This is a genomic window from Dyella sp. AD56 (assembly GCF_002878475.1).
GTDB lineage: Bacteria > Pseudomonadota > Gammaproteobacteria > Xanthomonadales > Rhodanobacteraceae > Dyella.
The window spans coordinates 57672-114571 of sequence record NZ_NRDP01000022.1 but is presented as its reverse complement, the minus strand read 5'-3'; the positions used below and the strand labels follow the sequence as shown (position 1 = coordinate 114571).

The 56900-nt window shown below is 61.5% G+C and carries 54 protein-coding genes (2 of these 54 cut by a window edge); 23 read left to right on the top strand and 31 right to left on the bottom strand.

The genetic code is table 11. From position 1 onward, the window contains the following. The 9 genes from DyAD56_RS14395 to DyAD56_RS14350 form a co-directional block, all read right to left on the bottom strand. Positions 1–295, bottom strand: the 5' portion of a protein-coding gene (locus DyAD56_RS14395; protein WP_146010519.1) for a hypothetical protein. Its footprint begins 89 nt before the window's first position; 295 of the gene's 384 nt are visible here — the first part of the coding sequence; it begins with the start codon at positions 293–295; the stop codon falls past the left edge of the window. Between the two features lie 40 nt (positions 296–335). Next, a complete protein-coding gene (locus tag DyAD56_RS14390) occupies positions 336–551 on the bottom strand; it encodes a DUF4926 domain-containing protein (protein WP_102303456.1) in 216 nt (71 codons plus the stop codon). 62 nt (positions 552–613) lie between these two features. Next, positions 614–892: a hypothetical protein gene (locus DyAD56_RS14385; protein ID WP_102303455.1), complete on the bottom strand. Its 279-nt coding sequence runs from the start codon at positions 890–892 to the stop codon at positions 614–616. Positions 893–952: 60 nt separating this feature from the next. Then, positions 953–1327, bottom strand: a complete 375-nt coding sequence (locus DyAD56_RS14380) for a hypothetical protein (protein ID WP_102303454.1) — start codon at positions 1325–1327, stop codon at positions 953–955. Positions 1328–1421: 94 nt separating this feature from the next. Beyond that, positions 1422–1721 carry a hypothetical protein gene (locus DyAD56_RS14375; RefSeq protein WP_102303453.1) on the bottom strand — a complete coding sequence of 100 codons (300 nt, stop codon included), beginning with the start codon at positions 1719–1721 and terminating at the stop codon, positions 1422–1424. Between the two features lie 592 nt (positions 1722–2313). Next, positions 2314–2619, bottom strand: a complete 306-nt coding sequence (locus DyAD56_RS14365) for a hypothetical protein (RefSeq protein ID WP_146010518.1) — start codon at positions 2617–2619, stop codon at positions 2314–2316. Positions 2620–2950: 331 nt separating this feature from the next. Continuing rightward, entirely contained in the window at positions 2951–3367 is a 417-nt protein-coding gene (locus tag DyAD56_RS14360; RefSeq protein ID WP_102303450.1) for a DUF4260 domain-containing protein, read from the bottom strand. 132 nt (positions 3368–3499) lie between these two features. After that, complete coding sequence (locus tag DyAD56_RS14355; protein ID WP_102303449.1) at positions 3500–3814, bottom strand: DUF3011 domain-containing protein; 315 nt, start codon at positions 3812–3814, stop codon at positions 3500–3502. 17 nt (positions 3815–3831) lie between these two features. Further along, on the bottom strand, positions 3832–4614 hold the full coding sequence (locus DyAD56_RS14350; protein WP_158241354.1) for a MipA/OmpV family protein: 783 nt from the start codon (positions 4612–4614) through the stop codon (positions 3832–3834). Between the two features lie 144 nt (positions 4615–4758). On the opposite strand from DyAD56_RS14350, the gene DyAD56_RS14345 reads away from it, so the two are divergent. From DyAD56_RS14345 to DyAD56_RS14320, 6 genes are all read left to right on the top strand, one after another. After that, entirely contained in the window at positions 4759–5514 is a 756-nt protein-coding gene (locus DyAD56_RS14345; RefSeq protein ID WP_304529234.1) for a response regulator, read from the top strand. A gap of 6 nt (positions 5515–5520) precedes the next feature. Beyond that, positions 5521–6846: an ATP-binding protein gene (locus DyAD56_RS14340; RefSeq protein WP_102303446.1), complete on the top strand. Its 1326-nt coding sequence runs from the start codon at positions 5521–5523 to the stop codon at positions 6844–6846. Positions 6847–7270: 424 nt separating this feature from the next. After that, a complete protein-coding gene (locus DyAD56_RS14335; protein ID WP_146010517.1) occupies positions 7271–8842 on the top strand; it encodes a hypothetical protein in 1572 nt (523 codons plus the stop codon). Positions 8843–8949: 107 nt separating this feature from the next. Further along, the gene (locus DyAD56_RS14330; protein ID WP_102303444.1) at positions 8950–9855 is read left to right on the top strand and encodes a LysR substrate-binding domain-containing protein; all 906 of its coding nucleotides are present in this window, start codon (positions 8950–8952) and stop codon (positions 9853–9855) included. A 122-nt stretch (positions 9856–9977) separates the two neighbouring features. Next, positions 9978–10877, top strand: coding sequence for a CmcJ/NvfI family oxidoreductase (locus DyAD56_RS14325; protein WP_199178980.1), 900 nt, complete (start codon positions 9978–9980; stop codon positions 10875–10877). Positions 10878–10897: 20 nt separating this feature from the next. Beyond that, positions 10898–11497, top strand: a complete 600-nt coding sequence (locus DyAD56_RS14320) for a 2-hydroxychromene-2-carboxylate isomerase (protein WP_102303443.1) — start codon at positions 10898–10900, stop codon at positions 11495–11497. A 195-nt stretch (positions 11498–11692) separates the two neighbouring features. Here the strand turns inward: DyAD56_RS14320 and DyAD56_RS14315 are convergent, their stop codons facing one another. Together DyAD56_RS14315 and DyAD56_RS14310 are read right to left on the bottom strand one after the other, a co-directional pair. Beyond that, positions 11693–12349, bottom strand: coding sequence for a hypothetical protein (locus DyAD56_RS14315; protein ID WP_102303442.1), 657 nt, complete (start codon positions 12347–12349; stop codon positions 11693–11695). A 192-nt stretch (positions 12350–12541) separates the two neighbouring features. Then, complete coding sequence (locus DyAD56_RS14310; protein ID WP_102303441.1) at positions 12542–13243, bottom strand: CerR family C-terminal domain-containing protein; 702 nt, start codon at positions 13241–13243, stop codon at positions 12542–12544. A 98-nt stretch (positions 13244–13341) separates the two neighbouring features. Here DyAD56_RS14310 and DyAD56_RS14305 point away from each other — a divergent pair, with 98 nt between their 5' ends. Genes DyAD56_RS14305 through DyAD56_RS14295 form a run of 3 tightly spaced genes read left to right on the top strand, consistent with a single transcriptional unit; the run spans position 13342 to position 17556 of the window. Beyond that, the gene (locus DyAD56_RS14305; RefSeq protein WP_102303440.1) at positions 13342–14481 is read left to right on the top strand and encodes an HlyD family secretion protein; all 1140 of its coding nucleotides are present in this window, start codon (positions 13342–13344) and stop codon (positions 14479–14481) included. Further along, positions 14474–16054: an MDR family MFS transporter gene (locus tag DyAD56_RS14300; protein WP_102303439.1), complete on the top strand. Its 1581-nt coding sequence runs from the start codon at positions 14474–14476 to the stop codon at positions 16052–16054. The genes DyAD56_RS14305 and DyAD56_RS14300 overlap by 8 nt, the downstream gene beginning before the upstream one ends. Before the next feature lie 11 nt (positions 16055–16065). Beyond that, complete coding sequence (locus tag DyAD56_RS14295) at positions 16066–17556, top strand: efflux transporter outer membrane subunit (RefSeq protein WP_102303491.1); 1491 nt, start codon at positions 16066–16068, stop codon at positions 17554–17556. Between the two features lie 64 nt (positions 17557–17620). Here the strand turns inward: DyAD56_RS14295 and DyAD56_RS14290 are convergent, their stop codons facing one another. The 3 genes from DyAD56_RS14290 to DyAD56_RS14280 all read right to left on the bottom strand — a co-directional run bounded on the left by DyAD56_RS14290 (position 17621) and on the right by DyAD56_RS14280 (position 21475). Continuing rightward, complete coding sequence (locus tag DyAD56_RS14290; RefSeq protein WP_233202455.1) at positions 17621–20080, bottom strand: TonB-dependent receptor; 2460 nt, start codon at positions 20078–20080, stop codon at positions 17621–17623. A 228-nt stretch (positions 20081–20308) separates the two neighbouring features. Continuing rightward, positions 20309–20743 carry a hypothetical protein gene (locus tag DyAD56_RS14285; protein WP_102303438.1) on the bottom strand — a complete coding sequence of 145 codons (435 nt, stop codon included), beginning with the start codon at positions 20741–20743 and terminating at the stop codon, positions 20309–20311. A gap of 414 nt (positions 20744–21157) precedes the next feature. Beyond that, on the bottom strand, positions 21158–21475 hold the full coding sequence (locus DyAD56_RS14280; protein WP_102303437.1) for a hypothetical protein: 318 nt from the start codon (positions 21473–21475) through the stop codon (positions 21158–21160). Positions 21476–22112: 637 nt separating this feature from the next. On the opposite strand from DyAD56_RS14280, the gene DyAD56_RS14270 reads away from it, so the two are divergent. After that, positions 22113–23672: a DHA2 family efflux MFS transporter permease subunit gene (locus DyAD56_RS14270; RefSeq protein ID WP_102303435.1), complete on the top strand. Its 1560-nt coding sequence runs from the start codon at positions 22113–22115 to the stop codon at positions 23670–23672. Positions 23673–23704: 32 nt separating this feature from the next. Continuing rightward, positions 23705–24163 (top strand): MarR family transcriptional regulator, encoded by a 459-nt coding sequence (locus DyAD56_RS14265; RefSeq protein WP_102303434.1) that lies wholly within the window; start codon positions 23705–23707, stop codon positions 24161–24163. Between the two features lie 84 nt (positions 24164–24247). Here DyAD56_RS14265 and DyAD56_RS14260 read toward each other — a convergent pair whose 3' ends face one another. Next, positions 24248–25801: a dienelactone hydrolase family protein gene (locus DyAD56_RS14260; RefSeq protein WP_158241353.1), complete on the bottom strand. Its 1554-nt coding sequence runs from the start codon at positions 25799–25801 to the stop codon at positions 24248–24250. A 154-nt stretch (positions 25802–25955) separates the two neighbouring features. After that, positions 25956–26888, bottom strand: coding sequence for a LysR family transcriptional regulator (locus DyAD56_RS14255; protein ID WP_102303432.1), 933 nt, complete (start codon positions 26886–26888; stop codon positions 25956–25958). A gap of 141 nt (positions 26889–27029) precedes the next feature. Between DyAD56_RS14255 and DyAD56_RS14250 the strand changes: the two genes are divergently transcribed. Further along, a complete protein-coding gene (locus tag DyAD56_RS14250; RefSeq protein WP_102303431.1) occupies positions 27030–27578 on the top strand; it encodes a lipocalin-like domain-containing protein in 549 nt (182 codons plus the stop codon). A 112-nt stretch (positions 27579–27690) separates the two neighbouring features. Here the strand turns inward: DyAD56_RS14250 and DyAD56_RS14245 are convergent, their stop codons facing one another. The 4 genes from DyAD56_RS14245 to DyAD56_RS14230 form a co-directional block, all read right to left on the bottom strand. Continuing rightward, on the bottom strand, positions 27691–28614 hold the full coding sequence (locus tag DyAD56_RS14245) for a glutaminase (RefSeq protein WP_102303430.1): 924 nt from the start codon (positions 28612–28614) through the stop codon (positions 27691–27693). 132 nt (positions 28615–28746) lie between these two features. Continuing rightward, a complete protein-coding gene (locus DyAD56_RS14240; RefSeq protein ID WP_102303429.1) occupies positions 28747–29121 on the bottom strand; it encodes a nuclear transport factor 2 family protein in 375 nt (124 codons plus the stop codon). Positions 29122–29266: 145 nt separating this feature from the next. Continuing rightward, positions 29267–29704 (bottom strand): DoxX family protein, encoded by a 438-nt coding sequence (locus DyAD56_RS14235; RefSeq protein WP_102303428.1) that lies wholly within the window; start codon positions 29702–29704, stop codon positions 29267–29269. Positions 29705–29799: 95 nt separating this feature from the next. Next, positions 29800–30555, bottom strand: a complete 756-nt coding sequence (locus DyAD56_RS14230) for an SDR family oxidoreductase (RefSeq protein WP_102303427.1) — start codon at positions 30553–30555, stop codon at positions 29800–29802. Between the two features lie 105 nt (positions 30556–30660). Between DyAD56_RS14230 and DyAD56_RS14225 the strand changes: the two genes are divergently transcribed. The 4 genes from DyAD56_RS14225 (at position 30661) to DyAD56_RS14210 (ending at position 34329) form a co-directional block, all read left to right on the top strand. Beyond that, positions 30661–31620 carry a LysR family transcriptional regulator gene (locus DyAD56_RS14225; protein ID WP_102303426.1) on the top strand — a complete coding sequence of 320 codons (960 nt, stop codon included), beginning with the start codon at positions 30661–30663 and terminating at the stop codon, positions 31618–31620. Positions 31621–31627: 7 nt separating this feature from the next. Then, a complete protein-coding gene (locus DyAD56_RS14220) occupies positions 31628–32755 on the top strand; it encodes an FUSC family protein (protein ID WP_102303425.1) in 1128 nt (375 codons plus the stop codon). Positions 32756–32883: 128 nt separating this feature from the next. Further along, the gene (frmR, locus tag DyAD56_RS14215; RefSeq protein WP_102303424.1) at positions 32884–33159 is read left to right on the top strand and encodes a formaldehyde-responsive transcriptional repressor FrmR; all 276 of its coding nucleotides are present in this window, start codon (positions 32884–32886) and stop codon (positions 33157–33159) included. A 60-nt stretch (positions 33160–33219) separates the two neighbouring features. Then, on the top strand, positions 33220–34329 hold the full coding sequence (locus DyAD56_RS14210; RefSeq protein ID WP_102303423.1) for an S-(hydroxymethyl)glutathione dehydrogenase/class III alcohol dehydrogenase: 1110 nt from the start codon (positions 33220–33222) through the stop codon (positions 34327–34329). A gap of 100 nt (positions 34330–34429) precedes the next feature. On the opposite strand, the gene DyAD56_RS14205 is transcribed toward DyAD56_RS14210, so the two are convergent. Further along, positions 34430–35368, bottom strand: a complete 939-nt coding sequence (locus DyAD56_RS14205) for a hypothetical protein (protein WP_158241352.1) — start codon at positions 35366–35368, stop codon at positions 34430–34432. 132 nt (positions 35369–35500) lie between these two features. Here DyAD56_RS14205 and DyAD56_RS14200 point away from each other — a divergent pair, with 132 nt between their 5' ends. Together DyAD56_RS14200 and DyAD56_RS14195 are read left to right on the top strand one after the other, a co-directional pair. Further along, positions 35501–36046: an ECF-type sigma factor gene (locus DyAD56_RS14200; RefSeq protein WP_158241351.1), complete on the top strand. Its 546-nt coding sequence runs from the start codon at positions 35501–35503 to the stop codon at positions 36044–36046. A gap of 66 nt (positions 36047–36112) precedes the next feature. Continuing rightward, positions 36113–38920 (top strand): serine/threonine-protein kinase, encoded by a 2808-nt coding sequence (locus tag DyAD56_RS14195; protein WP_102303420.1) that lies wholly within the window; start codon positions 36113–36115, stop codon positions 38918–38920. A gap of 27 nt (positions 38921–38947) precedes the next feature. On the opposite strand, the gene DyAD56_RS14190 is transcribed toward DyAD56_RS14195, so the two are convergent. Then, positions 38948–39574 (bottom strand): isochorismatase family protein, encoded by a 627-nt coding sequence (locus DyAD56_RS14190; protein ID WP_102303489.1) that lies wholly within the window; start codon positions 39572–39574, stop codon positions 38948–38950. Positions 39575–39703: 129 nt separating this feature from the next. On the opposite strand from DyAD56_RS14190, the gene DyAD56_RS14185 reads away from it, so the two are divergent. Both DyAD56_RS14185 and DyAD56_RS14180 read left to right on the top strand, forming a co-directional pair. After that, positions 39704–40663 (top strand): helix-turn-helix domain-containing protein, encoded by a 960-nt coding sequence (locus DyAD56_RS14185; RefSeq protein WP_102303419.1) that lies wholly within the window; start codon positions 39704–39706, stop codon positions 40661–40663. Between the two features lie 179 nt (positions 40664–40842). Continuing rightward, a complete protein-coding gene (locus DyAD56_RS14180) occupies positions 40843–41214 on the top strand; it encodes a hypothetical protein (protein WP_102303418.1) in 372 nt (123 codons plus the stop codon). Between the two features lie 61 nt (positions 41215–41275). Here DyAD56_RS14180 and DyAD56_RS14175 read toward each other — a convergent pair whose 3' ends face one another. The 4 genes from DyAD56_RS14175 to DyAD56_RS14165 form a co-directional block, all read right to left on the bottom strand. Then, a complete protein-coding gene (locus DyAD56_RS14175; RefSeq protein WP_102303488.1) occupies positions 41276–42412 on the bottom strand; it encodes a nitronate monooxygenase in 1137 nt (378 codons plus the stop codon). 156 nt (positions 42413–42568) lie between these two features. After that, complete coding sequence (locus tag DyAD56_RS23625) at positions 42569–42805, bottom strand: hypothetical protein (RefSeq protein WP_146010515.1); 237 nt, start codon at positions 42803–42805, stop codon at positions 42569–42571. Between the two features lie 350 nt (positions 42806–43155). Beyond that, complete coding sequence (locus DyAD56_RS14170; protein ID WP_102303417.1) at positions 43156–47256, bottom strand: ATP-binding protein; 4101 nt, start codon at positions 47254–47256, stop codon at positions 43156–43158. 17 nt (positions 47257–47273) lie between these two features. Further along, positions 47274–48413 carry a two-component system response regulator gene (locus DyAD56_RS14165; RefSeq protein WP_102303416.1) on the bottom strand — a complete coding sequence of 380 codons (1140 nt, stop codon included), beginning with the start codon at positions 48411–48413 and terminating at the stop codon, positions 47274–47276. 167 nt (positions 48414–48580) lie between these two features. Between DyAD56_RS14165 and DyAD56_RS14160 the strand changes: the two genes are divergently transcribed. Next, positions 48581–49264: a hypothetical protein gene (locus tag DyAD56_RS14160; protein WP_233202444.1), complete on the top strand. Its 684-nt coding sequence runs from the start codon at positions 48581–48583 to the stop codon at positions 49262–49264. A 132-nt stretch (positions 49265–49396) separates the two neighbouring features. Further along, positions 49397–49603 (top strand): dodecin, encoded by a 207-nt coding sequence (locus DyAD56_RS14155; RefSeq protein WP_102303414.1) that lies wholly within the window; start codon positions 49397–49399, stop codon positions 49601–49603. 27 nt (positions 49604–49630) lie between these two features. Here DyAD56_RS14155 and DyAD56_RS14150 read toward each other — a convergent pair whose 3' ends face one another. After that, positions 49631–50827 (bottom strand): aminotransferase class V-fold PLP-dependent enzyme, encoded by a 1197-nt coding sequence (locus DyAD56_RS14150; protein ID WP_102303413.1) that lies wholly within the window; start codon positions 50825–50827, stop codon positions 49631–49633. Positions 50828–51148: 321 nt separating this feature from the next. Between DyAD56_RS14150 and DyAD56_RS14145 the strand changes: the two genes are divergently transcribed. Beyond that, positions 51149–51301: a hypothetical protein gene (locus DyAD56_RS14145; protein WP_199178978.1), complete on the top strand. Its 153-nt coding sequence runs from the start codon at positions 51149–51151 to the stop codon at positions 51299–51301. Between the two features lie 175 nt (positions 51302–51476). Here DyAD56_RS14145 and DyAD56_RS14140 read toward each other — a convergent pair whose 3' ends face one another. From DyAD56_RS14140 to DyAD56_RS14125, 4 genes are all read right to left on the bottom strand, one after another. Then, positions 51477–51710, bottom strand: coding sequence for a hypothetical protein (locus DyAD56_RS14140; RefSeq protein ID WP_233202436.1), 234 nt, complete (start codon positions 51708–51710; stop codon positions 51477–51479). A 315-nt stretch (positions 51711–52025) separates the two neighbouring features. Next, positions 52026–53756 (bottom strand): ubiquinone-dependent pyruvate dehydrogenase, encoded by a 1731-nt coding sequence (gene poxB, locus DyAD56_RS14135; RefSeq protein WP_102303411.1) that lies wholly within the window; start codon positions 53754–53756, stop codon positions 52026–52028. 145 nt (positions 53757–53901) lie between these two features. Beyond that, a complete protein-coding gene (locus tag DyAD56_RS14130) occupies positions 53902–56232 on the bottom strand; it encodes an isoamylase (RefSeq protein ID WP_102303410.1) in 2331 nt (776 codons plus the stop codon). Between the two features lie 266 nt (positions 56233–56498). Continuing rightward, positions 56499–56900 carry the final stretch of a plasmid replication/partition related protein gene (locus DyAD56_RS14125; RefSeq protein WP_102303409.1) on the bottom strand. 438 nt of this gene lie beyond the right edge of the window, so the window shows 402 of its 840 coding nt (coding positions 439–840); its start codon lies beyond the right edge, outside the window — the gene reads right to left on this strand; its stop codon occupies positions 56499–56501.

The following is a 56900-nucleotide window of genomic DNA, read 5'->3' as shown; positions in this document are numbered from 1 at the left end:
CTCGATAGTGATTCTCGGCCACGAGTCGCTCGGCATCGACCTCGCGAAGCGCACCTTCACTCCACTTCTCGCGAACTGCCCCAAGAGGAAATCTATCGGTGTCCGAATCGACACCTACGAATATCCGGAAGTGTTCGTCGTCCAGACCATGATTTGATCGGGCCCATTGGACCACGTCCCTCACACCCTCGGTCAGGCTGCCACGTCCGGATAGCAAGTCACGGAGGGCCTGCTCCAGGTGCTGCAACACAATGGAATTGGCGTAACCGCTCAAAGCCTGACTCCTGAAATTCACGGCGGTTTAGGTCCGCATTGGGTCGAAAGCGGACATTGCCCTAGGTTCCAACAGACTCTATTTCGTCCGGATACATAGCTTCCAGCCAGACGGTCGATCCGTCCGAGTCCGAGCATTCAACCTCGTAGGCGTCTGCGTACACCTCCAGGATCGTCCCAATGTCTCCAACGGACGGAGCACGCTTATCGAAAACTTCGGCACCAACAAAGCGGTCGCCACGGATTGCCGTCACTTTGACCACGTCGAACTGCTTCATGTAGACCGTCCTTGAATGGAATGTCCGCTATGGGTCGAAAGCGGACCTCACAAAACTACTAGTCAGTCGAGCCCCTGTTCCGACCACAACGCTTGGAAAGCACCGGGATCCATAGCCTTCGCTGTGAACTCTCGGTCTTGGTTAATTTCGTCGACGGATGGAACGGGCTCTAGACCCAAGGCGGTGTCGAGTGTCGCTCCTGCCGCCGAGGCCGCCCCGACTCGCCCATCGCGATAGAACTCCAGCTTTCGATGCTCCCAACGCTTCTCGTCGAGCTCAGATACCAAACGCACTGGGTAAGCTGGATTGTCGTGGTGCCAAATCACGTCAATGTAGATCATTGCCCCCTCCGGGCTCTCCGGCTCTTTCTCAAAAGGTCTGCTTTGGGTCGAAAGCGGACCTTAGCCTGTCGTCCGTTTGTTCAGCGCTCTGACGGCAGCCAGGCGACGCACCTCTCGGAAACCAACCGCTACGCCGACCAGGACGACTACGGGCCAAGTCGCCTTGTGTAGCCAGCTCCCGAGTGTTGTGGACGCGATGACACTTCCGGAGTCGAGCCAGTATGCAAGTGGAGCGAATGCGATGACGCTTCCGAAACAGGTCAAAAATACAGCAATAAGAAAGGCAGCTCTCTTGGGGTTCCCAGGTGCATTCCTCATCCACGCTTTGCCCGCGACATCGACAAACACAACGAAAAGAACCCAAAGGACGACAAGCAGCAGAGCAACAGCCATCTTAATACCCTGATGAAACAAGCCTCCGAGCAGATCAGTCATGGTTACCCATCCAGTAGATTCCGTGCGCTTAGTTATGAAGCGTCGATTCTGTGGTGTCGCGAACGCCCGCTATGGGTCGGAAGCGGACCCTCATTCACTTCAAGTTTCCCGTGATGGCCGCCACCAAGAGTGGAACGCCAACACAACCGATAAACACACCAATGGCGACAAAACACTTCCTGCGGTAGGACAACCCTTCGGGCGTCAAAAGCTGAGGATTGAGCAGGGCGTTAGCTGGATTCCACAGCGTTTCTCGCCCCCAGAGCCGAACCCCTGCCTGTGTTCTACGCGCGGCCTTCACCGCAAAGACAACGGCAGAAAACCACACGACGACTGCCGCGCACCAGGCGGCAACGAATCCGAAAAGCGCAATAGCGGCAAGGACTTTTGTCATGGGATTGATTATGTCTGCTTCGGGTCGAAAAGCGGACCTTACGTAGCTATGAGTATTCGACCGTTCCGGGAGGAAGGCGGATGCCCAAAAGCTGCCTATAGACGACCCCGTTTCCGTACACCAGATACCGGCCAGTAGCAGCAGCGATGTCCAAAGACCTCTCGATCCTATCGACAATTGCAGTAGCACGGCTCCGAAAAAGTAGAGGCTCCAGCCTCACTATCGGTGCTCCGTTCGCCGGATGACGTTCACCAAGAAAAACGCGCCAGCACCGTGGGAACGATTTCAATTCCTCCCTCAGCGCAGCTAGAGCAGCCCTGACCGGTTCGAAGTCACCCGGCCGAAGAACGACCAGGACGTTTAGGGCGAACATGCCGATGCCCGAATCTCGCTGGGCATAGGTCTCGAAAATAGGGGCCACCAATGAAAAATAGCCGTCGGTATGGACATTTTCCGCGCCAAAGCGCGCCCGCCCATCTATGGCCAACGGCCACATTGGATCCTGCGCTGGGTCAATGAAACCAAAGGCTCCTCGAAACATATCGCCCCACTTTCCGTCAAAGATGTCCGCTTCGGGTCGATAGCGGACACGTTAGTCTTGGCTTGAATCGAGATCATCGCCCCCGAAAACCTCTAAGTACCAGAAGGTAGAAGGTGCTTTGAACCAGTGCTTGTTGGTGCCCGTCTCGAACTGGGCTAGTTGTTGCATTGGTAGCCGGTAGCGCGAAAACAGCGCTAGAAGGTCCCGCAGGTCCACCTCAGAGATCTCTCCGGACCGCAAAACCAGCGTGTCGCCATCCCAGCGGTCAAAGCACGGAATTTCCTCCGCCCAGGTGAACAAGTGCTTCTCGTCGAGATAGGAGCCAAACCGGACACCCGCGCAGCTCAAGCGCACCATCGTGATCTCCACATTTCAAATGCTCCAGTTTGCGAAGCTAATGTCTGCTTTGGGTCGGAAGCGGACCTTCTAAGAATATAGCCACAAGCGTCCGCCTGCGCGCGAACTCCCCATCAAAGGGGAGGTCAGCGCTTACGGATCGGACGTTCAGCCCAACCGGAATCCGCGTTGACGCCAATGGCGCTGGTAGAGCGCGTACGCTCACAGGTTTGTCGGAGATACGATCATCTGTGGCTGCACTGTCCGGAACGCCATGGATAGTGGCTGCTGATACCCAACGCTTGAGGTCAGTAGCCTCGCGCGAGGCTCGCATCGAATGATGCGAAGGGCATCAGGGGCATACCTCTTCTTCAGCACCAGAAGTAACAAGCGGAATGTGGCCCATACGACCAAGGTGAGTAAGGCCAAAGCCAGCCGAATACTTGAGGCCATAGCCGAGAGTTCGGTCGAAACCCACGTGTGCGCACCAAATAAGCCCTATGCAGAGCATGGTTGGTGCCGGAAGTACCGTGCCGACGGCAAGGCAAACGATGGCGCCAATATATGAATGCGCCAGGTTGTAAGTGACGGCACCGACTTTTGAGCCTCTGAGATAGCCGATAAGCGAAAGGTCTGGCGTAAGGAAGAACAGGGCAAATGTCCCCCAGCCAAAACCGTATTTCGAGTAACCCAACAAAGCCGCGACCAGAACACAAAGCCCTTCCAGCCTAAGCACGACTCGCACAGCGCCTACCGTTGCACCAGGCATGCAATGTTCCTCAAAATTCGTTCTAGTGACTTCCAGAAATCGCACAATCAGTAGTCCGGTGCCATCAACGCTAATCTCTGAATCCTGTTGGATGATGTGGGTGTCGGCACCGGACCAGTAACGAAGGGAAAGTCAGTCAACGAGGACGTCGAAATCCGCACGGCATCCCTTGTCCACCCAGATACCGTGGCGTGCCCATCCCCAACTGCTGCCGTACTCGCACTTGGACACAGACCGGCGTTCGCGCAGGCGCGCCTTAAGCAGTCGACCGTCGACGTCGCAGTGCCGATAGGCGTTGTTGTCACTGGCGCAGGACAATGTCTGCGTTTCGCCACGACCGTTTCCACGGTCTCCATCGTGCCATTGAGGATCGGCGGCACAGCCGGCAAACAGGATCAGTCCGAGCAGTGACGTGTAGAAAAGAACGCGAGAAAAGGTGAGGTACATGATTATCGCTCCTCTCTTCAGAACCGGTAATCAACGGAAGCACTGGCGAGATACCCGGTTCTCTTCTGCACGATCGGACTATCGGCAACATCCTTGAGGTAGTGCGCACCTTCGGCGCTGAAGCGAGTCATCCAGTGTTCGCCGAAGCGATGTGTCCATGTGACGCCTGCGGCGGCCGCGTTCAAGCCGGCTCCCGGCAAGAACCTTTGAAAATGCGTATTCGCGGCCTGTACCGAAGTCACGCCGAAGTAGGTCTGGTTGTACTTGTCGTTGCCGTAATGCAGGGCTGCGTTGAGATCGATGCTGTCGCGCGCTCCGCTCCACGCGAGCACGTGACCCGTAAGGTGGTAGCTCATGCCGTAATCTGCGTGGTTCATGGACTTGCTGGCGATAAGCCCGATGTCTGCGCGTTGACCAATCTTGACGCCGAAGCCCACGTTGGCGAGTACGGAGGGTTTGATGTCGCCCATACCCTTCAAAAAATCGGAACCAGGGCGCGCCACATCATCCTGGTCCTTTCGACCTGGATCCATGCCTGCTGAAGTGGTCACGAAAAGGTAATCAGTGAGCCGGAAGCGGAAGCCAGCGCCCTGCGTTCCGTCGATGAAGAAGCCATTGTGGAAGGTAAACGAGGCATCAACTAACGGAGTCACCCGATACTCGTTACTGCCTGCGTAGCGAGGCAGGTAGGCGACTCCGCCGCCAACATAGGAGGTGCTGACATTCGCGTCCTGAGCGTGGACAGTTGGCGTGAGCAGTGGCAGCGCGAGCACAAGGTACGAGAGGCGAAACGATTTCAAGGGAGGCACTCCTGGCCATGGGGACGGGCCAGAATCGTAGGCACCTCATGGCCAGAGGTGTGTGGGGTCTTTGTGGGACAAATGTGCCCATCTGTAATCGCCGGCTACAAATAAACACAATTTCGAAGTCGTTTTCGATTGTTGATGCGCCTGGAGCGATGTTACGTTGGTGTAACTAAGGTTCGTGATGCCATGCATAAATTACTTCTCATCGAGGACGATCATCGCCTTGCGTCCCTCGTATCGGAATTTCTTAGCCGATATGAGTTCGACGTCTCCATCTGCCCGCGCGGCGACACCGCCGTGGCCGCATTCCATGAAGTTTCTCCTGTGGTCGTCGTACTCGATCTCATGCTGCCCGGCATGGACGGTGTAGAGGTTTGCAGGCGACTTCGGCAACTGGGGGACACTCCTATCGTGATGCTTACGGCGCGCGCCGATACCATGGACCAGATCGCTGGCCTGGAGATCGGTGCGGATGACTACGTACTGAAGCCAGTGGAGCCAAGGCTCCTTCTCGCACGCTTGCGCGCCGTAATGCGTAGGCATGTCTCGCCCGAACGAACAGATGAAGCTTCGCGCGATCAGGTGATGATTTTTGGCGGCCTTCGCATCGACGAACTATCACGCGAGGTCACCTGGAAAGGGGCGGCCGTGGAACTCAAGACCACCGAGTACAACCTGTTGCTGGCCTTTGCCAGGGCTCCAGGCCGCGTACTAAGTCGTGACGAGCTGATGAAGCAGCTACGTGGCATTCAGTTCGACGGCCTTGACCGGACGATTGACGCGGGCGTGTCGCGATTGCGCAGGCGGTTCGACGATTTGGCGCAGGAGCCTCAGAAGTTGAAGACCGTGTGGGGCAAGGGCTACCTGTTCAATCCATACGCGTGGGAAGACTGACCGGCCATGCTGCGTACGTTCTACAAGCTCTATCTAACGCTCATCGCCAGTATCCTCCTGGCGGTGTTCGTCGTCGTTCCTGGCATGCAATACATGCTGATTCCCAGGTTGACGCCATCAGACGCAAATGATCTACGTTCGACCATGTATATCCTGCGCGATATGCTGTCCGTTCAGGACGAGGCCAAGCGAGAAAAGGCCCTCGATGAAGTACAACCCACGCTCACTATGGTTCGCTTCGACCTGCTTGATCGATCGTCTGTTGTTCTGACGGACGACCAGCAGCGCCGTCTGGATCTCGGTTATGCGGTCGACATCGATACTCCCGGCACCATCCTTCTTGCTATCCCTCCCTCTCATCAATTGCTGCGCACGCGCGACCTGCAGGCGCCGGGTGCAAGCTCCCTGTTCCGTGTCGTCGCGTGGACCGTGGTGGTCGCCATGCTGCTTGGCGGCCTGTTCTTTTGGCTACGGTCCCATTGGCGTGACCTCGAAATTCTTCGCGAGGCCGCTCAGCGCTTCGGTGACGGGCAACTCCATGTGCGCTCCGGTTTGTCGGCGCGCTCCAGCGTAGCGCCTCTGGCAACGCGCTTTGACAGTATGGCGAGCCGCATCCAGACCCTCGTGTCGACCCAGAGCGAGATGATCAACGCGATATCGCATGAGCTGCGCACGCCTATCGCCCGTTTCGGCTTTGCCCTGGCACTACTGAAATCGGCCAGGGACGAAGGAGAACGGCGCCGCCACATCGCAGCCATGTCAGATGACATGGCTGAGTTGGATCAATTGGTCAGCGAACTGCTGTCATACGGTGCCCTGGGGCAGCCAGGCCGCGACCCGGAGTACTGCCAGGTCGATATCGCGGAATTCATCGACAGTGTGATCGGCAGCCTCGCGCTGGAGATGGAAGCGCGTGATATCCACTGCCGCGTGACCATTCTTCCAACCGGAGCGATGGCGCCCATCGACCCGAAACGCTCAGCGCGCGCCCTGATCAACATCGTTCGCAACGCGATGCGTTATGGGCGAAGCCAAATCAACATCACCGTGACGATGACCGGCGAAATGCTCGTCATCCATGTCGATGACGATGGTATCGGTGTGCCAGAGGCTGATAGGAAGTCCATCTTCGAACCTTTCCATCGACTCGACCGTAGCCGTGACCGTAGTACCGGTGGCTTTGGTCTTGGACTGGCGATTGTCCGGCGCGCCATCACGTCACAAGGCGGCAGTGTCGAGGTTGATGATTCACCGACCGGCGGAGCTCGTTTCACTCTGCGGCTGCCCGTTTCTACGGACGTAGAAAGTACAGCGAACACCAAAGCAAAATAGGAAAGGACCGCACTGATCAGTGATCAAACTCCTCAAACGCAGACTTAAACCACTGACAGCTCCATTGAACGCTTCAATGCCTATCTTTCGAAGGCAGGCTCGGCTACGGGCACGTTGTCCCATGTGATGGGTGCTGCGTAATGGAGAAAATTTCTGCGCATGCCGTTTTGTGCCTGTCCACATGAATGGCCAATCAAAGCGCGGCGCAGTGGACACCGACAAATGGGCTACTCATCAGACTTGCGGCACAGAGATTTAGCCTGGGATGAACCGCCTCGGAGACAAGACACGTGGAGGATCAGGACGCCTCAGCGAGTAGCGATCTAGGCCAAAGGTCAGGCCATGACTTCTCGCAGACGTCGCCGCCCGCTGGTACGCGTAGCCTGCGCATCGCCCACTTCCGGGTACCTTCGGTGCATAGCTCATGGATCGTCGCGAACGCGGTGGTGTCGAGTTTTCCCTGGTTCTTGCAGGCCTCTTTACAGTGGCCGTCGCCCTGCCCGCTCACGCGGCACCGGCGCCCGCCGACGGAACACCCGTGGCAGCCAAGGGCCAGCCTGGTTGCGACACACAGGACGCGCGAAGCTGTACGGAGCTCGCCCTAGCAGCCATGGGTGGGCGCGAACGGCTCGCCGGCATCACCCATGCGCATTACCAATTGACTAGTCATGTAGCGCTGACCGAGCAGTCCTATCGGCAACAGCCGTTCATCACGGCTTATGAGCGCGACGACCTCACCCTGGATTTCTCGAACGGACGCCTGCTCCGCGTGGCGCATGTCACCTGGCCGGAATCGGATCCCCACCAGTCGGAGATCACCCAAACGCTGGTCGGTGGGCCCGATGGCGGTGTCTATCGCACAGAAAAGGGCGATGCGCCGTGCTCGCTCAGTGATCTCGACAGCACTGCCGATGCGCTGGCGCTTGGGCCTGAACGTCTGCTGCTGACAGCACTCGCTGCGCCAGACCTGCGTTTCGCCAAGGCACAGTGGCTGCGCAGTACTCCACACAGCGTGGTCGAGTTCACGTGGCACGGTACGCCCATACGCGTACTGATCAACGCGAACAACCACCTGCCGGATGCGATGGAAAGCACCCGGAACTTCCATGACTTCTGGTTCGCCTGGGGCGATGTGCGTCAATTGGTGTACTTCGACAACTGGCATCTGTTCTATGGCTTGGTTCTGCCGACCAATCAGGTGGAATTTCGCAATGATGTGCCATGGCAATCGACGCAGATCACCGATGCCAGCTTCAACGATCCGCTCGACGACAAAAGCTTTTCGATGGATACGAAAATCGCGGCCAAGAGTGGGCAGTCCAAGGGTTGGGAGCGCCCCTTCAGCGACAAAGCGCGGACGGAACTCGCGCCGGGCATCGAGTTGTTCCACGGCTCATGGAACACCACGCTGATCAAACAGGATGATGGCGTGCTGGTGCTGGAAGCGCCGATTTCGCCGATGTTCGCCCAAGGCCTTTTCGCCAAGGCGCACGACGAATACCCGGGCCAGCCGATTCGCGGCGTACTGACCACCTCTGACTCCTGGCCCCATGCCGCTGGTGTACGTCAGGCCGTGGCTGAAGGCTTGCCGGTGTACGCGCTCGATCTCAATCGCCCTCTGTTGGAACGCATGGTGGCCGCACCGCACCACCTGCGTCCCGACCTGCTCGACACACAGCCGAAGGACGCACATTGGAACACCGTGTCCGGCACACTGGCGCTGGGTCAGGGCGTCAATCGCGTGGTGCTCTACCCGTTGCGCGGTGCATCCACCGAACGCCAGTACATGGTGTACTTCCCTCAGCGTCACCTGCTCTATGCGAGCGACACGCTGGCACTCAGCGGCAAAGACACCCTCTACGATCCGCAGTTGATGCATGAGGTGGTGCAGGCGGTGGAGCGTGAGCACCTCGCCGTCGATACGGTGTACTCCATGCACCAGGGGCCACTGGCCTGGGCCGATGTGATCAAGATGGTGAATGCGTCGGTGAATTGAGGTTCTGCACGGGCGGTGGTGGCGTCTCCCGATTCACGCCGGCATCGGGGGACTACCCGCCCGCTCATGCTGCGCTGTTACCCTATGCCTTCGCATGAGGATAGCGCATGCCTGACAGCCTGCTGCCGTTGAACGCCTTGATGGAACCGCTGCGCGGCTTCGTGGCCGTGGGCAGACATATGAGCGTGACGCTCGCTGCGCAGGAGCTATGCCTGACGCAATCGGCTGTCAGCCGGCAAGTGCAGGCGCTGGAACAGCGGCTGGGCGTGAAGCTACTGCGCCGGGGGCATCGTTCGGTCACCTTCACTGCCGAAGGGGAACGCTTGTTTCGCGATGCGGATCTGGCGCTGCGCCAGTTACAGCAAGCCGTCGCCGCCGTAGCGACCTCCACGACGACGCGCCCGGTTACCTTGAGCGCAAGCATTGGCCTCACCGCACTATGGCTGTTGCCACGTCTGGGGCGTTTCCAGCAACGGCACCCCACCATCGACTTGCGTGTGGCGGCGAGCAATCGTCTGGTAGATCTGCCCGCCGAGAATGTCGACCTCGCCATCCGCTATTGCGCCCACGCCGATGCACCGGCCGGGGCACGGCATCTGTTCGACGAGCGGATCGCTCCGGTGTCCAGTGCCCTGCCGAAACGACGGCGCCTGCGCACCCCCGCCGATCTGGATGGACAGGTGCTGCTGGAGTACGAAGACCCACAGCGACCGTGGCTGCAATGGCGCGACTGGCTTCAGGCACGAGGCTGGAAGATCAAGCCCAAAGCGATTCTGCGCTTCAACCAATACGATCAGGTTGTGCATTCGGCTCTCGCCGGCCAAGGCATCGCCTTGGGGCGTTTGCCGCTGTTGGGCCAGTGGCTCAAGGACGGCCATCTGCGCACGCTGGATACGCCACGGGCGCCGCAAGGCACCGACCACGCCTATTGGCTGCTACAGGGTGACGACGCGCCACGTGACAGCGTGAGCGCCGTGATCACCTGGCTACTGAGCGAGGCTGCGGCTACCTGACGCATCGTCGGTCACATGCACTAGGTGCATGTGAAACACGCGTCGTTTTCGTTTGAACCCCAAGGCTATGCGGCATCCAATAACTGCACGCGCCACTAGCCCGGCGTCGCACCGGAGTCCTCATGTCCTATCTTCCCGATACCACCCACGCGTCTTTGCTGCACTCGACAGCACAACGATGGTCCGCACCGGCACCATCGACGGTGGAAGCTACGTTGAGCTATCTCGTGCCCGGTGACGCCACGCCGGTGCAATACGCCTACGAACCACCTGCTGGTGTGCCGTGGGAAAGTGGTCATTTCGACGACGTGCCCATCCCCATTGGCGACGCGCGCCGACGGGCTAGCCAGCCGTCCATTCAACGCGAGGGGTTCGAACTGTGGGATGCCCCCACGGCGCTGCGCATCGATCACGATGACGAGGCGATCCGCCGGCTCTACTACCCCGAGCTGGAAGCGCTCGTGTTGTCGGTAACAGGCGGCCATCGCGCCTACGTTTTCGACCACCTCGTGCGCCGACGCGACCCCATCCATACAGGGCTGGATTTCGGACGGGCCAAGCGTGGAGAGGCCGCCGCGCCGAATGCACGCATCCACACCGATTACACCGAGCGTTCCGGGCAACGCAGGCTCGGTCTCGTGTTGGGCACGCATATGCCTGCAGGCCCTGCTCCGCGTTTTTGCATCGTCAACGTATGGCGCTCGTTGCGTGGCCCGGTGCTGGATACGCCGTTGGCCGTCTGCGACGCGCGCAGCGTCGACGCCGGAGAACTCATCGAGGCCGAAGTGCGCTACCCCCGCCGCCAGGGCGAGATCTACCTCGTCGCGCGGGCGCCGCGACATCAATGGTGGTACTACGCCGGTATGGATCTGCATGAGGCGCTCGTCTTCAAACAGTATGACTCGCGACTCGGCGGCGTTTCCCGCTTTGTGCCCCATGCCGCGTTTGCCCATCCCGACGCACCGAGGGACGCACCGCCACGCGTCAGCATCGAGGCGCGTTGCCTGGTGCTGTTCGACTGATCCCCTAGGAAGAGAAAACCATGATCGAGTGCTGGTTCGAATTCGCTAGCAACTACAGTTATCTCAGCGTGATGCGCATCGAGCAGGAGGCGCTCGCACGCGGTGTAACCATCGCGTGGCGCCCCTTCTTGCTCGGGCCGATCTTCCAGTCCCTCGGCTGGAACAATTCCCCCTTTGTGCTGCAGCAGGCCAAGGGGAACTACGTCTGGCAAGACATGCCCCGCCAATGCCGCAAGTACGGCTTGCCCTGGCAGCAGCCCAGCCAGTTCCCGCGGCGCTCGGTGCTGCCCACACGCATTGCGCTGCTCGGCGAGGATCAACCATGGATGGGTGCTTACTGCCGCCGCATCATGCAGATGAATTTTGCTGAGGACCGCGATATCGACAACGTCCATGCCGTCGGCGAAGCACTCACCGAACTCGGCTTGCCCGCCGATCAGTTGCTGCAGGATGCCGGCACTGAGGCCAACAAGCAGCGCCTGCGCGACCGCACTGAGCTCGCCAAGACGCGCGGCATCTTCGGCGCCCCGACGTTCTTTGTCGGCAACGACATGTTCTGGGGCAACGATCGGCTGGATGACGCGCTGGCAGATGCGGCGACCGCGCACCACACCCGGTGACGCCAACACCGACAGATCCATCAGCAATGCACCACAATCCGTAGCACTGAAAGGCTGACACGCCGCCTCACGAACCTTTGGTACGGTGTCCATGTCGCCTACCGTGTCCATCACCCCGGCTCGGCGGACGGCCATGGCAGCCTTGCCGTGCAAGGCGGGCTGCAGGTATTCCTACCACCTGCAGCCCGCTATTCATCATCCACCGGGTGGACGTCGGCCCGCGGCCAGCCACGCCGCCAGACACGCCAGCTTCTGCTCCTTCCGCCATGGCTTCCAGCGGGACATTCCCAGCGTTTTGAGCCGGTCGCTGATGTCGACCGACGACACGCCAAGCTCTGATGCCGCCAGCTCAGGCAACGACTTCTCATCCAGCTCGACCCGCTCGATGCCGCAACCGGAACACGCCGAACGAAGCGCATCACGCACCGCCAACGCTTCCGCCACTGGCACGTGCTCCGCCCATTCGAGGCTGTACGCGAGAAGGTCGGTGACCCAGCCTGCGCGATTCACCAGCAACGCAACGACGACCGTCGCATAACCTGCCGCGGCCATGTCACTAAGCATGGCCTGCAGCCCTTTCGTTGCAGCCGCGTCCTGGCGCCTGCGCCCTTCCTCCACCGCAGCTATCGCGTCGGCGGACGCCTTACCCTCCGGCCCGCGGGGCATCTCGGCAGCAACGCGATAGGGTTCGAAGGAGAGCCGATCGCTCTCGGCTCCGGTGACAAGAACGGTGGAAAGCACGACCTGTGGCACGCCATTCTCCACGGCCACACACACCGCCACCGCACCACCTTTGTGCGCACGCAACCCGATGGCAACCACGCGTGGCGGGCGCTGTCCCTCGGGTGTCATCCGTGGCTCCTGGGGCGATGCCCTTCGCCATTCGTTGCCGAGATCAGATCGATCATGACGACCTCCTCGCTATCCGCGGCGACTTTCATCGACGAACGAGTTGTCCAGAGTTCGATAACTCCGCCGATTCTTCCATGGTCGAGGTGAAGAATCCGAATGGCCGTCTTCCGGGTGCGGATGACGTTGTGGCGATCAGCCCGCAGCCTGCCAGCTCTCCAGCAATGTACGGGTCTGCTCGATCACCGTGGCCTTGAGCAAGGCGCCCTTGGCGGCGTCGATCTCCTTCCAACCCAGCTCATCGAGACAGGCTCCGGGCGGGTAGAAAAACAACAGGATCTGCCCCTTGAGGGTAAGCAGCCGTATCCGCGTTAACTGATCGCGTGAGGTGGTGCCGGTGATACGCGCCAACAGGGCAAGCCGCAGCTTATTCAGTGGCTGCTTAAGGCGCTGCTTCAATAGCTTTGAAGCGCCACTGGGTTCTTCGCCGACCATGTCCCGCGTCACGAACAGGCGCCGGTGAGCCGCCTTGGAATCGGTCAGCACCAGATCCAACGTCACCGCATGGATCTCCAGGAAGGCATCAATCAAGGCACTCGTATCGCCCTGGCGTTTCAACACAGCGAGCGCCCGCTGCATGGACGGCTCGAAACGGGCCCGAATTTCGTCGGCGATGAACTCGGCACAAGCGTGATACACGCCGTCCTTGTTCTCGAAGTAGTACTGCAACGCGGGGGCATTGACGCCCGCCTCCGCCGCGATATCACGCGTCGACGCGCCGGCGAAGCCGTGCTCGCCAAACAACTTGATGGCCGCATCGATGATCCGCTGACGCGTCTCATCGCCGCGTGCGTAGCCGCCGGCCGGGGAGCGTCGGGGACGCCTGGGTTGGCTCATGCACGGGTCTCCTTCGTGTGCCTGACGAATATATCATTTGACAAAGTTATTCCAATCGGAATAAATCTTCCAGCTGGAATACATTTGGACACCACCTCATGCCCGCCCCCTCCGGCTCCACGCCCGGCGAAGCCACGAAAGACCCTGTCACCCCATCCTCGCGCCGATCGAAGGCGGGCAAGATCCTGCTGCCCGTGGCCATCGTGCTGGCCGTGATCGCCCTGCTGGCCCTCGGCTATTGGTGGGCGGTCGGTCGTTTCATGCAAAGCACCGACGATGCGTACCTGCGGGCGGACAACGTCACGGTGGCGCCCAAGGTCAGTGGCTATGTCACCGATGTCTACGTGGGTGACAACGTGACGGTAAAGGCCGGTGACCCGCTGGTTCGCCTGGACGGGCGTCAATATCAGGCCGCATTGGATCAGGCGCAGGCCACCGTCGATGCGCGTGACGCGGATATCCAGCGCGCACAGGCAGGCATCCTGCAGCAGCGCGCCGCCATCGAACAGGCCAAAGCCCAGCAACAAGCCGCGCAGATCAGCAGCCGACACGCGGAAGATGAAGTACGCCGCTACGGCCCGCTGGCCAGCACCGGTGCGGAAAGCAGCGACCAGCTGTCGGTGCTCATCAGCAATCGCGATCAGGCGCAGGCAACGCTCGCCGCCGATACCGCAGCGCTCGACCAGGCGCAGGCAAGGATCGCCGACCTCAACGCGCAGATCGCCCAGGCACACGCACAACTGGAAGCAGCGCAGGCCTCGGCGCGGCAGTCCAAGCTCGACCTGGAAGACACCTTGATCCGCAGCTCGCTCGCCGGCCGCGTGGGCGATCGCTCGGTACGCGTCGGCCAGTATGCGCAGCCCGGCACGCGAATGATGACGGTGGTGCCGGTGCAAAACGTGTATCTCACCGCTAACTTCAAGGAAACCCAGATCGGCCAGATGCGCGCGGGACAGCGCGCCAGCGTGCATATCGATGCGCTCCCCGATACCGAACTGCATGGCGTGGTCGAAAGCTTTGCCCCAGGCACAGGCGCGGAGTTCGCGCTGCTGCCACCGGAGAATGCCACCGGCAACTTCACCAAGATCGTGCAACGCGTACCGGTGCGCATCCGCCTGGATACCGACGAGCAGACCCGCAAACTGCTGGTGCCCGGACTGTCGGTGACGGTGAAGGTGGATACCCGCGCGGCACCTGACGATGGCAAGGCCGCGTCAACGGGAAGCAGTCATGGCTGAGGCAGCTGCCCTGCCTGCCAGCCATCCTGAGCGCGCCAGCGTGGCGGACTGGATCGCGGTAGCGGCCGGTTCGCTCGGCGCGCTGATGGCCACGCTCGATATCTCCATCACCAACTCCGCACTGCCGCAGATCCAGGGTGAAATCGGTGCCACTGGCACCGAAGGCACCTGGATCTCCACCGGCTACTTGATGTCTGAGATCGTGATCATCCCGCTCGCGGCTTGGCTGACCCGCGTGTTCGGTTTGCGCAATTTTCTGCTCGGCTGTGCGGTGCTGTTCATCCTGTTTTCGATGATGTGCGGTATCTCCACCACCCTGATGGCGATGATCATCGGACGCATCGGCCAAGGGCTTACCGGCGGCGCGATGATTCCCACCGCGCAAACCATCATCCGCAGTCGCCTGCCGCTGTCTCAGATGCCCATCGGCATGACGGCCTTCGGCCTGATCGTGCTGCTGGGGCCGCTGCTGGGCCCCGTGCTGGGCGGCTGGCTGACGGAAAATATCAGCTGGAGCTGGTGCTTCTTCATCAATCTGCCGGTGTGTATCGGCCTGATCACCCTGCTGCTAGTCGGCCTGCCGTCGGACAAACCGCACTGGGAAGCCCTGAGAAAAGCCGACTGGCTGGGTGTGTTCGGCCTCTCTATCGGGCTCAGCTCACTCACCGTCGTGCTTGAGGAGGGTCAGCGCGAACGCTGGTTCGAGTCCAGCATGATCATCTGGCTCAGCCTGCTGTCCTTTGCGGGCATGATGCTGATCGCGATCTCGCAGTTCACCGCCAGCAAACCGGTGATGCGCCTGAGCTTGCTGAAGAACCCCCGCTACGCCAGCGTGATCTTCATTGTGCTGGTGGTGGGTGCAGCGCTATACGGCGTGATCTACGTGATCCCGCAGTTCCTGGGCCTGATCGCGGGATACAACGCGGAACAGTCCGGCTGGGTCATGTTGGTATCCGGCGTGCCTGCGTTCTTGATGATGCCGCTCTTGCCACGACTGCTCGGCAAGGTGGACTTTCGCATCCTGGTGATCACCGGCCTGCTGTGTTTCGTAGCGAGCTGCATGCTGGATATCCACTTGACGGCGCAGTCGGTAGGCCACGATTTCTTCTGGTCACAGCTAGTACGCGGTGCCGGCCAGATGCTGGCGATGATGCCGTTGAACCAGGCCTCGATGGCCGCCGTGTCACGCGAAGAGTCGGGCGATGCCGCCGGCATTTACAACATGGCGCGAAACCTCGGCGGGTCGATCGGCCTGGCCATCATCGGCACGGTGATCGATCGGCGTAATACGTTTCACGTGGCCACCATCCGCGAGTCGCTTTCGGCCAACTCGGTACTGGGCCAAGACCGCATGGCGGCCAACTCGGCGGGATGGTTCGCGCAAACCGGCGATATGGCGTACTCGAAGATGCGCGCCCTCGGCCAACTGGCAGCACAGATCCAGCAGCAGGCCTTGGTGATGACGTACTCGGAAATTTTCTACGTGCTGGGCATCGCCCTGCTCTGCTGTATACCGCTGGCTTTGCTGCTGAAGACGCCCAGTCACCATGCGCCACCAGCGACGGGCCATTGAGGATGTTTGTCATGACCACGCTTGAGTCTCGCACGCCGCGCGTTCTGCTGTTGGCGCTGCTTGCTTCGATCACCACCTTGTCGGGCTGCACCGTTGGCCCTGATTACCGCGGCGCCCCCAACGTGCCAACCGGCGCCGCGCAAGGCAATGTCTTTGTGCGCGCGCCCGTCGCAGGCATGGCAACGACACCTGCACCGAGTCAATGGTGGACATCCCTCAACGATCCGCAACTCAATGCGCTGATCGACGCCGCACTCGCCCACAACCAGAACCTGCAAGCGGCGCAGGCCCGTCTGAGGCAGTCGCGCGAGCAATTGCAGCAGCAGCGCACCAAGGCCCTGCCCAGCGTCTCGGTGGATGCGGCGGCGGTACGTCTGCGCGAACCCGATACGTCGTTGCTGCAGTCATCGCAGTCCTCCGGCAACAACGGCTCGCAAAGCGGCCAGACCACGGGCACATCCAAGGGTCGTGGTCCGTTGCAGCTATACACGGCAGACTTTGATGCCTCTTGGGAATTGGATCTGTTCGGTGGCATGCGACGCGCCACGGAGTCGGCGTCGGCACAGGCCGACGCTGTCGAAGCCGACCTTGCCGACACTCAGGTGTCGCTGGCTGCGGAAGTCGCACAAGCGTACATCGGCTTGCGCGACCAACAGCAGCGACTGGTGTTGGCCAATCAGTCCACCGAACTCGCTCAGAAAACGCTCGCACTGGTGCAACAGCGTCGTGCGCACGGCGTTGCCGCCGATGCGGATGTCGAGCGCCAGACCACCCAGGTGGAAAACACTCGCGCGACCTTGATCCCACTCGACGAACAGATCACCGAGTCGCTGGACCAGTTGGCCGTACTCACCGGTCAGGCACCGGGTGCATTGGATCAGGAACTGTCCACGCCCAAGCCATTGCCAACCTTGCCTGCAAGCGTAGCGGTTGATGATCCGGCAACCATGCTGAGACAGCGGCCGGATATCCGCGCGGCCGAACGCCGGCTGGCATCAAGTAGCGCGCAGATCGGTCAGCACACCGCTGACCTGTTTCCCAAGGTGACGCTCATGGGCTTTCTCGGTTCCACCGGCATCAATCCGGCGGATCTCGCCAAGAAGAGCGCCCTTACCTGGCTGGGCGTGCCCTATCTGCAATGGGACGTGTTTGACTTCGGACGCACGCGCAGCACCATTCGTCAGGCCGAAGCCGGCCGCGACGAAGCCGCCGCGAAATACTCGCAAACCGTGCTCACCGCGCTGCAGGACGCCAACAACGCCCTATCCCGCTACGGACACCAGCGCGAAAGCGTTGCTCGCCTGCAGCAGATCGAAGCATCGGCCAACCGATCCGAGACGCTGATGCACCAACGCTACGACGCCGGCGCATCCTCACTGATCGACTTGATGGATACGCAGCGCACGCAATTCAGTGCACAACAGAACCTTGTTGAAGGTCAGGCCGATCTGCTGAAGGACTTCGTATCGCTGCAGAAAAGCCTTGGTCTGGGCTGGCAGTAATCAAGACGTTCCCTGCATGGAACGCGGCATCGAGGGGCGTGCCCCCGATGCCGCACCCATGGCCTCAGTACTTAGCGGAAACGGTAAACATCAGCTGCCGTGGCGCGCTGCGCTGCAACGTCTGGTAGTCACCCGAGAAGGGCGACCCGGCAATGGTGGACGTACCGATATTCTTCCTGTCGAACAGATTGCTGACATCCAGCCGGAACGACCATTCCGGCATGGCACCGCGCGACTTGAGCGTGTAAGAGGCGTACGTGTTGATCTGCCAGAAGTTCGGCACGTAGATGTCGTTCTCGTATGAGAAGGGTTGGCGCAGGTATTCCGTGCTCGTGGCGCCGAATCGCCAGGATTGGAATTTAGCCGACAGGTCGCTTACCACGGACACGATGGGATAGCCGGGCTGGGCCTTGCCCTTGATCGGGAATATCGTATCGTCAACGACGAAATTGTTGTCGTAGAACGAACGAGCCACCGCCAAGCCCTGATAGAACTGGATGTGGTTCGAGAGATCCGCGGTAAGGCCGAGGTCAGCGCCAAAGATATGCATCCTCGGCATCAGGCCAACCGTATTGATCTGCGCAAACTGGCTGCCGACGGCAGCGGACAGAAGTCGGTCGCGTATGACGCTGTAGAACGCGTCGTAAGTCAGCGTGAGGTTGTCGAAGCGATGCGTGGCGCCGGCCGTGAGATTCCAATCTTTTTCAGGGCGGATGGATTGGGCGACCCGGTCGAACTCCTCCTGATTGGATACCGTCCAGGCGGAAGCCGTGTAGCCGATGTTGCCGCGCTGAGCCACGCGATAACCATTCTCCGTTTCAGCAATATCCACAAAAACGTCGGTCTGCGTGCTCGGGCTCCAGAACAGCGAGACATGCGGCAGGAAATTGTTCTTCACCCGTAGCGTTCCGAACGGCGCCTGATCGGGCCCGATGCCACCACCCGTGGTGGAGAAGTCGACGCCCTTGAACCCCACGCCCAACGTCAGCTTGTCTGTGATGGCGTAGTCGTCATGCAGATAGAACTGCTGCGAACGGATACGCCAGTTGGATGCGTTCGCCGTCTGAAAAGCTGGACCGTAGACATCGTAGGGGCCGGTAGTCTTCAGCGGCTCACCCTCACCTAGCAACGGCTCGTCATACCAGGACGTGGTGGCGGCAGACCGGGTGTTTTCCTTCCACAGACCTGCGCTAATCACGTGGTCGCCTACGTTATAGGTGAAATTCAATGTGCCACCCAGGCGGTTCACGCGAGGGCGCTGCACCTGCTCCGAGAACGGCGCGCCTGAAGGTGACGGCGTAGTCGGATCTGCCAGGCTGGCGGACGTTTTACTCTGCGCACCGTACAACTGCACGCTGCCCGTGAGCGACGACGACAACCTGAAGTGATGGGCAATCGTTTCGATGGAATCGTTCGTGGTCTGCCCCGTGTCGTAGGGAATCAACGCCGACAGCTGCCCGCAGGTATACGCGCCGCAAGAAGCATTGGCGTTCTCGGGGAGTGCCATCTGATAAGCGCGCGCATAGTCCGGATACCAGATGTCCGCATTCCAGCCGAGCTTGCGGATCATGTCGAACGACAGGTTGTTGTAACCCCACACCGCCGCATGGCTCGCGGACACGAACAGGGTGAAATCACCCCATGACACATCCTGTTTTGCCTTCAAATCACCACGAAGGAAATCCTGCGTTCCGCCCGTCTGGTATTTGTTCGCTGAGATGTACTGCAGATCGACCAGCACTTCCGGACCATTGGCACCCAGTTTCCCTGTCTGGCCGGAGAAGGTGGTGACCAGCGTCTTGTTGCTGCCATAGGTCTGGCTGATCTCCGCGCTGGGCGTGTCCTTGAGGTTGGCCAGCGAATACACCAGGCCACCGCCATTGGCGCTGCTGGAGAACACGCTTTCACGTGCGGTGCCGGGCGTGATGTCGATGGAGCCGATGGCATCGGGGACGCCGACATTGACCGCGCTCGTACCCGTCATGGACAAGAACCCGTTGTCGTTCAGGGGAACGCCTTCGAACACCACGCCCATCTCGTTCATGCGAAAGCCGCGTACGAAGAGACTAGTCGCCGAGATATCCAGGCCCAGGCTATCGGTCGCCGTGTACGATGCGCCGGGAACGTTCTTCAACAGAGCCAGCGCATTGTTTCCCGACAGCGCCCCATCGAGGTCACTGCGATTGAGCACATACTCGTTGGGGCCGACAAGCTGTATGGCCGCCATCCCGGCGCCACTCGGCGATGCGACGACATCGACGCCCTTCAGGGTTACCGGGGAGTCTTTGGCATGGTTGTCGACCGGAACCGTTTGGCCCTGCGGGCTCGCATCACCGGCGACGCTCACCGTGGAAGCGGCGTTGGCGTCCTGCGCCTGAACTGCATGCGCGCCAAGCCCGAGCAGAAGAGCGGGCAAATGAACCCCGAGCCGGGTGAACGTGCCAGGCGAAAGTCGCTTGCAAGGATCCATGTTCGACGTGGGGAAGTGGCCGAACGGTTGGCTTTTGATCTTGCGGGAAGTCATGGGTACATCCAGATATTTTCAGAGTAGACGTCGCACGTTGATGCGAAGGAAAAGAAATGCGGTGGTGCGTTCAATCGGGTGCATAGGGGTCGTTTTGCACTCTTCTTGGGAGGGGAAATGCATTTTTTGGCAACAGACGCCCACCGCACCGCCCAAGGGCGGGGCGTTGACTGGTGCGTCAAGAGATCAGGTCAGCAAGACCACCCGACGCGACTGGCGAGTGGACGGCTAAACGGCGCGGGGCACTGGCTTCGACAAAAACACTTCGGTAGGCGCACGGGGTGTCCGGCCACGTGCGGATAGGGGCTTCCCATCGTCATGCACGCGACGGAGCAAGGCGCGCATGGGGCGGAATGCATCGCGTAGGCCGTCGAAGGCTTGCATGGCGATTCCCACATGCGTCGACTCGCCATCTTCGACGTACAGGTTCGCCATCACCGTGTCGCTATCCGGAAAGGTGCGCAACACGAGGTGTATGCCTGTGCCGGTCATCGCACCGATCACTCCATCACCCTCGGTGACGGTGAAGTACTCATAGCTGATCGGCAGATGGTTCCGCGCAATGCTTTCCAGGCAGCGTGCCCGGATGGCCTGCGGCTCGGACAGCAGTGCCCTGGGCGCGCTGCAATCGAACCATTCGCCGACGAAATGGATCTTCTTCATAGGGTTTCTCTCGCTTTTCTGGCCGTCTGCCGGACGGCAACAACAACGGGATATCCCGGTGCGCATGCGCACCGGGAAGCAACGGTCAACGTGAGTCAACGTGACTGTGTCGCTGACTGATGTCGCGATACCAACGCGCCGAAGCGTGCAGCAGCGTTACGACAAGACCCGGCGACGACGGTCTGGCGGTTCGACAGGCGAGATAAGCGTTGAGCAGCCGGTCCGGTGTGTGCATCGGCCGACGTGCGTACAGGCGAGGGAGTTGCATGGCTCTGTCCTCGTGAATCGCCGCATGGGCGACACGAGCACGAGCCAACTCAAGTCGTGACGACGTGAGCGGGACGTAGCGCGTGTGCGTCCAGGCGGACGGGATTTAGGAGCGGGTTGTTGCCCGCAGGGGGAGGTCGCATGGGACTAACCGTGGATGTACAGACGCGACGGAGGGCGCAGACCTGCGCTACGGGAGCGCCGATGCATGCGTGCATGGACAATGCGACGCACCGCTTTCATACGCGGGTGCGGCTCGGTGGAAGCTTCGGGAGCCCAGTGGCATTCCAGCGCGCCGGTTACGGCGTTGCGCGACCACCGTGCGCTCAGTGGCACAGTGGTTTGCTGGGTCAAAACGGCCACAGAGTGACGCACGCGGGTGCGGCTGCCGTTCGGTGTCTTGTAAGGATGAAAAGTGCCTACCGCGCGACGGCGGCCCGCACATAGATGGAGCTTGTTGTTCATGACTCACCTCGTGAAGCGCCGGAGGGCGGCGCATGAGGTGAGCCGGACTTTCCTAGTCGTGGAAAGTACCGGCCAACCGGCTGCGGTCGCCGATGGCGCTTACGTTGTTCAACTGGCACGCCAGCACCGGATGAGTGCATCCGCGGTTGGCGCATCGAGTAGGAGGGTTACTGTCCATTTCTCGCTGTTGGGTTATCAGACAAGTGCCTAGGGGTGTCCCCGTAGGCCGCGGCAGCTTACTCACGCGGCTATGCGGGTGTCAACGCGATTTGCCTATGAAATCACGAGTCTTTTGAAGACCGTGTCACCTACCCTTCGCCGGGCTTGCCCGTACCTGAAGTCCCGCGCAATGAGGCATCCACGGCCCATGCCACGGGATCACCCCGCCATGACGATGGGTATTGCGGAAACGGGTTGGTGATATCGGTCTCCACGTCCCGTCAGCGGCCCGCTTGCATTTATTTGACTAGTCAGATAGTGTGCCAAACACCATGGCGGAACACCCCGTGGACGCATCGTTGATCTCCGATCACGCCTGCGCCTCGACTTGTTTCGCCTTCTTTCTGTCCATTTATTTGACTTATCAAATAAATGGACATGCCAGCCCACAGTCATCGGCACCCCACCGGACTTCAGCATGAATCCGCAATCACCCGCAGCCTCCCCCGCCCCACTGACTGGGGCGCGGTTCGCGCTTGGCGCTATCGCCGTTGCGCTGGCCACCTTCATGAACGTACTGGACTCTTCCATTGCCAACGTCGCCGTGCCGACCATCTCCGGCAACCTCGGCGTATCAGTGGACGAAGGCACGTGGGTCATCACGCTATTCGCGGCAGCCAACGCCATCTCCATTCCACTCACGGGATGGCTCACGCAACGCATCGGCCAGGTGCGGTTGTTCGTCGGCTCGATCCTGCTGTTCGTATTCTCGTCCTGGCTCTGCGGCGTATCCCCGACACTGCCGATCCTGCTGGCCTCGCGCATCCTTCAGGGCGCCGCCGCCGGTCCGTTGGTGCCGCTGTCCCAGGCGTTGCTGCTCACTACCTTTCCCAAGGAGAAAAGCTCCAGCGCACTATCGCTTTGGGCCATGACCGCAACAGTAGGCCCCATCGCCGGCCCTGCGCTCGGGGGCTGGATTACCGACAGCTACAGTTGGTCGTGGATCTTCTACATCAACATACCCGTGGGCTTGTTCGCCGCCGCTGTGGTGTGGCTGCTCTATCGCGATCGCGAAACACCAACGCGGAAACTGCCGATCGACAAGATGGGCCTGCTTTCGCTCGTTGCGTGGGTGGCCGCATTGCAGATCCTGCTCGACAAGGGCAAGGACCTCGACTGGTTCGACTCGCCAGTTATCTGCGTGTTGGCCGTGTTCGCCGCCATCGCCTTTGCGTTCTTCCTTATCTGGGAGTTGACCGAGGAGAAACCCGTTGTCGACTTGCGGCTCTTCGCGGGCCGGAATTTCCTAGGTGGCACTATTGCCATCTCCGTGGCTTACGCAGTGTTCTTCGCCAACCTGGTGCTGTTGCCGCAATGGATCCAGGAGTACCTCGGCTATCGCTCGGTGGACGCCGGCCTGGTCACGGCGCCACTGGGCATATTCGCCGTTTTGCTAGCGCCGGTCATGGGCAAGATCATGCCGAAGTCCGACGCACGCGTGCTTGCCACGCTGGCCTTTGTGGGTTTCGCCGTGGTGTTCTTCATGCGCTCCAACTACACCACCAGCGTAGACGTCTATACCCTCGTGCTGCCTACGCTGCTGCAGGGCATACCGACGGCGCTGTTCTTTGTGCCGCTGACCGCCATCATCCTGTCCGGCCTGACACCGGACAGGATTCCCGCGGCGGCTGGCCTGTCGAACTTCGTGCGTGTGTTTGCGGGCGCGGTGGGCACGTCGTTGTTCAGCACGGCGTGGAGCAATCGCACGATCCTGCATCACGCGCAGTTGGTGGAGCAGGCCACGCCGTACAATGCGACGTTCGTCCACAGCATCGCCGCCTTGCAGGGAACGCTCCATATCGGTGCCGACCGCGCCATGGCATTCTTCGAGGGTCAACTGACGGCGCAGGCTGCCATGCTCGGCCTCAACGATGTCTTTTGGCTGTCGGCGATCCTGTTTGTCGCCATCATTCCCCTGATCTGGGTTACCCACCCCGGAAAAGGTGCAGGAGCCGGCGCGGCGGCAGCTGGACACTGATGACAAAGCCGTTTTGAACAGCGAGGCAGTCCATGGACCACTACAACAGGAAGAACTTCACGGTCACGCAAAGCATGGGCTTCATGCTGTCCAAGTCACGTAACTTGGTGGCAGCCGATATGGATACGGCGCTCAAGGACCTGGGTGTGACCAGCCAGCAGATGGGCATCTTCCTTTCGCTGGCCCGTGGCCTCGCGCGTACGCCATTCGAGCTGTCCAAGCTGCTGGCCATCGACAGCGGACTGATGACGCGCATGCTCGACAAGCTGGAGTCGCAGGATCTACTGACTCGCAATCGAAGCGATGAAGATCGTCGCGTATTTCATCTTGAGCTCACCGATGAAGGTCATGCGATCGCCGAGAAAATCTCGGACATCGCACCCCAGGTATTGAACCGCCGGCTACGGCGCTTCAGCAAAACCGAATTCACTGAGCTGAAGCGCCTGCTTACCAAGTTCATCGGTGAAAGCCAGGACGGTGAGCCCACCTAACGGAGGGGCCGGCACGTTATGCAGGCCTCACTCTGGCGAAACGCCGGGTTTTAGTCGGAATTACTGCCTGGGCTGCTCGCGGCACTACCCACGTTTTTCCGGTGCCAGCGATGCGATGCGCTCCCTCGCAACGTGATTGTGCGGATCAATCTTCAGGACCTCCCGATAACTGGACATCGCCAACACCGGCTTTCCCGCTACTTCGTAAGCGGCGCCCAGGTCGGCCCACGCATCGATGCTCTTGGGATAAACGTGAGTCCAGAGCTGGCACAAACCAATGGCATCATCGCTACGTCCAATGTCCAGCAGCGAGGAGAACCACGCCGCAAAGGTGTCGTCGAGTATGCGGAACGCTGGGTGATCCTTTGTATAAGCGGCATACGCCTCGATCGCGTTGCTGAAGCCACGATCGTGAAGCAACTTCGCAAAGCCCTGCACGGAGGGGCTGGCGCCTGCTGCGGGGCGATACGCCATATGCAGCACACCCGCAGGAACATGGTTGGACGCAGGTGTTGCCGCCATGAATCGAGCCGCGGCCGGATCCGATCTCAGCTTTGCATCCAGAAACGCGAGCGTATAGCGGGCGATCCATGCATAGCTTTCCTCCCGCTCCTCCAGCGTGATTCCTTTGCGACTGGTTTCGCTAAGAAAGCGAAGGCCGTCGTCCGACAGGTCATCGTGGGACAGCTTGAGCAAACCGATTTCGGTCACGTCCGCGTGATGGATGCGCGCGACGAAACTGCCAGGCCGGGAGTCGATGCCCGGTCCCAACGGATCCTCCTTATCGGCGAAGAAGAGCAACGGCACGGTGATCCGATCCGGCGTCACGTCCGGTGCGGCAGCCAGCATCTTGGGGAAATAGCGAACGGAACCATCCAGATCCACTAGGGCATGGATGCGGCCATCCGCAACGGCCGCGAAGGTGCTGGCCATGCCGCCCCAGCTATATCCGACGACACCGACGTTGCCTGGATCCACATCAGGGAGAGTGGCGGCATAGCCGATCAGGAATCCTATGTCCGCCGCTTGCGCCCGAGTGCTTTCTACGTCGTCCGCCACGCGACCATCGGTCATGTAGCGAGCATGCGCACCATGCGATGGGCTGGCGATCACCACATAGCCATGACTCGCGAGATATTCGCAGAGCATGTCACTCTCGAATGCCGCCGAGCTGTCGCTCGGCGCGTAGATGATCAGCGGAAACTGTCCCTGTTCGGCTGGTGCATCGCCGGTGGCATGGACAGCTTGCTGGCGCACGCTATCGATGTGGGCAGCGCTGGCACCCAAGGCGAGGTATTCGCGCAGCGCCTGTTCCGCACGATGTTTCGCTTCGTCCGCGCCTAGATCGAACCGATCATCGGTCGCCATCAGCTGTAGATAGTCGTCATAGATAAGCGCGCGACCCGGCGACGCTGCGGGATACCAGATCAAGGTCTGTATCGGACGTGCCTGCGGCCCGTGATCGGCCTCCCCCGTGACGGCATCGAAACCATTGCGATAACTTCGACTGGCGTCGTACTGCTGGACCACCTTAAAGCCGACCGCATGGGTGCCGTACTCGGCGCGGAACTGGAAACCTTCGCTGGCAGCAGTCGGCGCGGCCACCCATAGAGCCAGGCAAATAGCTAACCAACGCATACAGTTCGATCCTTTCGAGGAGAGGACGGGTGTCTCTATGAACCGGTCAAGCGGAGCCGCCCGAGTTTGCCGCAACAAAGGAATCCGTGCATCGGGCTGAAGACGGATGCCACACCCCGAGCAGGGCAGCATTCATGGTCGTTTGCGACTTACTTCAGCGCGATTGCTTTGCCGACAAGAAGCCCGTGACGGCTTCCGCATGGATAGGAAGTCGCCGCAAGAATTCGGTTTGCAGAAAATCGACGAACCGACGCACGCGCAGCGGCTGGAAAACGTTGGAGTGATACATCGCATGGATGGGCGTGGATGAAGACCACGCGGGCGCGTTGACGAGCATCAACCTGCCTTCCTGCACATCCGCGGCCACTGCCCAAAGCTGCCGGTAGGCAAACCCGCGACCGAGTACGGCCCAGGTGCGTATGACTTCGCTGTCGGTGCATTCGTGATAACGGCGAACACGTACGACCTCGTCGCCCAGTCGCCACTCATTGCGTGGTCCGGCATTGGTGGTGAGCACCAGCGTCGGCAGATCTGCCAGATCCTCCGGGCGTGATGGCATGCCATGAGTCGCGATACACGTGGGTGACGCGCAGACCACGCGCCAGCTATCGGCAAGATGCCGCGCCACGAGGTCGCCGTTCTCCAATGGCCCCACGCGAATGGCGACATCGATGTCGTCCGGCACGAAGCGAGAGAGCGAATCCGATAGCGTCAACGCCACGCGGACGTCCGGATGGTTCACCATGAAGCTGTCGAGAATATGGACCAGCAGGTTGCGCCCGAGGTCGGAAGGCGCCGACACGCGCAACGTACCGCTGACTTCGCCCGTACCACTTCGCACAGCGCGCTCGGCTTCCTTCATGGTTTCAATCGCGACCCGACAGGATGCGATGTAGATGCGCCCCTCCTCCGTCAGGCGCAATTGACGCGTCGTGCGTTCGAAGAGTCGCGCGCCAAGCATGGCCTCCACCCGTTGGACGCAGGCGCTGGCAGCCGCCGGTGAAAGCCCCGCCCGACGCCCTGCCGCGGACATGCTGCACAGGTCGGCCGCATCAATGAGGAGCTGCATGTCGCTGAAGCGGTTCATGAGGTTCGGCTCCGGATACGGGGTTCACCCCAGGATGATCTTCAAAGTGAATTTGAAGGTCAATAAAAATACAGGCCAATTATCAAATGGAAGCCCACAGGGGACGATGCCCCTCATCCCCAACGCACTGAAGGTGCCGCCATGTCACGCGCAAAGCTCATCCTGCTCGCCGCCTCCCTCGCCTCACTGGCCGTACCCCCCATGCTGTCCGCCCAGGAAGCGATGAAGCACGGCGAGAATGCCAGCGAACACGTCATGGTCCCCAAGGAGCTGGTCGGCGCCTGGACGCTGGTCCGCTGCGACAACGTCTATCCCGATGGCCATCGCGTGGAACTCTACGGCCCCAACCCGGAGGGCATGTGGCTGATCGACGCCCAGGGCGACTACATGATGCAAATCGTGCGCGCGAAGCGCATGCCATTTGCCGCAAATGACAAATCCAAGGGCACCGCAGACGAGTACCGCGCCGCCTCCATGGACAGCAACGCCCACTACGGTCACATCAGTGCAGATGCCAACGCCATGCGCAGCGAGATCGTGCATGCATCCTTCCCCAACTGGGATGGAAAAGGCGGTGGCTCGAGCTACACCATCAACGGCGACGAACTGACCTATACCGTTGCCAAGCCATCCAGCGGCGCCGCGGAAGGCGCACATGGCGAGGTCGTGTGGCGCCACGTTCATTCATAAGGGTATGAATGGAGGCCGCGAGGACAGAGGCGACCTCCAACCTAGTCCGTCGACATCGGACCATCGGCCAACCTGGAGGCGGTCTCCCGACCGCCCTCACCCATGGCCGATCCTAAAATATCGACTGCCCAGTCATGGAGGTCAGCATTTCCAGCGCCTGGCAGCCAGCCAGTGAGTTGCCATTGGCATCGAGCCCTGGCGACCACACGCACACGGCCATCTCACCGGGAAGCACGGCGACGATGCCACCACCCACGCCGCTCTTCGCTGGCAGCCCAACGCGATAGACAAAGTCGCCTGCCGCATCATAGGTGCCGCAGGTCAGCATGAGCGCGGACAAGCGCTTGGCCGAACTTGGATCAACAACCTGCTTGCCGGTAAGCGGCACAACGCCACCATTGGCCAGGAAGAGAGCCGCCTTGGCGATCTCGACGCAGTTCATGGTGATGGCACAGTAACGGCAATACGCGTCGACCACGACGTCCGGCGGCATGTCCATGTTGCCGAAGCTTGCCATGAAGTGCGCCATCGCGAGGTGGCGATGGTCGTGTTGTAGTTCTGACTGGGCGACATGAACGTCGTAGCCAATGTCGGCGACACCCGACAACGCATGGATGAACTCGACGAGCGCGGTTTCAGCCCTCGAAAAATGACGGCACAGCACGTCGGTGACAACCAGAGCGCCCGCATTGAGGAAGGGATTTCGTGGCTTGCCACGCTCGCTCTCGAGCTGAACCAGCGAGTTGAATGCGGTCCCTGATGGCTCGCGGCCAACGCGTTGCCACAGCTTGTCCCCTAAAAGCTGGAACGCCAGCGTGCACGAGAACAGTTTCGAAATGCTCTGAATCGAGAAACGCTCATGGGCATCGCCAATGGTATGGATCGCGCCGTCAAGCGTGACCACCGCCATGCCGAACTTGTCAGCCGGCACGCTCGCAAGCTCGGGAATGTAATCAGCGACGTGCCCCGCACCAATCCACGGTGCGATTTCGGCATGGATGCGTTCGAGGATCGACGGGTAGTTCGGATGGGTCATTAGAGGAAAGCGAGAAGCCGATCGGATCTGGTTGGCGATGATAGCTCGTCGCGTCACCCTGATGACCAGCAAGGACGATGGCATCAGCTATAAGCAGGGAGCGCACCATCGTTCCGCGGGAACGTCGAACGATCAGGGTGCATCACCCGGCGCGGAATCGAGGAAAACGTAGAGTGCAGCGATCTTTCCATCGCGAACGATGATCACATCCCAGCCGGTGTAATCGGGCGACTCACCGCGTGGACCGGAGCCCCACGCCAAGCGAGCGGCATTGTGGAGAACCTGGGGCTTGCTGTGCGGCGTGTACACGAAATGCGGATGTGTGGCGCGAAGATCGCCGGAGAATGTGTCGAGCGCGTCATGACCTGCGATCACAGCGATCGGCGTATAGACCACACAGTCTTCGGTATAGAGCTCCTTGATGGCGGCGCGGCGACGTGTTGCGTCCCCCTCGCCAAACACCTCTTGAAGATTGCGATGAAGCAGTTCGTGGATACGGTCACTCATGGCATGTCTCCTTGGTCAGTGAAGCGGAAAATCGATGTGGTGATGTATGGCTGTATTTCTTTCGGCGCGATGAAGGCCTGGATGCTGTTGGGCAGCGCAAAAGCGAGCACCGACCGACGCGGCCAAGGCCGCGCCGGTTGGCATCTCAGGCACGGCGACCATCGAAGCTGACACGACCGCCGCCAAAGGCGATCACGTTCAACAGGCCACCCGCTATCGCCACGTTCTTGAAGAAGTGGATGAACTGGTTTTGGTCACCGAGGTGGTTGTGGAAAAACAGCGCCGTCACGAGCGTGAACAGGAACATGACTGAAGCGACGATGCGCGTGCGGTAACCCAGCAGCAGCGTGATACCACCGGCAAGTTCGACGAACGCGGAGAGTGCGAACGCCACCGATGGCAACGGCAACCCAACGGATTGGATGTAACCGATGGTCATCGCGGGAGCGGCGAGCTTGGAAAGCCCCGCCAGGATGAAGAGTGTGCTGATCATCAGGCGTCCCACGGCGGGAACGACGGTGGTGACGACACTGGGAGTGGCCGAGGGAACAGTGGCCGTTTCTACATAAGTCTGGTTGCTCATGGGAATGTCCTCTGGGATGGATGGTTTGTATGGAGGGTGGTGGTGCGGGGATGGACGGCCGGCCTATGCATGACCGACCGCTTGAAAGATGTGGCTCAGATCTGGGCCTGACCGCCGTCGACGAAGAGCTCGGTGCCGGCGACGAAGCTCGCGTCCGAAGAGGCAAGAAAAACTGCAGCGCCGGCCACCTCGTCGGGATCACCCACGCGTCCGAGCGGGACGGTGGTCGCCATGTAATCGAGCAGGCCCTGTTGCTGCGCCGCGTCCGGGCCGGCGAGGTCGACCAGGCCGGGCGTCTTGATCGGGCCTGGGCTGATCACGTTCACGCGAATGCCGCGCGACTTGAGGTCGAGCGTCCAGCTCCGGGCAAAGTTGCGCACGGCAGCTTTCGATGCGCTGTAGACGCTGAAAGCGGGCGTGCCTTTCACGCTTACGTTGGAACCGGTGAGGATCACCGATGCGCCGTCGACCAACAGCGGTAGCGCCTTCTGCACGGTGAAGATCACGCTCTTCACGTTGCGCCCGAAGGTTTCGTCGTACTGCTCTTCGGTGATGGAGCCCAAGGGCAGCATCGAGCCGCCACCGGCATTGACGAACAACACGTCGATGCGGCCTGCCTGCGTCTTGACGCGTTCGTAGAGGCGATTGAGATCGCTGAGGTTGCTCGAATCCGCCTGGACGCCCGTGGCCCGTGGCCCGATAGCCGACACGGCGGCATCGAGTTCGGCCTGCCGGCGACCAGTGACAAAAACCTGAGCGCCTTCGGATGCAAAACGCTTGGCGGTAGCGAAGCCGATACCAGTGGTGCCACCGGTCACGACGGCGACCTTTCCTTCGAGTTTCCTAGCCATGATGTGTCTCCTGCATGGGGTTGAGTGCTGCTGCAGGACAAATCTAGGGCTGCGTGCTACTTTTCGAAATAGAAATGAATGAAAACCATCGTTGCAGGAATGTCAATGATGAAACTGCCGGATTTCGAAGGGCTGGCGATGTTCGCGAAGGTGGCCGAAGAAGGCTCGTTCGCCGGAGCGGCCACGGCCATGGGCGTGTCGGTTGCCACGGTGTCCCGCGCAGTCACGCGCCTGGAAGAGCGCCTGGGCGGCCGCTTGTTCAACCGCACGTCCCGACGGCTCGCCCTCACGGACTACGGCCACTCGCTCGCCGAGCGAGCCGCAAAGATCTATGCCGATGCGGAGGAAGCCGAAGACTTTGCGCGCGAGACGTCGAGCCGGCCACGCGGCCTGGTCAAACTCGCGGCACCGCTCTCGTTCGGCGCCCGCTGGGTAGCGCCGTTACTACCTGAGTTTTTCCGGACCTATCCGGACATTTCCGTCGATCTTCATCTCACGGATTCGCATGCCGACCTGATCGGCGAGGGTTTCGACGCTGCGTTGCGCGTCGCCATTCTGGAAGATTCCTCGCTGGTCGCGCGGCTCATTGCACCGGTGCGCCGGTTTGTCGTGGCGTCGCCTACCTATCTGTCCCGTTATGGTCGCCCCCAGCATCCGCATGACCTGGGCGCGCATCAGTGCCTCACCTACGTCAACCGGAGCAAGCGCGACGTCTGGCGTTTTACCCACGCGAACGGCGAGGAATGCATGGTCACGCCAACCGGCATGTTGCGCACGACGAGTGTGGAAGCACAGCTGCCGACCGTGCTCGCCGGACTCGCCATTACCGAACTACCTGAATTTGCCGCAGCGCCCTACCTTCGGGACAAGCAGCTTGAATCCATTATTCCTGACTGGCGTTTGCCGGAAGGTGGCTTGTACTTCGTTACGCCGACTGCCCGGGCGCGGCCGGCCAAGGTGAGCGCGCTGGCCGACTTTTTCATCGCCAAGCTGACATCGGCGGAATGGCGAGCAGAGACATTGCCGAATGGGAAGTCGACCGGCCGCCGTGGCAAGCACGCATAACCGGATCATGGAAACCAACCGCATCATCCGGCGACTGGCTCCCCTGAAGCAGCTCATGGGCGAGCTGTTTCGCGACTTGGCGACCTTGCTGAAACCCGGTCCGCGGATGGTGGATCAGGCCGAAGCGATTGCCTCCGTGCTGCTAGCCATCGCCATCGCGCAACTGGCAGGCACGCGCAATGTGGGATGGGCCGCTTTCAGTGGCTTCATGGTCATACGCTCGCATCTCTCCGCCAGCACGCAACGCGCGGCGTTGCGCGTGCTCGGCACCGTGCTCGGTGCCCTCGGCGGCTACGTCGTCGCCACGCAGATCGTCGGGCATCCGCTCTGGGCCAGCCTTTCGCTAGGCCTTGTAGTCACCGCCACCATGTACATGGTGCTGGTCGGTCGACGACCGTATGCGTGGCTGTTCACCGGCCTGACCTTTCTCATGGTCGTGGTCGAAAGCGTCGTTCCGCAGGCAAGCTCGCCCGCTTCATACGCGGTATCGCGCGTGGCGGAGATTTTGATCGGCACGTCAGCCAGCCTGATCATCAGTTATCTGTCGTCGAAGACCTTGCGCCGCTGGATACCGGGCCAGCCGCCCAAACTGGCGGTTTCCCAGTTCGGATGGCACACGAACGCGGCATGGCACGCACTGCAGGCCGGCATCGCCGCGGCGCTGGTTCCGCTGTTCTATCGCTGGGTCGCTATTCCTGCGCTGATCCAGGCCGGCATCACGGTGATGGCGGTGATGGCTGTTCCTCTGGCCAGTCTCGACACGAATCGCAGAGTCGTCTCGACACGCATGGTCCATCGCTTCATTGGCTGCAGCCTGGGCGCCCTGCTGGCCATCGCCATTCTGTTGTCCTGCGGTCACAACGCTGTGCTCATCACGCTCGGCGTGTGCCTTGGCGTGGCGATAGGCCGCCATATCGAGAACGGCCCGCATCGTTACGGTTACATCGGCGTGCAGTTCGCACTCGCCTTCCTCGTGGTGCTGGTGCCCGACCGCTACGCCAGCGCGGATATCGGGCCGGGCGTGGAGCGCTTGCTCGGCATCCTGGCCGGCTTTGCCATGCTGGTGCTGACACAGCAGCTATTCCGGGCAATGCGCGCCCTGCCCTCGCGCATTGCCGGTATGAGGCGGCGCTGACAACGGCTTCGCGCGCCACGGTGAAGCATGGACACGGCGACGCTTCCGCCTGGAAACGGGACTAGCCCACATACTGCCGGGGAGTATGTGATATATATACCCCACCCCAGTATAGGCGAGGCATCGACATGCCCCATTCCGTTGAAGAAAAAAAACGCGTCCTGGCGCGCGTCCGCCGCGTGCGGGGCCAGCTCGACGCGCTGGAAAACGCGCTGGAGAGCGGCGCGGAATGCGGACCGATCCTCCAGCAGATTGCCGCCGTGCGCGGTGCGATCAACGGGTTGATGGCCGGCGTGCTGGAAAGTCATTTGCGCGAAGAGTTCTCGCATCTGGCGAACGCCAAAGGCACGCCGGAGAAATCCATCGACGAAGTCGTTTCCCTCGTGCGCTCGTATCTGCGCTGACCTGTTCCGGCGCCTGCCCATAAGGCAGCGCCCTCTGTTTCCCTTGTTTCGAGGATTGTCATGAAATCACGTGCTGCTGTTGCATTCGGACCCGGCCAGCCCCTGCAGATCGTCGAGATCGACGTCGAGCCGCCCCGCAAAGGCGAAGTGCTGGTGAAGATCACCCACACCGGCGTGTGCCATACCGATGCGTTTACGCTGTCCGGCGATGATCCGGAAGGCCTGTTCCCCGTCGTGCTCGGACACGAAGGTGCGGGCGTGGTGGTGGAAGTCGGTGAAGGCGTCACCAGCGTAAAGCCCGGCGATCACGTGATTCCGCTCTACACCGCCGAGTGCGGCGAGTGCCTGTTCTGCAAGAGCGGCAAGACCAACCTGTGCGTGTCCGTGCGTGCCACGCAGGGCAAGGGCGTGATGCCCGACGGCACCAGCCGTTTCAGCTACAACGGGCAGCCGATCTATCACTACATGGGCTGCTCCACTTTCAGCGAATACACCGTGGTCGCCGAGGTGTCGCTCGCCAAGATCAGTGCGGATGCCAACCCTGAGCAGGTGTGCTTGCTGGGCTGCGGTGTCACCACAGGTCTTGGTGCAGTGAAGAACACCGCCAAGGTGCAGGAAGGTGATTCGGTAGCCGTGTTTGGCCTGGGTGGCATCGGCTTGGCGGTGATCCAGGGCGCCAAGCTGGCCAAAGCCGGACGCATCATTGCGATCGACACCAACCCCGGCAAGTTCGAACTCGCACGCCGTTTCGGCGCCACCGAGTGCGTGAATCCCAAGGATTTCGACAAACCGATCCAGCAGGTAATCGTAGAGATGACTGGCTGGGGCGTGGACCACAGCTTCGAGTGCATCGGTAACGTCAATGTCATGCGCGCGGCGCTGGAGTGCGCGCATCGCGGTTGGGGTCAGTCAGTCATCATCGGCGTGGCTGGTGCCGGGCAGGAAATCTCCACGCGCCCGTTCCAGTTGGTAACGGGACGCAAGTGGCTGGGCACCGCTTTCGGCGGCGTAAAGGGACGCTCGCAGTTGCCCGGCATGGTGGAAGACGCCATGGCCGGCAAGATCGAACTGGAACCGTTCGTGACGCATACGAAGCCACTTACCGGCATCAACGAAGCGTTCGACCTGATGCACGAAGGCAAGTCGATCCGTACCGTCGTCCACTTCTGATGCACGAGAAACCATCGTCGGCGCCATGCCGACGATGGTTTCTCGTTAGTGCAACCAAAGAAAAAGAAAGCTCCGCGTCCTTGCGGAGCCCTCTTCCCGCTCAGTGTTGATGCGACAGTGCGGTCGGCGTGGCGATGAAGCCATGCTGCTGATGGTTCGCATCGAGGTAATAGCCGGACACCACGCCAAAGTTGTTGATAGTGGTGGCCGCCGTGCCGGTCGAACCGGGCATGTCGAGCTGGATGAACTTGCCATCCTGCAGGATGAAGGAATGCATCGGGCCCGTGGCGCCCCAGAAATAGCCGGCGATCTGCCCAACGTCATTGATGGCAAAAATCACCGTGTTGCTGGCGCCGGGCACGTCGATCGTGGTGATCGTTCCGTTCGCGTCGCGATAGAAACCGTGCGGTTGGGGCGCCTTCGGATTGGTGTCCCAATAGCCGACGGACTGGTTGAGGTCATTGATGCCCAGCGGATAGGTTTCGACGGAACCCGCCACATCGAACGGCGTGTCCCAGCCATGTCCGCGACGCAGAATGCCGTGGAACGCACCATCGGCACCCCAGTACACGCCCAGAATGGTGCCGAACTCGTTGTAGCCGTCCACGTTCGAGTTGGGATGACCGGGGAAGTCCACCGTCTCGAAATGCTTACCGTTGATGACAAAGCCATGCTGCGCGCCGGCTGCGTCTGCATAGCCACCGTAGGTGTTGCCCAAATCGTTGGGACCACCCGCCGCACTGAAGTAAGTGCCCAACATCGTCGGGTCGAGCGATTCGAAACGGCCATGGCGATACACCATGGCATGCGCAGTGCCGCCGTTAAGGGCGAACTGGCCGCCCAGGTCACCAAAATCGTTGATGCCCCAGAAGATGGTCTGTGACGAGCCGGGATAATCGAGCGTCTGGTAGGTATAGCTGCCGGGCGTCGGGGCGGTGCCGCTGTCCGCGGAAGCAACGCCCGCAAGGCTGGCGAAGGCCAGCGCGAAAGCAACTGCGGCCCTTGTGAGGCGGCCGTATGTAGCGCGATGATTCGACATGACTTCTATCCTCTCTTGGATGCGACGGGTGATGGCATTCCCTGGGCTTGTTGTCGTTCCGAATACCGCCATCTCTCCTTACAGCGCAAAAAGGGAGTCGATAGCGACACGACCAAAGGAAGGTCGACACACATGAACGCAGAGCCGCAGATCACCCAGGTGCTTTCGCGCGCCGCCAACGGCGATGCCGCGGCGTTCGATACCTTGATCCCAAAGATCTACACAACCCTGCGCCGCCTTGCACAGCACCAGCGCGCACGCGAAGCCGTGCATACGTTGGAAACCACCGCGCTGGTCCACGAGGCCTACCTGAAGCTGATCGCCAGCGACGAACTCGCCTTCGCCGATCGCGCCCATCTGTATGCGTACATGAGCCGCGTGATGCGGCATCTGCTGATCGACCACGCGCGACGCCGGAAGGCACAGAAACGCCAGGCACCCGAGCTGACGGCTGCGCAGGATGCATCAGACATCATCGATGTACTCGCCATCGACGAGGCGCTGACCCGGCTGGCCGCCACCGACGAGCGCCTCGCTCGCGTGGCCGAGCTGCGTCTGTTCGCGGACCTGTCGAGTGCGGAGATCGCCGAGGCGCTGGACGTCACGTCACGCACGGTGGAGCGCGACTGGCTCAAGGCGCGCACCTTCCTGGCCGCCTGCCTGATGCCCGATGCGTAAGCGATGTCGCAATCTGCCCGTTGAATACGCTATAGGGGTAAATCCGTTGAGCAACTTGCGCCGCCCATGAACTCCGCCTTCGCCGAACGGTGGCATGAAATCGAACCGCTGATCGATCAGCTATTCGACGTGCCCGCCCATGAGCGAATCGAATGGCTGCGCAAACACTGCAACGACACCACCTTGCGCGCCCTGGTGGCGCAGGCGCTCGACAACGCATCCGGCGTGGAGGCGCTCGAACGTGGCATGGAACAATGGTTGCCGACGCTCGCGGATGAGTCGGCCGATGCCCTACCGACCATCGACGGATATCGCGTGCTCCGTTTTGTCGGCGCAGGGGGCATGGCCAGCGTGTTCGAGGCAGAACGCGAACTACCCGGCGGCCCGCAGACGGTAGCGTTGAAGCTGTTGCGCATCGACGTGCATGATGCCGACGAGCGTCGGCGTTTTCTCCGCGAGCAACGCATACTCGCGCGGTTGCAGCATCCACACATCGCGCAACTGCTCGACGCGGGGTTCTCCCCTTCAGGAACGCCGTTCCTCGCGCTGGAATTCGTCGCCGGCGACGACCTGATGTCGCACTGCGCACTGCGCAGCCTGTCCCAGCGCGAGCGCCTCCGACTGTTCCTGGACGTGTGCTCTGCCGTCGACCATGCGCACCGCAACTTGATCGTGCATCGCGACCTGAAACCCAACAACGTGCTGGTCGGTGCGGATGGTTGCGTCAAGCTAGTGGACTTCGGCATCGCCAAACTGCTTACGGGCGACGGTGAGCGTACGCGCACCGAAGCGCGCCGCCTTACCCGCTCGTACGCAGCCCCCGAACAACTGGCCGGCGATGCCGCCACCACCGCCATTGACGTTTATGCCCTGGGTGTACTGCTCGCCGAACTGCTCGGCGATCAGCAGCCGCATCGCAACGACGACGCCCACGCGAAAGCCTCCGTTTTCGACGACGAAGCCCTACGGCGAACGCTTGGCGTGGACCTCCACGCCATGGTGCAGGAAGCCACCCGCGCCGATCCCGCACGCCGCTATGCGAGCGCAGCCGCCTTTGGCGCCGACATCCAGCGCTATCTCGAGGGCAAGCCTCTGCAGGCCCGGACGGATACGCTGGCCTATCGCGCGCTGACGTTCGCCAAACGCCACACCCTTGCCGTCTCCATCGGCATCGTCACCGCAACGTTGCTTGCGGGCGCAACGGTGATCGGGTTGCACGAAGCCCGGCTTGCGCGACAATCCGCGCGAGATGCGCACGCGCAAGCGGTGACCGCTTTCGGCGAGGCCCAGCGCGCGGATGCCCTCAAGACCTTTATGGAAGAGCTGTTCGACAGCGCCACGCATGGCACCGAATCGAACGAGACTGCGGAAGAGCTGCTGGCGCGCGGCCGCGAGCGTGCCGATCGGGATTTCTCCATGCAGCCGGCGCTACGCGCGGAGATCCTTGCCTTGGTCGGTGACCTTGAACGCCGCAGCGGCCATCCGGAGCGCGCGTGGCAGCCACTGGAGGAAGCCGCGACACTGGCCAATGCCCAGTTTGGCGCCACCGACCAGCGCACGATGCACATCGAATACCTGCTCGCGAAGGAGGCCGACGAACTCGGCCGCGTGCGCGAGGCGACGGCGCGATTGCAGCATGCCATCGACGCCTTTGAAACCGGTCCGGAGCGTGACTCGCCCGAGGCCGTACAGGCGCTGGCGTGGCTGGCAGGTTTGGACGAGCGCATCGGCGAGTCGGCAAAAGCCATCACGCTCGGCGAGCAAGATGTAGCGCTGGCCCGCCGCATTCTCCCGAGCGACAGCGAGGCCTTGACCGAAGCCGTACTGAATCTGGGTTGGATCTTCGGCGATGCCGGCCAGCCGGAGCGGGCCGAGCCGTTGTTGCGCGAAGCACTGGCGCGTAAGCGCAACCATCTCGGCGCACAGCATGCCGACGTCGCCGATACCATGACCTTGCTTACCGCAGCGCTGACCAAATTGGGCCGCTATGGCGAAAGCGAGCAGCTTATGCGCGACGCGCTGACCATCGATGCCAGCGCCTATACCCACCCGAATGCCCATACCGCATGGCATCTGAATGACCTTGCAGCCGTCTATATGCAGGAGGGCAAGCTCGATGAAGCCTTGGCGTTCTATACCAAATCGATCGCCGTAGACCAGGCGCTGAAACCCGCGTCGGTACCCACCGAAGCGATCAGCATCAGCAACATCGCCAAACTCCGCTTCCGACAGGGCGCTTATGCCGAAGCGGAAGCCGGCATGCGCGACGCCATTGCGCGCAGGCAACGCCTGCTTGGTGTGGACTATATCGACAACGGGCGCGGTTACGACCGCACGTATCTTGCCGAGATGCTGATTGCCTGCGGGCGCTTCGACGAAGCGCGCGCGGAAGCGGACGGCGCGTTGGCCGAAGCCCGACACCGCTATCGCGACGCGCACCCGGACACGGCCTTCGCGCTTACCGCGAAAGCAGAGCTATTGGCAGCCACGGGCGACTACGAACACGCGGTGGCGTTCGGCGCGCAGGCTGTGGAGATCTATACCGCGCTGGACGACGAACGCTCGGAGAAGGCGATCCGCGCGCGCATCGTCTACGCGGATGCCTTGCAAGAGCTTGGCCGCGACCGGGAGGCGGCGGTGCAGCTTGACGATGCCCTGAGCGCCGCGCACAGCAACGTGCCGAACACCAGCGTACTGGTCGCGCGCATCGAAGCCGACCTGGCGCATGTCGATGCCGCGCTGGGCGACAAGACCAGCGCCGAAAACCTTCGCGCCGACGCCCGCGTGATGCTGGCGAATGCCGAGGCAGGTCCGAACACCGACCGCGAAACAGCCACGCATCTACTTGCTGCCACTACCGACAAGCGGCGGTAAGCCTCCCTTCCCTGCGGAGGGCCTGCATCAGGCCGACGACACTGCCAGCAGCGGCAACGCGATCAACGCATCCGTGGTGAGGATGTCGCCGAAGGCATCGTCGATGGCGGCCAACGCCGCCTGATGCAGGGCAGCATGCGTTACGGTCTGCCCACCGGCAGTGTCGAGGTCGCGGGTGGCGCAGGCGTCCCCCACCACCACCACGCCATAGCCGAGCGGCACGGCGTCACGCGCTGCACCGGTGACACAGGCGTGGGTCATGAGACCGGTGATCACCAGTGTGTCGATGCCGGCCTGTTTCAACTGGCGATCGATATCTGTCGTCGGAAAGACGCTCACTGATGACTTCGTCACCACATGGTGATGCGCGGCGGGCTGTAAGTCGGCATGGAACGCGACAGTATCGCTGTCCTCCGCAAAGATGGGACTACCCGATGGTGTCACATGCCGCACGTGATACACCGCCATGCCCGCTTCATCCGCGTGCGCAATCAGGCGCCGTGCGTTACGCAAAGCCGCGTCGCCATCGGGAATCGGCATGCGGCCGGCGAAATACTCGTTCTGGAAATCGATCACCAGCAGCGCGGTGCGGGCCGGAGCCAGGGCCGCCGGTGTGGCAGCGCCGGACATGGTGCGGATGGTTGGGTGGGTCATGGTGTTCTCCTGTCGGATCATCGGGTGACGCCATGTTCCGCATTCGGTGCACCGCCTAAAAGTGGCCTGAATGACAACCTATGATAGATTTCGGCCAATCCGGCTCCGCAGCCGTACCCGGTGATTCCTATGCACACCATTGCCGTCATCGCGTTCGACGGGATCAGCCCGTTCCACCTTTCCGTCCCCTGCATCGTGTTCGGCGACGATCTGCTCAAGCTGGGCGTGCAACGCTATCGCCTGTTGATCTGCGGCGAACGTCGGGGGCGTATTGCCACCATGTCCGGCTTCGATATCGAGGTGAAGCACGGCCTGGGTTCGCTCAAACAGGCCGATACCATCATCGTGCCGGCCTGGCGCACGCCGAGCGAACGCCCACCGGAGGCCGTGCTGCGCGCGCTGCAGCAAGCGCATGCTCGGGGAAGCCGCATCGTCGGCCTGTGCCTGGGCACCTTCGTGCTGGCGGCAGCCGGCCTGCTCGACGGCCGGACGGCCTCCACCCACTGGGCGTGGGCGGACGAATTCGAGCATGCGTATCCCGGCGTCACGCTGGATCGCCATGCGATCTATGTCGACGAAGGTGACGTCCTCACCTCCGCAGGTACGGCTGCAGCCATCGACTGCTGCCTGCATCTGGTACGGCGCGACCTGGGTGCTGACGTCGCCAATCGCATTGCGCGGCGGCTCGTCGTCGCCCCGCAACGCCATGGCGACCAGGCGCAGTACATCGAAAATCCCGTGCACAAAGACGATGCCCCGGATGCACTGAGCAAGACACTCGAGTGGGCCATCGCGCACCTGAACCAACCGCTTGGCGTCGAACAACTGGCCGATCGCGCGGGCATGAGCCTGCGCACGTTCAGCCGACACTTCCGCAAGAAGACGGGAACCACCGCCATTTCCTGGCTGCTTCACCATCGTCTCGCTGCCGCGCAGCGACTGCTGGAAACCAGCCATCATTCGATCGACCAGATCGCCGGGGATGTGGGCTTCGGCTCGACCGTGTCATTCCGCCAACACTTCACGCGCACGTTTTCGATCTCACCGGGCAGCTATCGGCGACAGTTCCATGCACAGCCAGGACACTAGCGCTGATGGCATGACGCGCGGCTCATGAGTTCGTAGATGCCTATGGCAGGCGGGCAAAAGCCAACGCAGCACCACGGCGGTCAAATTTAGGACTTGTCCTATGTGTTGCACGCGCCTGCTAGGGCAACCTGCTTCCACCTGCCGAACCTACGCGCACGGCGCATTGATGGAGGCCCTCCATGCTCAGCACCCATTTCGTTCCGCATAACGAGCTCCACGTCTTTCGTGGTGGCGAGTGGCAGTTCAGCGTCGCTGAGTTGCGGCTGAGACGTGATGAGGCGGCGGATACCGAGCCCCTCGCCCACCAGTTCTGCCTGAGGTCGCCCGGCCTCGATCAGGTCGCATTCGACGTACGCGACATCCGACCGATGGATCAGCAGATGACGTGGGATCCGCATCTTCGCGTGGGACGACTCACGCGCCTTCTCGACAAATGCTTCGACGCCCCGAAAGACCTCGTGGATGCGATCGCACCGTATATGTGCCCGCTCGATGCGTCGGTACGTTTTGCCACGCCACCCCAATCCGAGAATGGCGCTGCAAATCCGTAGGGCATCGGCGGCTGGCTCGGTCGCGGACCAACTGCCACAGGCCAACACGGAAGGCCCCGTTTCAGACCGACGCCTTCCGCCATTCCGCGATTAGCGTTTCCATCAAGGCATGTGAGGACATCGTCCTCGCGAGCGGTGCACCCTGCCCGGCCCAATGCGCGCCGTACCCAGACTCGCCGGCGGCGCGCCCCGCTGCGTTCAATGCTTTGCCCGCGTCGTAGCCGATCGGATAATCCGGCACGTCAGCGTCCGGCACCGAAGCGCCAAGACGTGTGAACAAGCTTGCCAGGCTGCGCGCCGGCCGCCCGGACACCGCACGCGTTATCACGGTGGCGTACGCAGCGTCGCTCGCCAGCGCTTTGCGGTAACCGGCATCGGCTAGTGATTCGTCCGTTCCGACAAAGGCCGTACCCAATTGGGCTGCTGCGGCACCGAGTTTCAATACGGCGGCTATGCCCGCGCCATCCATGATGCCGCCAGCGGCGATCACCGGGACACTGACGTTCTCTACCAGCAAGCGCGTCAAGGCAAACGTGCCAAGCCTGCTATCTTCCGCGTCGGGATCGAACATGCCACGGTGCCCGCCCGCTTCATAACCCTGGGCGACGATGGCATCCATGCCGGCGGCTTCGAGCGCTTTCGCCTCCTGCACATTCGTCGCCGAACCGATCAGAAACACGCCAGCGTCGTGCAACGCCTTGACCTGATCCGGCCGTGGCACGCCAAAGTGAAAGCTCACCACGGCGGGCCGTTCGGCCACCAACATGGCGAGCATGGCCTCATCGACGAGGAACGACGTGTAGATCTCCTTGAGCGATGCTGGAGGCGTTGCGCCAAAACGCTTGAACTCGGGCGCCAAGCGGGCGAGCCACGCCGCTTCTTTCACTGCATCTGTATGCGCGGGTCGGTGCGCGAACACGTTGATGTTGAGCGGCCCCTTGCTCAGCTGACGGAACGCATGAATAGCGCCACGCGCCTTCTCTGCCGTCATCGCACCCACACCCAGCGAACCCAGCCCACCGGCGTCGCTCACCGCAGCGGCCATAGCCGGAGAGGAAACGCCGGCCATCGGCGACTGGACAATGGGCACGCTCATGCCAATCGCGTTGAGCAACGAAGAAGATGCGTGCATCGCCATGGTTGATCGCTCCTGCCTGGGTGGGGACAGTGCGAAGTTTACGCGCCTGCGATGACACATCGGAGCGACGTATTCGCGCAGGGCATGCATGCGCGTTGAAAATCAGCGATAGCCTGGCATTGCCATTAGTGAACCCACACCCGCAACGACGTCCACATCACGCGCGGCACGCCGCCCACGGACGGCGTGCCGCAAGATAGCTCCATGATTGCAACGTCAGTGCGTTGTGGTAGCGGGAGCTGGTGAACTTTGCGGATAGGCCGGCGCTGGCATCGCCGCGCTACTGCCTGGAGCGGGCGACGACGCAGGCATGGCTGGCGATGGTGCCGCCGTCGAACTCACGGGCGCAGGCGGGGGCGTGTTGCCATTCTCGCTGTCGTGATTACCGCACCCGGCGAGCACAGCCACCAGCAGCGCCAGCGGACCCACCATTTTTCGTGCTGAAAGCATCATGATTCATCTCCGTGACTATGTCGGATCGATCAGGACCTGCATGCATACGCCCTGCTCGTGCGTGCTGCTTCCTCACCTTACCGAATGTATGCAGGGCATTCCTTCGCATGCATTCCCAACCTTCACGGGCACGTTCGGTGGCTTTCGCGCTAGCCGACTTGCATGGCGAGTCGCTGTCCATCGTCGTGCACTTGGACGCGTCGCAACTGGCTATCGCACGGTTGATTGTCTTTTCTATGGCGCCAATCTCATGTGCACGGCATGTCATGCTTTTGCACATGCGGCACGGTGTTCAGTAGGGGCTTAGGTTTCTTCACACATCTGTCACGCGCAGCGGAAAAACGGCCTATCTAGCGCGCATCAATCGTTTTAATGCGTTCAAGCCCTTCGAGCACGGGATGCAATGCAGCCACGACTTTCGCCAGCAGGCGGTCCACTTCCTGCTGGGGCGAGCCGTTCTTACAAGCTTGCTGCAGTTCGCTGGCCGCCGTGGCAACCATCGACGCTCCAATATTCGCGGCGGATCCGCGTAGCGTGTGCGCGATACGGTAAGCCTCCAACGGGTCGCGGTCATTGGCCACCTTGAATGCCTGCGCAAACTCCTTGTTGTTCTGCAGAAACATGCCTAACAAACGACGATAGAGCGCCGCGTTGTTACCGCAGATACGCAAACCCATCGGCTGATCGACACCCGGAAGCTCGCCTGCTACGCCAACATCGACGGCCATGGCGCCAGCGGATGCAGCGCGAGGCTTGATCCATCGCGCCAAGGTGGCAAACATGGTGGGGATATCCAGCGGCTTGGCGATGTGATCGTTCATGCCAGCCGCCAGCGCCTTCTCGCGATCGCCGACCGAGGCATCCGCCGTCATAGCGATCACGGGAAGATCGGCGAGGTGTAACTCCGTGCGAATGGCACGGGTTGCCGCGTAGCCATCCATAACCGGCATCTGGCAATCCATCAGGACGCCGTCGACGCAGGGATCGGCCGCCACGATGTCCACGGCCTCGCGTCCATTGTGTGCCACCACCACCTCGATACCCTCGCGCCGGAGCAGCTCTACCGCCAGCTCGCGGTTCAGGTCATTGTCCTCAGCCAGCAGTACTCGCCGCCCGGATAACACAGAGGCAGCGCGGGCCTTTGCCTCCGGCTGCGCGATATCCACCGTTGCTGCGCGAGCGGGAGTGGGATGGAGCAAACGAGCCAGGGCATCACCCAGCGCGCGTGGCGTCACGGGCTTGACCAATACATCGCCCGACGCTCCGGTGGTTTCATCCCTTCCGTCGCGCCGATACGCCGACACCATCGACAGCAGCCGCTCGTGGCCATGCACGTTGGCGGCGATAGCCTCATACCCGGGTATACGCGCGTCGATCAACACAACACGATACGGCCGTCCGTCACGGCGGGCCTGTTGTACGTGTTGCGAACCCTCGTCCGCGGTTCCTGCGACGTCCACCGCCCAGCCCAGTCCGCCAGCCATGGCAGCCAGAATGCGGCAGGTCGCATCGCTGTCGTCAACGAGCAGCAGCGACGCGCCTGCAACCACGGCTGGCTCTGGCGATGTGCTGCCCTGCGGCTGCACGCGCAGGCTCAGGCTCAGGCTCAGGCTCAGGCGTACATGAAACGTCGATCCACGGCCCGGCTCGCTCTCGACCCAGATCGCTCCACCCATCATCTCCGCCAGATCGTGGGAGATGGCTAGCCCGAGCCCGGAGCCGCCGTACTTTCGCGTGGTGGACGAGTCGGCCTGCACGAACGACTCAAAGATGCGCCCGCACTGATCGGCGTTCATGCCTATGCCCGTATCGGTGACACGGAAATGCAGCGTTACCTGCTCGCCATCGCCCTGCTCCTTCTCGACGCCGATGATGATGGAGCCATGGTCGGTGAACTTCACCGCGTTGCTGGCCAGATTGACGAGGATTTGCTCCAGCCGCAGCGGGTCGCCAACCAACGCCGTCGGCGGGTCGCCTTGATACTGGAATAGCAGCTCCAACCCTTTATCTTCTGCCTGCAAGCCGATCATGCCCGCGACGTGTGTCATCACCTCATCCAGGTTGAACGGCACGCGCTCCAAGCGCATGCGTCCCGCCTCGATGCGCGAGAAATCAAGGACATCGTTGATGATGTGGAGCAGGCTTTCCGCGGCGCGGTGAATGTTCTCCAGATAGCTTCGCTGCCTGTCATCGCTCGGCGACTCCAGCGCGAGATGACTCATACCGATGATCGCGTTCATCGGTGTACGGATTTCGTGGCTCATATTGGCGAGAAAGTCGCTCTTGACCCGGGCCGCCTCCTCCGCCGCCTCCTTGGCATGCAACATGGCGGCCTGCGCCGCGTTGTGGTCAGTGATATCTACTAGCCAGGCCAGTACGCCCGGCTCACCGTCGTAGTCGATGGGCAGGAACGTGGTGAGCATGTCGCGCTCGCGGCGTTGCGCGTCGTACATGCGAACCTCGCTATTGGACACCATGCCCTGGTTGTCCAGGCTGGCCCAGATACGCGCCCGCTGACCGGTCTCCACATACATCGGCGCCGTGGTGTCACCCACACCGACCCCAAAGGTCGCCAGGAATTTGGGATTGGCAAAGCAGATCCGCCCCTGTGTAGATACGGCGATGCTCACTGGACTGTTGTCGAGGATGTACTGGAGCCGCTCCTCGCTCTGCATGAGCGCCAGCTCCATGGCGCGACGCTGGCTAACGTCGCGCACGGCGGCACATACGCAGCGCCCCTGCGTATCCAGTGCGGGGAGGAAGGAAAGGCCGATCTCCACCGAAAGCTCGCTGCCGTCCTTTCGCCTGCCACGCAGATCGACGTTGGCGCGCCCCATCCGCCGGCTCTCGCCTTGTACAAAGAAGTTCTGGCGAAGCTTGACGTGATTCGCATCCGACCGCAGAGGCACCAGCTGCTCGATGGGAGCACCATCCAATTCGCCGCGTTGGTAACCGAACATCGCCTCCAGGCGTGGGTTGGCGAGGACAATGCAGCCCTTCTCATCGACGATCATCATGCCGTCCGGTGCGGATTCGATGATGCCGCGATACCAGGCACGGGCGGCTTCAATGGTGTGCTGCGTCGCCTCCAGCGCGGCGGTTTTCTCGATGAGCGATGCGGCCTGCTGCCTGCTCTGCTCCAACAGGTGGCGCATATCCAGCCCGTGCTCAAGCATTTCCATGTTGATGGCCAGCACCGGCAGCAGTTCATCGACCAACGCCTGCTGTGCGTCGGTGAACGGCGCGAGCGTGCCCAGCTCAACCACACCGAGCAGGCGCTCATTCCGCACGACGGGGATAACCAGGATCTGGACGGGAGGATTCTCCCCCAGTCCTGTCGTCACTTTTAAGAAATCAGCAGTTGGGTCAGAAAGAGTAAGTGTGCGCCGCTCCACGGCGCATTGCCCGACCAGACCTTCTCCCATGCTGAACACCGGTCGCGCCAGCGCTGCGGCATAGCTTCCTTGCAGGCGCAGTCGCCTAGTGGATGGTTCATGTGCGTAGAGCGCCGCGTGGCCGATGGGTACCAGCCGTGCCATGGACGAAAGAAACCGGTCGCCCAACGCATCGGGCTCGGTGATCGACTGCAGCTCCCGCGCAATCGATGCTGCGTGCGCCGTCACCCAGCGCTGCGCTTCCGTCTGCCGGCCTTCCGCCTGCAGAGTCGCGATGGCGCGGGCCAACTCACCCACTTCGTTGGGATAATCCGTATAGGGAACGGTGATGTCCAACCGGCCGACACTCAGCAATTTAAGTGCATTTCGCAACCCCTCCGCAGGACGCCGTACCGTGCGACTGATCAGCCGGCCAAACAGCACGCCGGCGATCAGTCCCAACACGATCAGCCACACGGTGAGCTCGACATCGACATGGAAGCGCGCAAAGGCGTTCTGTACCTCGTCGCTGGCACCTGCCCGCTTTACCCGTGTGATGCGATCCAAGGCATCCCTGGCGACGATACCCGCTTGCTGAAAGTCGCTCGAGACAATGACGTCGGCGGCGACGTGATCTTGCGCGCTACTCGTACTGAGCAATGCCGCCACACTGTCGACCTGATGTGCGTAGTTCGCAAAGGCCCGCTCGAATTCGGCGAGGTTATGTTTGTTGGCCTCGCTGTAGATACGCGGCGAAGCTTGATCCATCTCGCTTCGTACCAGGGCTTGTGCTTCAGCCGCTTCACCCAGCGCAGCTCGGCGCCCGGGCCCCGGCGCCGACAGCACGGCCTGTCGCAGATCCTGCCCCATATCTGCCAGCGCCGCCCGTGCGGCTTCGATATGGAGCAGGCCCTGCATGTCCTGCTCGTAAAGCCGTTCGATCCGCCCCATCTGGATGCGCTGCACACTGAGGCTATAGGCGCCCAACAGGATCGCAATGAGCAATACGCCGCCGAACCCAAGTTGCAAGCGTAGTCGCAACGGTAGGCGTTCCAGTCGTTCGAACAAGCGGCTCATCGATTTCCGCCATACCTTCAGGTAGCAAGATGATGCGCGAGGCCATTGCCGTGCGCGGCATCCTCATCGGAGAACTGGCCGGCGATCGCGCGGAAGGCATCCTCCTTCGACAGGAAGGCATCGAGCACATCCGGATCGAAGTCTATGCCTCGCTTGGCGGCCATCATGGCGACGGCCTCCTCGTGCGTCCTGCCTTTCTTGTAGACACGCGGGCTGATCAGCGCGTCATACACGTCGGCGACAGCCATGAGCCTCGCGGACACCGGAATGGCCTCACCTTTCTTGCCTTCGGGATAGCCGCTGCCATCCCATCGCTCCTGATGGCTGTACGCCATCTCCTTGGCGATGCGCAGGAACGCCATCGGCGTACCCAACCGATCTTCGGCCCGCTGTAGCGCGTCGCGCCCCAGCGTGGTGTGCGTCTTCATCACCTCGTACTCTTCCGGCGTCAACCGTCCTGGCTTGAGCAGGATGTGATCGGGGATGCCGATCTTGCCGATGTCATGCAAAGGCGCCGACTGAAACATCAGCAGGCGCCCAGGCTCATCCAGTACGGCCGCAAAGCGTGGGTGGTCTTTCAGTGCATCGGCCAGCACTCTCACGTAGTGCTGCGTGCGACGAATGTGGTTCCCCGTTTCGTTGTCGCGTGTCTCTGCTAGCGAAGTGAGCGCGAGGATGGTCGCCTCCTGGACAGCCGTGACTTCTCGCGTGCGGCGGGCCACCTCGCTCTCGAGGTACGCGTTCTTGTCGCGCAGGAACTCCGCCACCGCCCGCAACCGAAGCTGCGCGGCCACGCGCGCCATCACAACAGGGGGATTCACCGGCTTGGTGATGTAGTCCACCGCACCCAGCACCAATCCGCGGGTTTCATCTTCCGTGGCATTGAGCGAGGTGAGGAAGATCACGGGGATGTCCCGTGTCTTTCCGTTCGTTTTGAGCTGGCGGCAGACATCGAAACCGGACAAGCCCGGCATGACGACGTCGAGCAGGATCAGGTCCGGTTGCTCATTGGAAGCGATGAGCAACGCCATTTCGCCGTCGGATGCTTCAAGCACGCGATAGATCGGCTTCAACAGTTCGGACAGGATCAGCCGGTTATCGGCCGCGTCGTCGACCACCAGGATGGTGGCCAATTCGTTGGCGTCTAAGTCTCCCATTCCTGCCATCTCCCCCACGCAGCTCAGGTATGGCGCCAAGCGATGGTGTTGCCCGGCAAAGCGAAATAAACCCCCAACGGACGTGAAGATGGCGCGTAGGCAAACCGGCTGCACCGTGACAGAGACGAAACGTACTTAGACCGAATTACCTAAACACCCGACCGTAGATGTTCGCTATCCGCAGGGGCACTCAAAACGCTGAAATACGGCGGAGCACGAAGCTCCCATGCATACGTTGCAAGCGACGCATTCTTCGCCACGCAGGCTGCCATGAATCCGTCCACGGCCAAGCGATTGCCACCTATCCGGAGCAGCTCATGAGCGGGATAGCAATAAAGATCAAACACGAGTTCATGAAGTTGCTCCCGCCGACGATCTTCTTTTTCGTCACCATCAATATCGTCGTATTGATTCGTGCGCTTCTCACCAAGGGCACCGGGCTCTCGCTGCCAACCTTCGCCACCATCGTGATTTCTGCGCTGATCCTCGGCAAGGCCGTGCTGATCGCCAACATGCTGCCTTTCATCAATCGTTTTCCGGAAAAGCCGCTGATCTGGAACGCAGCATGGAAGACGTTGATGTACATGGCGGTCGCGACATTCATCCATTATCTGGAACGCCTGCACGAGTTCTGGAAGGAAACGCACGCCATCGGCGCCGCCAACCACCAACTGATGACGCAAATGAACTGGGCTCACTTCTGGGCCATCCAGCTCATGTTGCTGATACTCATCTTCAACTATTGCGTATTCGCCGAACTTGCCCGCGTGATCGGTGAGCAAAAGCTCAGGCAGATGTTCCTGGGCCCGATGCCGCTTGCGCCGGGCCCTGCGAACGGGCCGGCGACCTAGGCGCTGCCGCCACACCGGCTCGGCGGACGCCGATAAGGCCGCCCAGAGCAGCCTTCACACCTTCTTGGCGAGTGGGGGTATGGAGTGGTTGGAGGCCTGCGATCCGGCACGGCCCCAGTGGAGACCACACGCATGTCCGAGCACGTCTACAAGTCCATCGAACTCACCGGGTCCTCGAAGACCAGCAGCGACGATGCCATCCGTACAGCCATCGAGCATGCGTCCAAGACAGTACGCAACATCCGCTGGTTCCACGTCATCGACACCCGTGGCCACGTCGATGACGGCAAGGTGGCGTACTGGCAAGTGACGTTGAAGGTGGGCTTCACGTTGGAGTAACCGGGCGGGTACCCGGAGCGATCGGCGTCAGCCTGGCGACGAAAGCAACCACGCCGCACAACGCTCGACGTCGCTCGATCCATGCCAGCCGTGGAACGCGATGCGCAGGTAGCCTTCGCGCGTGCTCGCGCTGATGCCCTGCGTTTGGGCAGCGTTGAGCAAACGCGCCGAGGTCTCGAGCGGCACCGCGAACGACAGTATCGAACCCATCTTGCCTGCCGCGAGCAGGTCTCCCAATCGCCCCGCCTCCACCGCCCACGCCGCGTCTGCCGCCAGCATGGCGAGCAAGCTGCGCTGCAATTGGGCGACATGCGCCTGGATGCTCGCCGCCCCACCGCTCTGCACCAGCAAGCGGATGGATGACGCCAGCGCCGCGCACGACAGGATGGACGGACTGCCCGCCTCCAGGCGTCGCCCGTCCGTCGCCCAGGGTTCATCACTCTGCGTTTGCGTGCCGCTCTGCGAGAAATCGTCGGGTGCGGACAGCCAGGTACCCAAGGGGATCAGCTGCTGGCGGAACGTGCGATCCGTCCACAGCAAGCCCTGTCCCTGCAGACCCAGCAAGCCCTTGTGCCCGCCGGTAGAGAACGCGCTGACACCATCGAACGACGAAGCCACGGTGCCTGCGCCCTGGATGCCGTCGACGACCAGATGGACGCCGCGCTCACGGCACCCCCGGCCCAACTTATTCAGATCAAGCCGAACACCGTCCTGGTAGCGCACCCACGACACCGCGATGACCCGCGTGCGCGGCGTAATGGCGTCCAACAGCCGCTGTTCGGGCTCGATGCCCGCGTCGGGAGCACGTGCGGACTGCCCTTCCCACAAGGCAATCTCTGTGTAGGTCACACCGCGGCGTGCAAGCGACAGCCAGGGTAGCCGGTTGCTGGGGAACTCCCCGGCGGGAATCACCACCTCGTCACCGTGCTGCCAGGGATACCCCAGCGCCACCACTTCCAGCCCGGTCGAGGTGCAGGTCACCAGACTCATGTCCTGTGCATCGACACCGAGCAGTGTGGCGCTGATATCACGCAGGGATCGCTGCACGTCGAGGAAATCCTCGTTCCAGCGCAGATCCCAAGGCCGAAGTTCGGTATCCAGCAGAGCACGCACCGTCTCGGCAGAAGCACGGGGCAGCGGGCCGTCCTTGCAGTGCGATAGCCAGAGCACGTCTGGCGGCATGTCGAACAGTTGGGGTGCTATCAACGGGGAAACAGCGTGCATCACCAGTGTGTTCCTTGAGCCAGCATGGACAACCCGGCCACGCCTGGCACCTCGGCGGTGCGCATGAACCGAAGGTTCGGCACCGTATCACACCGGATCCGACGGCTGCCCTGGGTGCACCGAGTCTTCCTTCACACGATGTCCGCGCTTGTCCGCAGTCCGCACCACCTGTCCGGACAACGTCCGCGGACAGTTCCCAGGCGTTTGAAGGAATGGTGAAAATGGCTTAGTGACGCGGTTTTCCAGCGATATGGCGCGTTGGCACGAGGCTTGCCATGTATATCCATGAAAGCCACTCAACCCCGTTTAAGGAGAACCATCATGAAATTCGAGAACCTGATGCTGCACAGCCTGTTCGCCGCCTGCCTGCTGGTTTGCGTACTGACCTTGGGCGCCATGATCAGTGCACCGAGCTATGCACCTGCTTCCGTCGCGAGCGCCAACCACGTTACCGCGACGCAGCCGGCCGGTTGAGAAAGCCACCGTGCGTTCCGCACTGCACACCGTGCCCCGACTGAGCAATCGTTTCAACACGACCACTAAGAAAAAATAGCCCCGGGGATATCCCGGGGCTCGATGAGCGCAAGGGCGTGCGCTTGAAGACGCAGTTCCGCGAAAGCCATGCAGCCCGATCCTCAGGAAAGGGCCGTCAGAACAGTCGACTCAATTCGGTCATTCCGTGGCGTTCCATCGTGGCGTACAACTGCTCCCACCACCATCGCCGGTCTCCCTCATCGATCGCTGACGTGGGCATATGTACCAGTTGCTCGAAAGCCGCCCAACGATCCTCTTCGGGCGCATCGATAGCAGCCAGCCGGACCAGTTCCGCATCCAGCTCCGCAAACTTCGCTGTCAATTGCTCTCTGGAGTAACGCACAGGCATCGCGCCGCTACCGGGTCATTGCACTTTTGCACTGCTTACTTTCTACGGCATTTCGCTACGGCGCTATGCAGAAATCCGGCAGCAAAGACCTGCGCGTATGGCGCGCCATGGCCTATCGCGTTGACTTTCATTCATCACGCACGGGCAAACGCAGCAGACGCGGCCCTTCTTTCACAACCCTGAATGATTCCCTTCGCCTGCCTGACAGAAACAACCCTCTTGCTCGCTCATACAGCGAGTCCTGCGGGGCCAGCCCATCAGCCAGCGGCCAGAAAGCCCGCGCAAGCAGTAGCGCCGTAGCCGGTATCTCTGCGATCAACGGAACAGATTGCTCTTCGCCAGCTCGATCAGCTCGTCGCCACGCCCATTGATGACGGTACGCAGTGCCCACAGGCCGAAGCCCTTGGCTTGTTCCAGCTTGATGCTGGGTGGCATGGCCAGTTCCTGTGTATTGGTGACCACATCCAGCAAAGCGGGACCATCGTGCGCAAGGATGTCTTTCACCGCTGCGGGCAGATCGCCGGGATCTTCCACGCGTATGGCGTGCACGCCGGCAGCCCGCGCTACGGCGGCGAAATCAGGGTTCACCAGCGACGTCCCCGTTTCCAGGTAGCCACCCGCCTTCATCTCCAACGCCACAAAGCCGAGCGTGTGGTTATTGAACACCACCACTTTCACCGGCAGCTTGTGCTGCACCAGCGTGAGGAAATCGCCCATCAACATGGTGAAACCGCCATCGCCGGAAAGGCTGATCACCTGCCGTGCCGGAAACGCGGCCTGCGCACCGATGGCCTGAGGCATAGCGTTCGCCATCGAGCCATGCACCAACGAGCCGATCAAGCGTCGACGCCCATTCATGGTGAGATAACGCGCAGCCCAGATCGACGGCGTGCCCACATCAAAGGTGAAGATCGCATCGTCCGCCGCCGCTTCGCTGACCAGCTTGGCCAAGTATTGCGGGTGGATGGGCTTGCGCCCTGGCTTGCCTGTCGCCAGTTCATCCAGGCCTTCCCGCGCCTTGCGATAGTGCGCCAGGCAGGCATCCAAGTAGGCCCGATCCGTCCGCGCCTTCAGCTTCGGTAGGAGCGCACCAATGGTTGCGGATACATCGCCCACCATGCCGAGATCCAACCGAGTGCGTCGCCCGAGATTCTCCGGTCGCACATCGACCTGCGCGATCTTCGCGTCCGTCGGATAGAACTGGCGATACGGGAAATCGGTACCTAGCATCAGCAACGTGTCGCAGTTCAACATGGCGTGATAGCCGGAGCTGAAGCCGATCAACCCGGTCATGCCGACGTCGTATGGGTTGTCGTATTCCACGTATTCTTTGCCACCAAACGCATGCACGATGGGTGCTTTCAGTGCCTCGGCCAACTTCAGCAAGGGATCGTGTGCACCCGCGCAGCCACGTCCACACAGCAAGGTGACTTTGCCGCTGCCATTGAGCAATTGCGCCAGTGCATCGACGTCCGCCGCTGCTGGCTGCACGACGGGAGGCCGGAGCGCCATGGATGCACCGGCCGACGGCTTGGCGTTCAACTCGCGCAATGCGACGTCACCAGGAATGATCACCACCGCTACACCACGCAAGCCGACCGCCGCGCGAATGGCGCTTTCCAGCACGCCAGGCAATTGTTCTGGGCTCGATACCATCTCGCAGTAGTGGCTGCATTCGCGGAACAAGGATTCCGGATGGGTTTCCTGGAAGTAGCCCCGGCCAATTTCCGCACTGGGGATGTGTGCCGCGATAGCGAGTACCGGTACACGCGAGCGATGGCAATCGAACAGGCCGTTGATCAGGTGCAGGTTGCCAGGGCCGCAGCTACCCGCGCAAACGGCGAGCTCGCCGGTGAGGTGCGCCTCCGCGCCTGCCGCGAATGCCGCGGATTCCTCGTGCCTCACGTGGATCCAGTCGATATCGCCGCGCCGCCGCAGCGAATCGGTGATGCCGTTGAGGCTGTCGCCCACGACACCGTAAATGCGCTGGACACCGGCCACGTGCAGCGTTTCCGTTACGACATCAGCCACTTTGGTATTCGCCATAACCTGAATCCTTGAGAGGAAGAAAACGAGCCGCTACCCGCCGCGCTTGTTTCGAGTATGGCGATGAGATCGTGACAGACACGTCAGCCTAGCCCGCTCCTCTGCCACCGGCGCTACCCGTTCGGGTAACGCCGGTGCCTCGCGGCTATTTGGAGATCAACAGCAGCAGCGATTGACCGCATTGCCCATAGGTGGTGCCAGCGCCACCGATCAAGGTCTCGTTGCCCGGAGCAACAAACGTATTGGCGCCATCGTTCCAATCGCAGGTATCGGTGACGCGATACCACTGCGTACCCGACGGCGGCGCAGGCAAGGTGAACGTCACGCTGCTCGACCAACCGTTGTATGCGACGTAGATGGAATTGCTGTCGCCCAACGACGGCCCATTGATGGTGTAGGCAAGGGCGTAGTTGCTGGTGTTGTTCCAGTAGCTGCTGTCCGCTGCCGCCCCGCTGGGCTGATACCACGCCAACTGGCTGCCGCTATACCAACTTGACGGGCGAAGCGCGGGATGCGCCTTGCGGAACGCGATCAGGCGCTGCGCATAGGTATAAAAGTTCGACTGGTCGGTGGTCCAGCTGTAGCTGAGCCAGTTCGCGCTGGAATCGAGGTTGTACGCGTTGTTGTTGCACTGAAGCGTACGCAGGTATTCATCACCGCCCTGCATCAGCGGCGTGCCCGCCGACAACATCTCGAAGGCCATGCCTGTTCGCGCCGCACGACGCTGGTCGACAGCGGCACCGGTACCCGCCGACATACCCTGATCCCAACTGTAGTTGGTGCTCGTGCCACCGTCCGACGGTCCGTAGGGCCATGCCTGGCTGTTGCTGGCGCCGTTGCAGGAGTACACGTCCTTCAAGGTCAGACCGTCATGCACGTCGATAAAGTTGATCGAATTCCATGGTGACCGCCCACTGGACTGGAACAGGTTGGACGAACCGGAGAAGTCATTCGCATCCTGTGTCACGTAGATGGTCATGCTGCCCAGTTCGTTCTGCGCCTGCCGCAGGCTGTCGCGGAACAAACCATTCCACTCGGACCAACCCTGTGGAAATCCGCCCAACTGATACGAGTTGCCACCGATGGCCCAGGGTTCCGCGAACAGATCCAAGCCGCTACCGCCCGCAGCAGGGCGAACGGTGAACTCGCGCAGGATGCGGTTGATCGCCACATTGGAATCCGCCGCGTCGAAGTTGTAACCACCGTTCGGGCAATTCGGTGCGGATGCGGTGTACGCCCCATTGAGGCAACTGTTGCCGAGCACGGAAGCAAGATCGAAGCGGAAGCCATCCACGCCCATCGTGTTCGCCCAATAGGCCAGCGAATCGACGATAAGGTTCTGCGCCACGGTGTTGTACGTATTGAAGTTCGCGCCGATGCCAGTGTTGTCGTAGAAATACTGATTACCGGAGGTCAGCTCGTAGTACGTGGCATTGTCCAGGCCACGCCACGAGTAGATGGTGGCCGTGGTCGGATCGCTGCTGGTCCAGGTACCGCCTTCGGCAGTGTGGTTGTAGACCACGTCCATGTAGACCTTGATGCCTGCGTTGTGAAACGCCTTCACCATCGCCTGGAATTCCGCGGTGGGACCGCCAGCCGCTTTGTTGTAGGCATAGCGGCGATCCGGCGAGAAGTAGTTCTCCGTCATGTAGCCCCAGTAGTTCTGGTTAGCGTCTGAATTGGGGACCACATCGTTCGCGTCGTTCTGTGTCTCCTGCACCGGCAAAAATTCCACCGCCGTCACGCCGAGGCTGGCGAGGTAACTCGCCTTCAACCCCGCGCCGTAATAGGTGCCGCGATACTGCGCAGGAATGGAGGTGTCCTGCTCGGTGAAACCGCGCACGTGTACTTCGTAGATCACATCATCCTTCTGCGCGCGCGTGGGCTTGGTGCCGGTACTTTGCGTGCTCGGCACCAGCACCACGCCCTTGGGCGCGTAGATGCCGCTGTCGGTGGTGCGATAGCTCGCGCCAGAGGCGAACACGTTACCGTTCTGGTTGGACGGGTTCAGCGGATCCTGGCTCACTTCCTGTGCGTAGGGGTCCAACAACAATTTGTTGGGGTTGAAGCGGTTGCCATTGGTATCGACGTCGGAAACGAACCCCACCTGCGAGCCTTTGCCCCAACTGCTGGCATACGGCCAGTTAGGTCCCCAGGCGCGGTACCCGTAGTACACCGCGCCCGAGATACCGGCCCCCTGGATCGACGACACCGGCACCGTTACCGCCCACACACCACTGCCCGCCGGGCTCAGCGTGTATGTGGCCGCCTCCTGCACACCGTAGCCTGCCGAATAGAGGTACAGCACGATGCGCGTAGCCTGCGAGGAGTAGACGCGAAAGGTGATGTTGGCCCGTTGCGCGTCGTAGCTCGCGCCCAGGCTCATGCTGTTGATGGCAGCATGCACCGGCATAGCGGGCACACCGGCGAGCACCGCGCAGCCAAGCAGCGCGGCGAGAATCTTTGGGCACTTCATGGGTCAGCCTCCATCCTGTTTCGTTGACGATCAGGTCGAACAGCGTCGGCGCCACGGTGCGCATCCTTGCCGCGGCGTGCGGGCAAGCGAAAACCACTGTCGAAAGGAGGAACGGGATGCACAGATCAGACATCCCACGGCATACCGCGCGCACTCCCCACGCGCGGCAGCCACCTGGTCGGCAGTGCGATGCATCGTAGAAAGCATCGCAATGCAGCAACCAGCCATTGCATACGTATTCATTGCGGACGGCGTCCGCAAACGCGTTACGCGTTGGCCGAGCGCTCCCAGCGCGCGAGCTGTTCGCGCAGCGCTTCGTTGTCGGCCTTCAGGTCGGCGACTTCCGCCGTCAGTTCCGTCACACGTCGGCGCAGGGTCGGCAAATCCTCCTCGCCCGCCTCCGGTTCCTTCTTCGGCTTGCGCTTGGCGTCGCGTACGCGCTTGGCCGCCTGCTTGAGCTCGTCGTCGCCAGCGATCGCGGCCGCACGCTGCTCTTCCTCCGGCAGGGTCGCCACCGCTGCCGCCGCGTTGATCGACAGCGCGCCGGACTTGACGGCCGCGACCACTTCGGGCGCCGCCTGTTTCTGGATCTTTTCGATCATCACCACCTGGCTGTTGCTCAGGCGTGCTTCGCGCGCCAGCTCCTGCCGGCTCGGCAAGGGCTCGGC

Bases quoted from the DNA above. Each gene is read 5' to 3' on its own strand.
- DyAD56_RS14190 (WP_102303489.1), bottom strand. From the start codon at position 39,574: ATGACCCACCCAACCATCCGCACCATGTCCGGCGCTGCCACACCGGCG.
- DyAD56_RS14250 (WP_102303431.1), top strand. From the start codon at position 27,030: ATGTCACGCGCAAAGCTCATCCTGCTCGCCGCCTCCCTCGCCTCACTG.
- frmR (WP_102303424.1), top strand. From the start codon at position 32,884: ATGCCCCATTCCGTTGAAGAAAAAAAACGCGTCCTGGCGCGCGTCCGC.
- DyAD56_RS14130 (WP_102303410.1), bottom strand. From the start codon at position 56,232: ATGAAGTGCCCAAAGATTCTCGCCGCGCTGCTTGGCTGCGCGGTGCTC.
- DyAD56_RS14295 (WP_102303491.1), top strand. From the start codon at position 16,066: ATGACCACGCTTGAGTCTCGCACGCCGCGCGTTCTGCTGTTGGCGCTG.
- DyAD56_RS14140 (WP_233202436.1), bottom strand. From the start codon at position 51,710: ATGCCTGTGCGTTACTCCAGAGAGCAATTGACAGCGAAGTTTGCGGAG.
- DyAD56_RS14290 (WP_233202455.1), bottom strand. From the start codon at position 20,080: ATGACTTCCCGCAAGATCAAAAGCCAACCGTTCGGCCACTTCCCCACG.
- DyAD56_RS14195 (WP_102303420.1), top strand. From the start codon at position 36,113: ATGAACTCCGCCTTCGCCGAACGGTGGCATGAAATCGAACCGCTGATC.
- DyAD56_RS14205 (WP_158241352.1), bottom strand. From the start codon at position 35,368: ATGTCGAATCATCGCGCTACATACGGCCGCCTCACAAGGGCCGCAGTT.
- DyAD56_RS14385 (WP_102303455.1), bottom strand. From the start codon at position 892: ATGATCTACATTGACGTGATTTGGCACCACGACAATCCAGCTTACCCA.
- DyAD56_RS14150 (WP_102303413.1), bottom strand. From the start codon at position 50,827: ATGCACGCTGTTTCCCCGTTGATAGCACCCCAACTGTTCGACATGCCG.
- DyAD56_RS14325 (WP_199178980.1), top strand. From the start codon at position 9,978: ATGTCCTATCTTCCCGATACCACCCACGCGTCTTTGCTGCACTCGACA.
- DyAD56_RS14255 (WP_102303432.1), bottom strand. From the start codon at position 26,888: ATGAACCGCTTCAGCGACATGCAGCTCCTCATTGATGCGGCCGACCTG.
- DyAD56_RS14390 (WP_102303456.1), bottom strand. From the start codon at position 551: ATGAAGCAGTTCGACGTGGTCAAAGTGACGGCAATCCGTGGCGACCGC.
- DyAD56_RS14165 (WP_102303416.1), bottom strand. From the start codon at position 48,413: ATGGGAGACTTAGACGCCAACGAATTGGCCACCATCCTGGTGGTCGAC.
- DyAD56_RS14265 (WP_102303434.1), top strand. From the start codon at position 23,705: ATGGACCACTACAACAGGAAGAACTTCACGGTCACGCAAAGCATGGGC.
- DyAD56_RS14235 (WP_102303428.1), bottom strand. From the start codon at position 29,704: ATGAGCAACCAGACTTATGTAGAAACGGCCACTGTTCCCTCGGCCACT.
- DyAD56_RS14280 (WP_102303437.1), bottom strand. From the start codon at position 21,475: ATGAACAACAAGCTCCATCTATGTGCGGGCCGCCGTCGCGCGGTAGGC.
- DyAD56_RS14220 (WP_102303425.1), top strand. From the start codon at position 31,628: ATGGAAACCAACCGCATCATCCGGCGACTGGCTCCCCTGAAGCAGCTC.
- DyAD56_RS14360 (WP_102303450.1), bottom strand. From the start codon at position 3,367: ATGCCTGGTGCAACGGTAGGCGCTGTGCGAGTCGTGCTTAGGCTGGAA.
- DyAD56_RS14200 (WP_158241351.1), top strand. From the start codon at position 35,501: ATGAACGCAGAGCCGCAGATCACCCAGGTGCTTTCGCGCGCCGCCAAC.
- DyAD56_RS14285 (WP_102303438.1), bottom strand. From the start codon at position 20,743: ATGAAGAAGATCCATTTCGTCGGCGAATGGTTCGATTGCAGCGCGCCC.
- DyAD56_RS14340 (WP_102303446.1), top strand. From the start codon at position 5,521: ATGCTGCGTACGTTCTACAAGCTCTATCTAACGCTCATCGCCAGTATC.
- DyAD56_RS14145 (WP_199178978.1), top strand. From the start codon at position 51,149: ATGAAATTCGAGAACCTGATGCTGCACAGCCTGTTCGCCGCCTGCCTG.
- DyAD56_RS14270 (WP_102303435.1), top strand. From the start codon at position 22,113: ATGAATCCGCAATCACCCGCAGCCTCCCCCGCCCCACTGACTGGGGCG.
- DyAD56_RS14335 (WP_146010517.1), top strand. From the start codon at position 7,271: ATGGATCGTCGCGAACGCGGTGGTGTCGAGTTTTCCCTGGTTCTTGCA.
- DyAD56_RS14355 (WP_102303449.1), bottom strand. From the start codon at position 3,814: ATGTACCTCACCTTTTCTCGCGTTCTTTTCTACACGTCACTGCTCGGA.
- DyAD56_RS14305 (WP_102303440.1), top strand. From the start codon at position 13,342: ATGCCCGCCCCCTCCGGCTCCACGCCCGGCGAAGCCACGAAAGACCCT.
- DyAD56_RS14330 (WP_102303444.1), top strand. From the start codon at position 8,950: ATGCCTGACAGCCTGCTGCCGTTGAACGCCTTGATGGAACCGCTGCGC.
- DyAD56_RS14245 (WP_102303430.1), bottom strand. From the start codon at position 28,614: ATGACCCATCCGAACTACCCGTCGATCCTCGAACGCATCCATGCCGAA.
- DyAD56_RS14175 (WP_102303488.1), bottom strand. From the start codon at position 42,412: ATGTGTCATCGCAGGCGCGTAAACTTCGCACTGTCCCCACCCAGGCAG.
- DyAD56_RS14185 (WP_102303419.1), top strand. From the start codon at position 39,704: ATGCACACCATTGCCGTCATCGCGTTCGACGGGATCAGCCCGTTCCAC.
- DyAD56_RS14345 (WP_304529234.1), top strand. From the start codon at position 4,759: ATGCGCCTGGAGCGATGTTACGTTGGTGTAACTAAGGTTCGTGATGCC.
- DyAD56_RS14230 (WP_102303427.1), bottom strand. From the start codon at position 30,555: ATGGCTAGGAAACTCGAAGGAAAGGTCGCCGTCGTGACCGGTGGCACC.
- DyAD56_RS14260 (WP_158241353.1), bottom strand. From the start codon at position 25,801: ATGCGTTGGTTAGCTATTTGCCTGGCTCTATGGGTGGCCGCGCCGACT.
- DyAD56_RS14365 (WP_146010518.1), bottom strand. From the start codon at position 2,619: ATGGTGCGCTTGAGCTGCGCGGGTGTCCGGTTTGGCTCCTATCTCGAC.
- DyAD56_RS14240 (WP_102303429.1), bottom strand. From the start codon at position 29,121: ATGAGTGACCGTATCCACGAACTGCTTCATCGCAATCTTCAAGAGGTG.
- DyAD56_RS14170 (WP_102303417.1), bottom strand. From the start codon at position 47,256: ATGAGCCGCTTGTTCGAACGACTGGAACGCCTACCGTTGCGACTACGC.
- DyAD56_RS14160 (WP_233202444.1), top strand. From the start codon at position 48,581: ATGTTCGCTATCCGCAGGGGCACTCAAAACGCTGAAATACGGCGGAGC.
- DyAD56_RS14315 (WP_102303442.1), bottom strand. From the start codon at position 12,349: ATGACACCCGAGGGACAGCGCCCGCCACGCGTGGTTGCCATCGGGTTG.
- poxB (WP_102303411.1), bottom strand. From the start codon at position 53,756: ATGGCGAATACCAAAGTGGCTGATGTCGTAACGGAAACGCTGCACGTG.
- DyAD56_RS23625 (WP_146010515.1), bottom strand. From the start codon at position 42,805: ATGATGCTTTCAGCACGAAAAATGGTGGGTCCGCTGGCGCTGCTGGTG.
- DyAD56_RS14300 (WP_102303439.1), top strand. From the start codon at position 14,474: ATGGCTGAGGCAGCTGCCCTGCCTGCCAGCCATCCTGAGCGCGCCAGC.
- DyAD56_RS14210 (WP_102303423.1), top strand. From the start codon at position 33,220: ATGAAATCACGTGCTGCTGTTGCATTCGGACCCGGCCAGCCCCTGCAG.
- DyAD56_RS14310 (WP_102303441.1), bottom strand. From the start codon at position 13,243: ATGAGCCAACCCAGGCGTCCCCGACGCTCCCCGGCCGGCGGCTACGCA.
- DyAD56_RS14225 (WP_102303426.1), top strand. From the start codon at position 30,661: ATGATGAAACTGCCGGATTTCGAAGGGCTGGCGATGTTCGCGAAGGTG.
- DyAD56_RS14380 (WP_102303454.1), bottom strand. From the start codon at position 1,327: ATGACTGATCTGCTCGGAGGCTTGTTTCATCAGGGTATTAAGATGGCT.
- DyAD56_RS14320 (WP_102303443.1), top strand. From the start codon at position 10,898: ATGATCGAGTGCTGGTTCGAATTCGCTAGCAACTACAGTTATCTCAGC.
- DyAD56_RS14155 (WP_102303414.1), top strand. From the start codon at position 49,397: ATGTCCGAGCACGTCTACAAGTCCATCGAACTCACCGGGTCCTCGAAG.
- DyAD56_RS14375 (WP_102303453.1), bottom strand. From the start codon at position 1,721: ATGACAAAAGTCCTTGCCGCTATTGCGCTTTTCGGATTCGTTGCCGCC.
- DyAD56_RS14180 (WP_102303418.1), top strand. From the start codon at position 40,843: ATGCTCAGCACCCATTTCGTTCCGCATAACGAGCTCCACGTCTTTCGT.